The sequence below is a fragment of the Nonomuraea sp. NPDC049725 genome (genome assembly GCF_040674795.1).
GTDB lineage: Bacteria > Actinomycetota > Actinomycetes > Streptosporangiales > Streptosporangiaceae > Nonomuraea > Nonomuraea ceibae.
Map to the genome: position 1 here is coordinate 225,468 of NZ_JBFANJ010000005.1, position 56,778 is coordinate 282,245.

General features: G+C 72.9%; 52 protein-coding genes and 1 riboswitch (2 of these 53 running past the window's edge). Of the genes, 11 read left to right on the forward strand and 41 right to left on the reverse strand.

Annotated elements, in window-relative coordinates:
- The 14 genes from AB0J53_RS15270 to mraZ all read right to left on the reverse strand — a co-directional run.
- On the reverse strand, positions 1-545 hold the 5' portion of the coding sequence (locus AB0J53_RS15270) for a YggS family pyridoxal phosphate-dependent enzyme (protein ID WP_219502312.1). It extends 148 nt beyond the left edge of the window; 545 of the gene's 693 nt are visible here — the first part of the coding sequence; its start codon is at positions 543-545; the stop codon falls past the left edge of the window.
- A gap of 168 nt (positions 546-713) precedes the next feature.
- A complete protein-coding gene (ftsZ, locus tag AB0J53_RS15275) occupies positions 714-2,234 on the reverse strand; it encodes a cell division protein FtsZ (RefSeq protein WP_364172274.1) in 1,521 nt (506 codons plus the stop codon).
- A 342-nt stretch (positions 2,235-2,576) separates the two neighbouring features.
- Entirely contained in the window at positions 2,577-3,239 is a 663-nt protein-coding gene (locus AB0J53_RS15280; protein ID WP_219502308.1) for an FtsQ-type POTRA domain-containing protein, read from the reverse strand.
- Between the two features lie 86 nt (positions 3,240-3,325).
- Positions 3,326-4,738 (reverse strand): UDP-N-acetylmuramate--L-alanine ligase, encoded by a 1,413-nt coding sequence (murC, locus tag AB0J53_RS15285; protein ID WP_364172276.1) that lies wholly within the window; start codon positions 4,736-4,738, stop codon positions 3,326-3,328.
- A complete protein-coding gene (gene murG / locus AB0J53_RS15290) occupies positions 4,735-5,811 on the reverse strand; it encodes an undecaprenyldiphospho-muramoylpentapeptide beta-N-acetylglucosaminyltransferase (RefSeq protein WP_219502304.1) in 1,077 nt (358 codons plus the stop codon). Before murG ends, murC begins: the two co-directional genes overlap by 4 nt.
- A 12-nt stretch (positions 5,812-5,823) precedes the next feature.
- Entirely contained in the window at positions 5,824-7,110 is a 1,287-nt protein-coding gene (gene ftsW, locus AB0J53_RS15295; protein WP_219502302.1) for a putative lipid II flippase FtsW, read from the reverse strand.
- On the reverse strand, positions 7,107-8,486 hold the full coding sequence (gene murD, locus AB0J53_RS15300) for a UDP-N-acetylmuramoyl-L-alanine--D-glutamate ligase (protein WP_364172279.1): 1,380 nt from the start codon (positions 8,484-8,486) through the stop codon (positions 7,107-7,109). The genes ftsW and murD overlap by 4 nt, the downstream gene beginning before the upstream one ends.
- Positions 8,471-9,526, reverse strand: coding sequence for a phospho-N-acetylmuramoyl-pentapeptide-transferase (gene mraY / locus AB0J53_RS15305; protein ID WP_219502300.1), 1,056 nt, complete (start codon positions 9,524-9,526; stop codon positions 8,471-8,473). Before mraY ends, murD begins: the two co-directional genes overlap by 16 nt.
- Positions 9,523-10,947, reverse strand: a complete 1,425-nt coding sequence (gene murF, locus AB0J53_RS15310; protein WP_219502298.1) for a UDP-N-acetylmuramoyl-tripeptide--D-alanyl-D-alanine ligase — start codon at positions 10,945-10,947, stop codon at positions 9,523-9,525. The genes mraY and murF overlap by 4 nt, the downstream gene beginning before the upstream one ends.
- Entirely contained in the window at positions 10,944-12,476 is a 1,533-nt protein-coding gene (locus AB0J53_RS15315) for a UDP-N-acetylmuramoyl-L-alanyl-D-glutamate--2,6-diaminopimelate ligase (protein WP_364172282.1), read from the reverse strand. The genes murF and AB0J53_RS15315 overlap by 4 nt, the downstream gene beginning before the upstream one ends.
- A 40-nt stretch (positions 12,477-12,516) precedes the next feature.
- Positions 12,517-14,712 carry a penicillin-binding transpeptidase domain-containing protein gene (locus AB0J53_RS15320; protein WP_364172284.1) on the reverse strand — a complete coding sequence of 732 codons (2,196 nt, stop codon included), beginning with the start codon at positions 14,710-14,712 and terminating at the stop codon, positions 12,517-12,519.
- Between the two features lie 731 nt (positions 14,713-15,443).
- Entirely contained in the window at positions 15,444-16,331 is an 888-nt protein-coding gene (locus tag AB0J53_RS15325) for a hypothetical protein (protein ID WP_364172286.1), read from the reverse strand.
- A complete protein-coding gene (gene rsmH / locus AB0J53_RS15330; protein WP_364172288.1) occupies positions 16,315-17,286 on the reverse strand; it encodes a 16S rRNA (cytosine(1402)-N(4))-methyltransferase RsmH in 972 nt (323 codons plus the stop codon). The genes AB0J53_RS15325 and rsmH overlap by 17 nt, the downstream gene beginning before the upstream one ends.
- 222 nt (positions 17,287-17,508) lie before the next feature.
- Positions 17,509-17,940 carry a division/cell wall cluster transcriptional repressor MraZ gene (gene mraZ / locus AB0J53_RS15335; protein ID WP_219507284.1) on the reverse strand — a complete coding sequence of 144 codons (432 nt, stop codon included), beginning with the start codon at positions 17,938-17,940 and terminating at the stop codon, positions 17,509-17,511.
- Positions 17,941-18,411: 471 nt separating this feature from the next.
- Between mraZ and AB0J53_RS15340 the strand changes: the two genes are divergently transcribed.
- Genes AB0J53_RS15340 through AB0J53_RS15350 form a run of 3 tightly spaced genes read left to right on the forward strand, consistent with a single transcriptional unit; the run spans position 18,412 to position 23,053 of the window.
- Positions 18,412-19,389 (forward strand): MoxR family ATPase, encoded by a 978-nt coding sequence (locus tag AB0J53_RS15340; RefSeq protein WP_364172291.1) that lies wholly within the window; start codon positions 18,412-18,414, stop codon positions 19,387-19,389.
- A complete protein-coding gene (locus AB0J53_RS15345) occupies positions 19,386-20,633 on the forward strand; it encodes a DUF58 domain-containing protein (RefSeq protein WP_219507281.1) in 1,248 nt (415 codons plus the stop codon). Before AB0J53_RS15340 ends, AB0J53_RS15345 begins: the two co-directional genes overlap by 4 nt.
- Entirely contained in the window at positions 20,630-23,053 is a 2,424-nt protein-coding gene (locus AB0J53_RS15350) for a DUF3488 and transglutaminase-like domain-containing protein (RefSeq protein ID WP_364172293.1), read from the forward strand. Before AB0J53_RS15345 ends, AB0J53_RS15350 begins: the two co-directional genes overlap by 4 nt.
- Positions 23,054-23,121: 68 nt before the next feature.
- Here the strand turns inward: AB0J53_RS15350 and AB0J53_RS15355 are convergent, their stop codons facing one another.
- The 3 genes from AB0J53_RS15355 to AB0J53_RS15365 all read right to left on the reverse strand — a co-directional run bounded on the left by AB0J53_RS15355 (position 23,122) and on the right by AB0J53_RS15365 (position 25,750).
- Entirely contained in the window at positions 23,122-23,520 is a 399-nt protein-coding gene (locus tag AB0J53_RS15355; RefSeq protein ID WP_219507278.1) for a DUF3040 domain-containing protein, read from the reverse strand.
- 202 nt (positions 23,521-23,722) lie between these two features.
- Positions 23,723-24,964: a DNA polymerase IV gene (gene dinB, locus AB0J53_RS15360; RefSeq protein ID WP_364172296.1), complete on the reverse strand. Its 1,242-nt coding sequence runs from the start codon at positions 24,962-24,964 to the stop codon at positions 23,723-23,725.
- A gap of 27 nt (positions 24,965-24,991) precedes the next feature.
- A complete protein-coding gene (locus tag AB0J53_RS15365) occupies positions 24,992-25,750 on the reverse strand; it encodes a methyltransferase domain-containing protein (RefSeq protein ID WP_219507275.1) in 759 nt (252 codons plus the stop codon).
- A 195-nt stretch (positions 25,751-25,945) separates the two neighbouring features.
- On the opposite strand from AB0J53_RS15365, the gene AB0J53_RS15370 reads away from it, so the two are divergent.
- Entirely contained in the window at positions 25,946-26,548 is a 603-nt protein-coding gene (locus AB0J53_RS15370) for a TetR family transcriptional regulator (protein WP_364172298.1), read from the forward strand.
- A 95-nt stretch (positions 26,549-26,643) separates the two neighbouring features.
- Positions 26,644-28,224: an MDR family MFS transporter gene (locus AB0J53_RS15375; protein WP_364172300.1), complete on the forward strand. Its 1,581-nt coding sequence runs from the start codon at positions 26,644-26,646 to the stop codon at positions 28,222-28,224.
- A 119-nt stretch (positions 28,225-28,343) separates the two neighbouring features.
- Here AB0J53_RS15375 and nusB read toward each other — a convergent pair whose 3' ends face one another.
- From nusB to AB0J53_RS15410, 7 genes are all read right to left on the reverse strand, one after another.
- Entirely contained in the window at positions 28,344-28,754 is a 411-nt protein-coding gene (nusB, locus tag AB0J53_RS15380; protein ID WP_364172302.1) for a transcription antitermination factor NusB, read from the reverse strand.
- Position 28,755: 1 nt separating this feature from the next.
- A complete protein-coding gene (gene efp, locus AB0J53_RS15385) occupies positions 28,756-29,316 on the reverse strand; it encodes an elongation factor P (RefSeq protein WP_219507269.1) in 561 nt (186 codons plus the stop codon).
- A 25-nt stretch (positions 29,317-29,341) separates the two neighbouring features.
- Positions 29,342-30,379 (reverse strand): aminopeptidase P family protein, encoded by a 1,038-nt coding sequence (locus AB0J53_RS15390; protein ID WP_364172304.1) that lies wholly within the window; start codon positions 30,377-30,379, stop codon positions 29,342-29,344.
- A 38-nt stretch (positions 30,380-30,417) separates the two neighbouring features.
- On the reverse strand, positions 30,418-31,827 hold the full coding sequence (locus tag AB0J53_RS15395; RefSeq protein ID WP_364172306.1) for a protein kinase: 1,410 nt from the start codon (positions 31,825-31,827) through the stop codon (positions 30,418-30,420).
- Between the two features lie 167 nt (positions 31,828-31,994).
- On the reverse strand, positions 31,995-33,278 hold the full coding sequence (locus AB0J53_RS15400) for a dicarboxylate/amino acid:cation symporter (RefSeq protein ID WP_308125840.1): 1,284 nt from the start codon (positions 33,276-33,278) through the stop codon (positions 31,995-31,997).
- Between the two features lie 60 nt (positions 33,279-33,338).
- The gene (locus tag AB0J53_RS15405) at positions 33,339-33,446 is read right to left on the reverse strand and encodes a putative leader peptide (RefSeq protein WP_364172309.1); all 108 of its coding nucleotides are present in this window, start codon (positions 33,444-33,446) and stop codon (positions 33,339-33,341) included.
- Positions 33,447-33,487: 41 nt separating this feature from the next.
- The gene (locus AB0J53_RS15410) at positions 33,488-34,528 is read right to left on the reverse strand and encodes an LLM class F420-dependent oxidoreductase (RefSeq protein ID WP_219507266.1); all 1,041 of its coding nucleotides are present in this window, start codon (positions 34,526-34,528) and stop codon (positions 33,488-33,490) included.
- 81 nt (positions 34,529-34,609) lie between these two features.
- Between AB0J53_RS15410 and AB0J53_RS15415 the strand changes: the two genes are divergently transcribed.
- Entirely contained in the window at positions 34,610-35,500 is an 891-nt protein-coding gene (locus AB0J53_RS15415) for an endonuclease/exonuclease/phosphatase family protein (RefSeq protein WP_364172311.1), read from the forward strand.
- Here AB0J53_RS15415 and AB0J53_RS15420 read toward each other — a convergent pair.
- The 11 genes from AB0J53_RS15420 to AB0J53_RS15470 form a co-directional block, all read right to left on the reverse strand.
- On the reverse strand, positions 35,483-36,043 hold the full coding sequence (locus tag AB0J53_RS15420; protein ID WP_219507264.1) for a nucleotidyltransferase family protein: 561 nt from the start codon (positions 36,041-36,043) through the stop codon (positions 35,483-35,485). The two genes, AB0J53_RS15415 and AB0J53_RS15420, sit on opposite strands and share 18 nt — an antisense overlap.
- On the reverse strand, positions 36,040-37,146 hold the full coding sequence (locus tag AB0J53_RS15425; RefSeq protein WP_219507263.1) for an XdhC/CoxI family protein: 1,107 nt from the start codon (positions 37,144-37,146) through the stop codon (positions 36,040-36,042). Before AB0J53_RS15425 ends, AB0J53_RS15420 begins: the two co-directional genes overlap by 4 nt.
- Entirely contained in the window at positions 37,139-38,206 is a 1,068-nt protein-coding gene (locus AB0J53_RS15430) for a VWA domain-containing protein (protein WP_364172314.1), read from the reverse strand. Before AB0J53_RS15430 ends, AB0J53_RS15425 begins: the two co-directional genes overlap by 8 nt.
- The gene (locus tag AB0J53_RS15435) at positions 38,199-39,089 is read right to left on the reverse strand and encodes a MoxR family ATPase (protein ID WP_364172316.1); all 891 of its coding nucleotides are present in this window, start codon (positions 39,087-39,089) and stop codon (positions 38,199-38,201) included. The genes AB0J53_RS15430 and AB0J53_RS15435 overlap by 8 nt, the downstream gene beginning before the upstream one ends.
- Positions 39,090-39,107: 18 nt before the next feature.
- Positions 39,108-39,560 (reverse strand): PH domain-containing protein, encoded by a 453-nt coding sequence (locus AB0J53_RS15440; RefSeq protein WP_219507260.1) that lies wholly within the window; start codon positions 39,558-39,560, stop codon positions 39,108-39,110.
- Positions 39,561-39,579: 19 nt separating this feature from the next.
- Complete coding sequence (gene ribH / locus AB0J53_RS15445) at positions 39,580-40,050, reverse strand: 6,7-dimethyl-8-ribityllumazine synthase (protein ID WP_219507259.1); 471 nt, start codon at positions 40,048-40,050, stop codon at positions 39,580-39,582.
- Positions 40,047-41,264 carry a bifunctional 3,4-dihydroxy-2-butanone-4-phosphate synthase/GTP cyclohydrolase II gene (locus AB0J53_RS15450; protein ID WP_364172319.1) on the reverse strand — a complete coding sequence of 406 codons (1,218 nt, stop codon included), beginning with the start codon at positions 41,262-41,264 and terminating at the stop codon, positions 40,047-40,049. The genes ribH and AB0J53_RS15450 overlap by 4 nt, the downstream gene beginning before the upstream one ends.
- Complete coding sequence (locus AB0J53_RS15455) at positions 41,261-41,923, reverse strand: nicotinamide mononucleotide transporter family protein (RefSeq protein ID WP_364172321.1); 663 nt, start codon at positions 41,921-41,923, stop codon at positions 41,261-41,263. Before AB0J53_RS15455 ends, AB0J53_RS15450 begins: the two co-directional genes overlap by 4 nt.
- The gene (locus AB0J53_RS15460; RefSeq protein ID WP_357586583.1) at positions 41,920-42,510 is read right to left on the reverse strand and encodes a riboflavin synthase; all 591 of its coding nucleotides are present in this window, start codon (positions 42,508-42,510) and stop codon (positions 41,920-41,922) included. The genes AB0J53_RS15455 and AB0J53_RS15460 overlap by 4 nt, the downstream gene beginning before the upstream one ends.
- Positions 42,510-43,643, reverse strand: coding sequence for a bifunctional diaminohydroxyphosphoribosylaminopyrimidine deaminase/5-amino-6-(5-phosphoribosylamino)uracil reductase RibD (gene ribD, locus AB0J53_RS15465; RefSeq protein ID WP_364172323.1), 1,134 nt, complete (start codon positions 43,641-43,643; stop codon positions 42,510-42,512). The genes AB0J53_RS15460 and ribD overlap by 1 nt, the downstream gene beginning before the upstream one ends.
- A gap of 105 nt (positions 43,644-43,748) precedes the next feature.
- Positions 43,749-43,879, reverse strand: a riboswitch (FMN riboswitch).
- 64 nt (positions 43,880-43,943) lie between these two features.
- Positions 43,944-44,753 (reverse strand): oxygenase MpaB family protein, encoded by an 810-nt coding sequence (locus tag AB0J53_RS15470; protein WP_364172325.1) that lies wholly within the window; start codon positions 44,751-44,753, stop codon positions 43,944-43,946.
- A 178-nt stretch (positions 44,754-44,931) separates the two neighbouring features.
- Between AB0J53_RS15470 and AB0J53_RS15475 the strand changes: the two genes are divergently transcribed.
- From AB0J53_RS15475 to AB0J53_RS15495, 5 genes are read left to right on the forward strand one after another with little or no spacing between them, the layout of a single operon-like run.
- Positions 44,932-45,933 (forward strand): ABC transporter permease, encoded by a 1,002-nt coding sequence (locus AB0J53_RS15475; protein WP_219507254.1) that lies wholly within the window; start codon positions 44,932-44,934, stop codon positions 45,931-45,933.
- 9 nt (positions 45,934-45,942) lie between these two features.
- The gene (locus AB0J53_RS15480; protein WP_364172328.1) at positions 45,943-47,724 is read left to right on the forward strand and encodes an ABC transporter substrate-binding protein; all 1,782 of its coding nucleotides are present in this window, start codon (positions 45,943-45,945) and stop codon (positions 47,722-47,724) included.
- Between the two features lie 57 nt (positions 47,725-47,781).
- Positions 47,782-48,762 carry an ABC transporter permease gene (locus AB0J53_RS15485; protein WP_219507252.1) on the forward strand — a complete coding sequence of 327 codons (981 nt, stop codon included), beginning with the start codon at positions 47,782-47,784 and terminating at the stop codon, positions 48,760-48,762.
- Positions 48,762-49,775: an ABC transporter ATP-binding protein gene (locus AB0J53_RS15490; RefSeq protein ID WP_219507251.1), complete on the forward strand. Its 1,014-nt coding sequence runs from the start codon at positions 48,762-48,764 to the stop codon at positions 49,773-49,775. Before AB0J53_RS15485 ends, AB0J53_RS15490 begins: the two co-directional genes overlap by 1 nt.
- Complete coding sequence (locus AB0J53_RS15495) at positions 49,772-50,806, forward strand: oligopeptide/dipeptide ABC transporter ATP-binding protein (protein ID WP_219507250.1); 1,035 nt, start codon at positions 49,772-49,774, stop codon at positions 50,804-50,806. The genes AB0J53_RS15490 and AB0J53_RS15495 overlap by 4 nt, the downstream gene beginning before the upstream one ends.
- A 63-nt stretch (positions 50,807-50,869) precedes the next feature.
- On the opposite strand, the gene rpe is transcribed toward AB0J53_RS15495, so the two are convergent.
- The 6 genes from rpe to AB0J53_RS15525 form a co-directional block, all read right to left on the reverse strand.
- Positions 50,870-51,532, reverse strand: a complete 663-nt coding sequence (rpe, locus tag AB0J53_RS15500) for a ribulose-phosphate 3-epimerase (protein ID WP_357586579.1) — start codon at positions 51,530-51,532, stop codon at positions 50,870-50,872.
- 64 nt (positions 51,533-51,596) lie between these two features.
- Positions 51,597-53,066 carry a transcription antitermination factor NusB gene (locus AB0J53_RS15505; RefSeq protein WP_364172332.1) on the reverse strand — a complete coding sequence of 490 codons (1,470 nt, stop codon included), beginning with the start codon at positions 53,064-53,066 and terminating at the stop codon, positions 51,597-51,599.
- Between the two features lie 49 nt (positions 53,067-53,115).
- Complete coding sequence (gene fmt, locus AB0J53_RS15510; RefSeq protein WP_364172334.1) at positions 53,116-54,048, reverse strand: methionyl-tRNA formyltransferase; 933 nt, start codon at positions 54,046-54,048, stop codon at positions 53,116-53,118.
- Between the two features lie 2 nt (positions 54,049-54,050).
- The gene (gene def / locus AB0J53_RS15515) at positions 54,051-54,599 is read right to left on the reverse strand and encodes a peptide deformylase (protein WP_219507245.1); all 549 of its coding nucleotides are present in this window, start codon (positions 54,597-54,599) and stop codon (positions 54,051-54,053) included.
- Between the two features lie 26 nt (positions 54,600-54,625).
- Complete coding sequence (locus AB0J53_RS15520) at positions 54,626-55,963, reverse strand: hypothetical protein (protein ID WP_364172336.1); 1,338 nt, start codon at positions 55,961-55,963, stop codon at positions 54,626-54,628.
- Positions 55,964-56,000: 37 nt separating this feature from the next.
- Positions 56,001-56,778, reverse strand: the 3' portion of a protein-coding gene (locus AB0J53_RS15525; RefSeq protein ID WP_364172338.1) for a hypothetical protein. The gene runs 716 nt beyond the window's last position; 778 of the gene's 1,494 nt are visible here — the last part of the coding sequence; its start codon lies off the right edge, out of view — the gene reads right to left on this strand; it ends in the stop codon at positions 56,001-56,003.

Genomic DNA, 56,778 nt, shown 5'->3' on the forward strand with positions numbered 1-56,778 from the left:
ACTTCGCGCAGCCGCGCGAACGCCGCCCCCGGGTCCTCCCCCAGCGGCGCCACGGCCATGACGCCGCCGAGCCACAGGCCCGGCGCGGCGGCGATCTGCGCGGCGAGCTCGGGCACCTCGGCGGGACGGGCGCCGCCCCTGGCCGGATCGTCGTCGAGCGCCACCTGGACCAGGCAGCCGACCTCGCGGCCCTGCCGTACGGCCTCGCGGCTGATCGCCTCGACCAGCCGGAGCCGGTCGACGGAGTGGATCACGTCGGCGTAGCCGACGACGGAACGGACCTTGTTGGTCTGCAGCTGCCCGACGAAGTGCCAGGTCAGCGGGAGCCCGGCGCACTCGCGCGCCTTGGCCGCGGCCTCCTGGTCCCGGTTCTCCGCCACGTCGCGCAGGCCCAGCTCGGCCAGGATGCGCACGTCGTCGGCCGGGTAGGTCTTGGTCACGGCGATCAACGTCACTTCGCCCCGGTCACGCCGCGCCGCCCGGCACGCCTCCCCGATGCGTCCTTCGACCTCGGTGAGGCCCGAGGCGATCTCTTCCCTTCGCACGCCTCTCCTTCCTGTGCGCCCCCATCCTCCCGCACCCGGCTCCCCGCCACGGCCCCGCCCCCCTGGCGGGAACGGTCCGCGGTCACGTACGAGAAGAGGGTCACAGGCCCCTGGCACAGCGGCGCCGCTCCCCTGGGACGGACGAGGGAGCGGCGGGGGCCTGCGGTGCTACTTGAGGAAGTCGGGGACGTCGAGCTCCTCCTCCTGCTCCTCGAAGACCACCGGCCGACGTTTGGCGGGCTCCGACATGCGGGAGGTGATGGGCGTGGGCGGGTTGGCGGGCTCCGGGGTGGGCCGCGGGATGGAGACCGGGCCGGGCTGGTCGTCCTGGCCGGCGGCCGGCTCCTGGGCGCTCTCGGCGGGCCGGGCCGGCTCCGGGCGGGGCTCGGGCCGGGGCTCCGGCCTGAAGTCCGTACGGGGCGGCTCGGGGCGCGACTCGGGCCGGAAGTCGGCACGCTGCTCCGGACGCGACTCGGCGCGGGGCTCGGGGCGCGGCTCGGGCCTGAAGTCGGCACGCTGCTCGGGACGCGACTCCGGGCGGAACTCGGCGCGGGGCTCGGGACGCGGCTCGGGCCTGAACTCGACGCGCGGCTCCGGGCGGAGCTCGGGCCTGGGCTCGGGCTTGACGGCGGCCGGTGGCGTGCTGGAGCGCGCGGGCGGCGGCACGGGCGGCGCGGCGGGCTGCGCCGGCGCCTGGGCGGCGGGACGCGCCTGCGGGCGCGGCAGCGGCTTCTCGGCCGGCGGCAGGTCGTCGAAGCCCGCGGCGATCACGGTGACCCGCACCTCGTCGCCGAGCGCGTCGTCGATGACCGTGCCGAAGATGATGTTGGCGTCGGGCGCGGCCGCCATGGAGACGAGCTGGGCCGCCTCGTTGATCTCGAACAGGCCGAGGTCGGAGCCGCCCGCGATCGACAGCAGCACGCCGTGGGCGCCGTCGATGCTGGCCTCCAGCAGCGGGCTGGAGACGGCCATCTCGGCCGCCGCGACCGAGCGGTCGTCGCCGCGCGCGTGGCCGATGCCCATGAGCGCCGAGCCCGCGCCCGACATGACCGACTTGACGTCGGCGAAGTCGAGGTTGATCAGGCCGGGCGTGGTGATCAGGTCGGTGATGCCCTGCACACCGGAGAGCAGCACCTGGTCGGCCGCCTTGAAGGCGTCCAGGACGCTGACCTGCCTGTCGGAGATCGACAGCAGCCGGTCGTTGGGGATGACGATGAGGGTGTCGACCTCGTCGCGCAGCGTCTCGATGCCCGCCTCGGCCTGCATGGCGCGGCGGCGGCCCTCGAAGCTGAACGGCCGGGTGACTACGCCTATCGTCAACGCGCCCAGCGATCTGGCGATGTTGGCCACGACGGGCGCGCCGCCGGTGCCGGTGCCGCCGCCCTCGCCGGCCGTGACGAAGACCATGTCGGCCCCCTTGAGGACCTCCTCGATCTCCTCCCGGTGGTCCTCTGCCGCCTTGCGGCCGACGTCGGGGTTCGCCCCCGCGCCGAGGCCGCGCGTGAGCTCACGGCCCACGTCCAGTTTGACGTCGGCGTCACTCATCAGCAGCGCCTGGGCGTCGGTGTTTATCGCGATGAACTCGACGCCCTTGAGTCCCTCTTCGATCATCCGGTTGACGGCGTTCACTCCGCCGCCGCCGATGCCGACGACCTTGATGACCGCGAGGTAGTTCTGCGGTGCTGCCACGACGAGGGGCCTTTCCGCTCGTTGACTTGCCATTTCGGTGCGGATTTCTCCGCGTCTTGTCAGTTCGGGTAACTCTCAACCTCAAGTTGAGATTTAGATTTATGTCAACCTGAGATTGATACGGACAGTAGGAGTTACGCTCCGCGCGGGTCAACTAACCGCGCCGCAAGCACGTCCGGCGTGTCGCGGGCTGTCCGTTTCGCTCCGTGGTCACGCCTGGTCGGGGGCCTCCACCGCCGTTACCCGGGGTACAGGCTCTCACGGCGGGAGGCCCGCGACGGACAGGCTCGGCGGTGCCGCGGCCCCGAGTTTGGCCGCCCGGGTGACCATGAGGGCCGATCCTCACCTGAGCGTCACCACGTCGGGCGAGCTCACGTCGTAGACCTCGGCCTCGCGCCGCAGCATGCTCGCCAGGATGCGCGCCTTGGCCTCCGGGCGGTCCACGCCGCCCCAGATGACCGTGCGGCCGTCGGAGAGCGTCAGCGTGACGTCCTCGGCCGTCGTGGCGGCCACCTGGCGCACCCGCCCGGCCAGCTCCCCCGGCAGCCCCTCGACGACCTTGAGCGCCGCCATGGTGACCGGGTCGCCCGCCGCGGGCGCGGCGACCTTCAGCACGGGCAGCAGCGGCGGCGCGACGTCCTGCACCTCGATGACCACGCCGAGCTTGTCGATCAGCGCCACCTGGCTCCCGGCGGGCACCTGGGCGACCGGCTCGCGCTCGGCGACCTCGATGCGCAGGGTGCCCGGCCAGACCCGGTCGACCTTGGCGCCGGCCACCTGCCTGATGGCCTGCACCCGGGCCTGGACGCCGGCCAGGTCGACGGTCGCCAGCGGGTGCAGGTCGGGGACCTGGGCCGCCTGCCTGATCCGGTCGGCGGGCACTGTGACATTTCCCACGATCTCCACCGATCGCACGCCCAGCACCGGCGAGAAGAAGATCAGCCACGCCGCCGTCCCCACCACTCCGGCGGTGAGCAGCACCAGGAACACCTTCCGCGCCTTCATCGCCCTCCCCGCGTCACCCTGTGACCCCCGAACCTACGCCGCCGGCCCGGGGGACGCCGTGGCGCCACGCCCGCGTGTCAGCCGTGTCAGCCGCCCGACAGGCGGGCGACGATCTGCGGGCCGAGCTCGGTCACGTCGCCCGCGCCCATCGTCAGGACGACGTCGCCGGCCCGCGCCCGCGCGGCCACCAGCGCGGGCACCGAGGCGCGGTCGGGCGCGTAGGCGACCCGCTCGGCGGGCAGCGGCACCCGCCCGGCCACCAGCGCGCCCGACACGCCCGGCTCGGGGTCCTCGCGGGCCCCGTAGACGTCGAGCACGATCGCCTCGTCGGCCAGGCCGAGCGCGGCGCCGAACTCGTCGGCGAAGAAGCGGGTGCGCGAATAGAGGTGCGGCTGGAAGATCGCGATGACCCGGCCGTGGCCGGAGTAGGAGGCGACCACGTCGCGGGCGGCCCGCAGGTCGGCGGCCAGCTCGGTCGGGTGGTGGGCGTAGCTGTCGAACACGGCCACGCCGCCCGCCTCGCCCTTGGCCTCGAAGCGCCGCTTGGCCCCGGTGAAGGCCGCCAGGCCGTCCCTGATCTCCTCGAAGGGCAGGCCCAGCTCGTCGGCCACGGCGATGACCGCGGTGGCGTTGAGCGCGTTGTGGGCGCCGGGAACGGCCAGCCGCACCTCGCCGCCGCGCCCGCCTGGGCCCTCGACGGTGAACACGGTGCCGAACCCGTCGGGGCGCACGCCGGAGATCCGGTAGTCGCCCTGCTCGCCGTAGGTCACCACGCGCAGCCCGCGCGCCCGCGCCTGGGCGGCCACCTCGGCCGCGCCGGGGTCGTCGGCGCAGGAGACCAGCAGCGAGCCGATCCGCTCGGCGAAGCGGGCGAAGCTGTCGTGCACCGCGCGCGGGTCGCCGTAGTTGTCCAGATGGTCGGCCTCGACGTTGGTCACCACGGCGATCTCGGGCGCCAGCATGAGGAACGAGCCGTCGCTCTCGTCGGCCTCGGCCACGAACACCTGCCCGGACCCCTCGTCGGCGCCGAGCCCGGTGGTGACGAGCTGCCCGCCCACGCAGTAGGACGGGTCGGCCCCGCACTTCTGCAGGGCGACGGTGAGCATCGAGGTGGTGGTGGTCTTGCCGTGGGTGCCGGCGATGGCCACGCCGGTGCGCCCGGCCATGACGGAGGCCAGCGCGGCGGCCCTCGGGATGACCCGCAGCCGCTGCTTGAGCGCCTCGCCCAGCTCGGGGTTGGAGTCGCGGATGGCGGTGGAGACGACGACGGTGTCGACGTCGCGGATGTGGGAGGCGGCGTGGCCGATGTGCACGGTGGCGCCCAGCTCGCGCAGCTCGGTGACCTGCTCGCCGCTGCGGGCGTCGCTGCCGGACACGCGCACGCCGCGCTTGAGCAGGATGCGCGCGATGCCCGACATGCCCGCGCCACCGATGCCGATGAAGTGCACCCGGCCCAGGTCTTCTGCGGCTACGGGATCGACCAGCTTGACGAGGCTCATCGGGCTATCTCCAACACTTTCCTGGCGAGTATGAGGTCGGCGTCCTTCCTCCCCAGTGTGGAGGCGGCCTCCGACATGGCGGCGACCCGCTCGGGGTCGTGGAGGACGGGCAGCACGTGGTGGACGATCCATTCGGCGGTCAGCTCGGCGTCGTCGACGAGCAGCCCGCCGCCGCCCGCGGTGACGCGCTCGGCGTTGAGCCGCTGCTCGCCGTTGCCGTGGGGCAGCGGCACGTACGCGGCGGGGAGCCCGACCGCGGTCAGCTCGGCGCAGGTGAGCGCCCCGCTGCGGCACACCGCCAGGTCGGCGGCGGCGTAGGCGAGGTCCATGCGGTCCACGTACGGGAGCAGGACGTACTGCGGGTCGCCGGGCGGCGGCTCGTGGTCGACGGTGTTCTTGGGGCCGATGACGTGCAGCACCTGGACCCCGGCGCGGCGCAGCGCGGGGGCGGCGGCCAGCGCGGCCTCGTTGATCGAGCGGGCGCCCTGGGAGCCGCCGAACACCAGCAGCGTGGGCCGGTCGGTCTGCAGCCCGAACCACGAGCGCGCCTTGTCGCCGGTGGACAGCCGGTCGAGCTCGACGATCTCGCGGCGCAGCGGGGTGCCGATGAACTCGGCCTTGCCGATCGAGCTGTCGGGGAAGCCGGTGAAGACGTGGTCGGTGAGCCGGGCGCCGAGCCGGTTGGCCAGGCCGGGGCGCGGGTTGGCCTCGTGCACGACGATGGGCACGCCGCGCCGCTTGGCGGCCAGGTAGGCGGGGGTGGCCACGTAGCCGCCGAAGCCGACCAGGACGTCGGCCCGGACCCGGTCGAGGACGGCGGCCATGGCGTTGACCGCCCCGGCGAGCCTGCCGGGGACGGTGAGCAGCTGCGGGGTGATCGCCCTGGGCAGCGGCACGGCGGGGACCAGCTCCAGCTCGTAGCCGCGGGCCGGGACCAGGCGCGTCTCCAGCCCTCTGTCGGTGCCCACGCAGGTGACGCCGACACCCGGATCGAGGCGGCGTAGCGCGTCGGCCAGGGCGAGAGCCGGCTCGATGTGCCCGGCCGTCCCGCCACCGGCGAGGACCACCCTCATGTCGGTCACTCCCTAACGTCTGTCTCGGCGTCTGCTCGTACGCCCCAGGCCAAGCCAGCTTAGGCCCCGGGCGGCCGGTCCGGGGCCACGTGCGGCCAAGGCCTCGCGCGCTCCGGGCTCCCGTTTGGCGAACGACAGCAGCATGCCCAGCGCGGCCAGCGTCGGCAGCAGCGCCGAGCCGCCGTAGGAGACCAGCGGCAGCGGGATGCCGGTGATGGGCAGCACGCCGAGCACGGCGCCCATGTTGACGAGCCCCTGGCCGACGATCCAGGCCACCACGGCGACCGCCACGAGCCGGACGAAGGCGTCGTTGACGCGGGTCGCCACGCGCAGCCCGGCGTAGCCGAGCAGGCCGAACAGCGCCACGACCAGCAGCGTGCCCATGAGCCCCAGCTCCTCGCCGAGGATGGCGAAGATGAAGTCGCTCTCGCCGTGGGGCAGCCACGACCACTTCTGCCGGCTGCTGCCCAGCCCGAGCCCGAACCAGCCGCCGGAGCCCATCGCGATCTGCCCCTGCACCGCCTGGTAGCCGGCGCCCTGCGCGTCGGCCCACGGGTCGAGGAAGGAGCCGACGCGGGCCATCCGGTACGGCTCCACCCGGATCATGATGATCGCGGCGAGCATGGCCAGCGCCAGGATGCCGCCGAACAGCTTGACCGGCGCCCCCACCACCCACAGCAGCGCCAGGAAGATCATGAAGAGCACGATGGTGGTGCCGAGGTCGCTGCCGAGCATGACCATGGTGGCCAGGATCGCGGTGCCGGGCATGAGCGGGATGAGCATGTGCCGCCACTCGATGCGCCCGGCGCGGGCCCGGCGCGCCAGCAGGTCGGCGCCCCACAGCGCCAGCCCGAGCTTGGCGGGCTCCGACGGCTGCAGGAAGATCGGGCCGAGGTCGAGCCAGCGCTGCGCGCCCAGCTCCGACCGGCCGAAGGCGAGCACCAGGATCAGCGCGATGATCGACAGCGCCATCAGCGGGTAGCCCGCCCACCGGAACACCTTGTACGGCAGCCGCGTGCACAGCCACATGACCAGCACGCCCAGCGCGGCCGACATCGACTGCCTGATGAACCAGGAGAACGGGCTGCCGGTCTTGTGCATCGCCTCGATGCTGGAGGCCGACAGCACCATCATCAGCCCGAGCGCGAGCAGCAGCGTCACGCACCCGATGATCAGGTAGTAGGTGGTGAGCGGCTTGTCCAGCAGCTCCCGCAGCGAGACGAGCTGCTCGCGGGCCCAGCCTGACGGCTCCTGCGTGGCGCGCGAGCGCTGTTCCTTCTCGGAGGCCGGCGCGCTCACGTGGCCGCCTCTAGCCCGCGTACGGCACGCGCGAAGGCCTCCCCTCGCGCCGGATAGTTGGCGAACATGTCCAGCGACGCGCCCGCCGGGGACAGCAGCACGGTGTCTCCGGGGGAGGCCAGCCGGGAGGCTTCGGTGACGACTCGGTCCATCACACCAGTGTCTTGGCCGGAGATGTCCACGACGGGGACATTCGGCGCGTGTCGCGCGAGAGCTTCGGCGATCCGGGCCCGGTCGGCGCCGAGCAGCACCGCGCCGCGCAGCCGGGGGGCCGCCTGCCGGACGAGCTCGTCCACGTCGGCGCCCTTGAGCTGGCCGCCGGCCACCCACACGATCGACGGGTAGGACGAGAGCGCGGCGGCGGCGGCGTGCGGGTTGGTGGCCTTGGAGTCGTCGACGTAGTCGACCTCGCCGACGCGGGCCACGTGGGCCAGGCGGTGCGGGTCGGGCGTGAAGTCGCGCAGGCCCTGCCGTACGGCCTCCGAGGAGACGCCGAGGGTGCGGGCCAGCGCGGCGGCGGCCAGCGCGTTGGCGACGTTGTGCGGCGCGAGCGGGCGCACGTCGGCCAGCGTGGCGAGCTCCTCGGCCGACTCGGCCGGGTCGGCGACGAAGGCCCGGTCGACGAGCAGGTCCTCGACCACGCCGACCTGGCCGGGCCTGGGCACGCGCAGCGTGAAGCCGACGGCGCCCGGGTAGGGGGCGGCCAGCCGGGCGACCTCGGGGTCGTCGGCGTTGTAGATCACGGTGCCGGCCCGCTCGTACAGCCGGCCCTTGTCGGCCGCGTACGCCTCCATGGACCCGTGCCAGTCGAGGTGGTCGGGCGCCAGGTTGAGGATCGCGGCGGCGTGCGGGGCCAGCGTGGAGGACCAGTGGAGCTGGAAGCTCGACAGCTCGACGGCGAGCGCGTCGTACGGCTCGCCCACGGCCTCCACCACGGGCACGCCCACGTTGCCGACGGCGGCGGCCTTGCGCCCGGCGGCGAGCAGGATGGAGGTGAGCATGCGCACGGCGGTGGTCTTGCCGTTGGTGCCGGTCAGCGCCAGCCAGGGGGCGGCCCGGCCGGGCCGCAGCCGCCAGGCCAGCTCCACCTCGCCGACCACCTCGACGCCCGCGTCGAGGGCGGCGGCGATGAGCGGGTGGTGCGGCGCCCAGCCGGTGGTGACCAGCCGGGTGACGCCCTCGGGCAGCTCCAGCGGCCCGAACCTGACCTCGACGCCGTGCCCGGACAGCTCGGCCGCGGCGGCGAGCTGCCGCTCCCCCTCGGCCGACTCCACGACGACGACCCGCTCGCCCCGCGCGGCCAGCACGCGGGCGGCGGCGGTGCCGGAGACGCCGAGCCCGGCGACGCAGGTGAGGCTCATCAGCGGGGCATCCATTCGAAGTAGAACAGGCCGAGCCCGAGCGCCGCGCACAGCCCGGCGACCAGCCAGAAGCGCACCACGATCGTGGTCTCGGCCCAGCCCTTGAGCTCGAAGTGGTGCTGCAGCGGCGCCATCCGGAACACCCGTTTGCCGGTCATCTTGAAGAAGCCCACCTGGATGATCACCGACATCGTGATGACGACGCAGAGCCCGGCCAGGATGATGAGCAGGAGCTGGGTGCGGGTGGCGATGGCCAGGCCCGCCAGCACGCCGCCGAGCGCGAGCGAGCCGGTGTCGCCCATGAAGATCTTGGCGGGGGGCGCGTTCCACCACAGGAAGCCGACCAGGGCGCCGAGCACGGAGGCGGCCACCACGGCCAGGTCGAGCGGGTCGCGCACCCAGTAGCAGTTGGGGCCGAGCTGGTCGATGCAGTTGTTGCGCAGCTGCCAGTTGCCGATCAGCACGTACGCGCCGAGGACGACGCCGGTGGCGCCGCTGGCCAGGCCGTCGAGGCCGTCGGTGAGATTCACCGCGTTGGAGAACCCGACGATCATGATGAGGACCCAGATGGTGAACCCGACGATGCCGATCGACGGGCCGAAGTCACGCAGGAACGACAGCCTCGGCTCGGCGGGCGTGATGTCGTAGATGTTGGGGTTCTGCGTGACCAGCACCGCGAAGATCGCGCCGATGATGAGCTGGCCGAGCGCCTTGGCGCCGCTGCGCAGGCCCAGGGAGCGCTGCTTGTAGATCTTGATGAAGTCGTCGAGGAAGCCGACGGCGCCGAGCCCGGTCATCAGGAACAGCACCAGCAGTCCCGAGATCGTCGGCTTGGCCAGCGTGGCCAGGTGGGAGGCGCCGTAGGCGAGCAGCGAGGCCAGCACGATGACCGTGCCGCCCATGGTGGGGGTGCCACGCTTGCCGTGGTGGCCGGACGGGCCCTCCTCGCGGATCTCCTGGCCGTAGCCGCGTCTGGAGAACAGCCGGATGGCGAGGGGGGTGCCGAGCATGGAGAGGATCAGCCCCACCGCGCCGGCGATGATGATGTCGGTCACTGGGCGGCACCCCCGAGCAGCAGCTCGGCCGTGCGTTCGAGACCCATGGCCCGGGGGCCCTTGACGAGCACGACGTCACCGGGCCGCAGCCACCGGCCCAGCTCGGCCGCCGCCGCCTGCGCGTCGGGCACGTGCGTGATGAGCGGCGGCCCGCCCGCTCCCGGGGGCCCGCCCGCCTCGGCCAGCCGCCTGGCGGCCTCGTGCGCGCCTTCGAGCACCGGCCCGGCGTCGGCGCCGGCCACGACCAGGCCCGCCAGGCCGCTGCCGCCCGCCAGCCGGCCGAGCTCGGTGTTGAGCTCCTGGCTCTCGTCACCCAGCTCGCGCAGGGCGGCGATGACGGCGAACCGGCGGCGGCCCCGGCCGAGCGCGGCCAGCGCCTCGAACGCGGCCCGCATCGAGTCGGGGTTGGCGTTGTAGGCGTCGTTGACGACCGTGACGCCGTCGGGCCGGTCGGTGACCTCCATCCGCCACCGGCTGCGCGGCTCGGCCTGCGACAGCTCCTCGGCGATGGTGGCGACCGGCAGGCCCAGCTCGTAGCCCGCCGCGGCCGCGGCCAGCGCGTTGTCCACCGCGTGGCCGCCGTACAGCTTGAGCCTGACGGGAGCCGCGCCCGAGGGGGTGCGCAGCGTGAACGCGGCGCGCCCGCGCTCGTCCACGGTGATCTCCTCGGCCCGCACGACCGCGTCCTCGGAGCGGCCGAACAGGGTGACGCGCGCCTGCGTGCGCGAGGCCATCGCGCGCACCAGCGGGTCGTCGGCGTTGAGCACGGCGACGCCGTCGCCCGGCAGCGCCTCGACGAGCTCGCCCTTGGCCTTGGCGATGGCCTCCTTGCCGCCGAACACGCCGAGGTGGGCGGTGCCGACGTTGAGCACCACGCCGATCCGCGGCGGCGCGATGCGCGCCAGGTCGGCGATGTTGCCGATGCTGCGGGCGCTCAGCTCCAGCACCAGGTAGCGGGTGGTGGCGTCGGCCTTGAGGACCGTGAGCGGGTGGCCGATCTCGTTGTTGTGGTTGCCGGCGGGCGCGATCGTCGGGCCGATGCGGGCGGTGAGCCTGGCCAGCAGGTCCTTGGTGGTGGTCTTGCCGGCCGAGCCGGTCACGCCGATCACGGTCGCCGAGGGCAGCGCGGCGGCCTGCGCCGTGGCCAGCTCGGCGAGCGCGGCCGTGGCGTCGGGCACGATGATCGCGGGCCCCTCGACCGGGCGGCCGGCGAGCACCGCGACGGCGCCGGCCCGCAGCGCCTGCGCGGCGAAGTCGTGGCCGTCGACCCGGGCGCCCTTGTAGGCGACGAACAGCGATCCCGGCGCGGCTTCCCTCGAGTCGATGACGACGGGACCCCGCACCACCGCGCGGGGGTCGGCCATGCCCGACAGGGCGCCCGAGGTGATCTCGGCGATCCTGGCCAGAGGCAACGGGATCATGCGTGCTTCCTGCTTTCCTTGCGTGCGTCGATCGCGGCGGCGACCACCTCCCTGTCGTCGAAGGGGATCACCTCGCCTGAAACGTACTGGCCCTGCTCGTGGCCCTTGCCGGCCACGACTATCACGTCACCGCGCCCGGCGCGGCCGACCGCCAGGTCGATGGCCGCGGCGCGGTCGGGCTCAATGATCACATGGGCGCGCTCGTGCCGGGGAACGCGGAGCGCCCCCTCCATCATGGCGGCCAGGATGTGCAGCGGGTCCTCGGAACGGGGATTGTCGCTCGTGAAGACCGCCACATCGGCCAGCCGGGCGGCGGCCTCGCCCATGAGCGGCCGCTTGCCCGAGTCGCGGTCGCCGCCGCAGCCGAGCACGACCGTGAGCGTGCCGTCGGTGACCTCGCGCAGCGAGCGCAGCACCGACTCGACCGCGGCGGGCTTGTGCGAGTAGTCGACGACGGCCTGGAACGCGTCGCCGGAGCCGGTGACCCGCTCCATGCGGCCCGGCACGCCCGTCAGCGTGCCGACGCCGCGCACGGCGTCGGGCAGCGGCGCCCCGGACTCGACGAGCGTGACGATCGCGCCGAGCGCGTTGGCGACGTTGAACGGGCCCGGCAGCGAGATCCGCGCCCGCGCCTCCACGCCGCCCGGACCGGCCACCAGGAACTCGCTGCCGTCGGCGCCCAGCCGGACGTCCAGCGCCCGCCAGTCGGCCTCCGGGTCGCCCAGCGCCGAGAACGTCGTCATCGGCACCTTGGCCACGTTCAGCAGCTCGCGGCCGTAGGCGTCGTCGAGGTTGGTGACGCCGCAGCGGCTCAGCTCCGGCTGGAACAACCTGGCCTTGGTGGCGAAGTAGTCGTCGAAGTCCTTGTGGAAGTCGAGGTGGTCCTGCGACAGGTTGGTGAACAGCGCCACGTCGTAGAAGACGCCGTCGACCCGGCCCAGTGCCAGCGCGTGGCTGGAGACCTCCATGGCGGCCGCCGTGACGCCCTGCTCACGCATGAGCGCGAACAGGCCGTGCAGCTCGGAGGCCTCCGGCGTGGTCAGCCTGGCCTCGAAGCGCAGCTCGCCGGCGTGGATCTCCACGCCGCCGACCAGGCCGGCCGTGTGCCCGGCCGCGCGCAGCCCGGCCTCCAGCAGGAACGTGGTGGTCGACTTGCCGCTGGTGCCGGTCACGCCGAGGACGGTGATGCCGTCGGCGGGCCGGCCGTAGACCCAGGCCGAGACCTGGCCCAGCACGGCGCGCGGATCGGGCACGATCAGCACCGGCAGGCCGGTGGCGACGGCCGCGTCACGGCCGCCGGGATCGGTCAGCACCGCCACGGCGCCGCGGGCCAGCGCCTCGGCGGCGAAGTCCGCGCCGTGGGCGCTGACGCCCGGCAGGGCGACGTACAGATCTCCGCGCCGCACCTGGCGGGAGTCGATGGTGACGCCGGTCAGCGCGGCGCGCGGCGAGCGCGCGGTGCCTGAACCGGCGTCGAGCATGGTCGCCAGCCCGGTCAGCGGGCGGGGCGGACTGCTCGTTGGACGCATAGACGACGGGGGACGCACGGCGGCAGCGTACCTTTCCCGGTCACTGTCCCGCGCGTGTCCGCACCGGGGAGGCGGCGGAGCCTGTGGGAGGAATCTTCCTGCTCTTGATGGCGAACGTCATCACATCCTTGAACACCGGCGCGGCCAGCTGCCCGCCGAAATGGCCGTTCTTGGGGTTCTGCAGCACCGACAGCACCACCAGCCGGGGCGCGTCGGCGGGCGTGAAGCCCACGAACGAGGCGGTGTAGCCGTCGTAGCGGCCGAGTTCGGCATCGTAGCGGTTGGCCGTGCCGGTCTTGCCCGCCACCCGGTAGCCCGGGATGGCGGCGAGCTCGCCGGTGCCCTCCGCGCTCACCGCGGCTTCGAGCATGGTGCTGATCTCCTTGGCGGTCTCCTCGCTGGTCACCCTGGTCTGCTTACCAGGAGGAGCGGGGACGAACCTGCCCGCCTCGTCCGTCGTGCCGGCGACGATCTGCGGCTCGATCTTGACGCCGCCGTTGGCGATCGTCTGGTAGACGCTGGCCATCTGCAGCGCCGTGACCGAGACGCCCTGCCCGTAGGCGACCGTGCAGCTCTGGCTGCCCGACCAGGTCTTGTAGTCGGGCAGCAGCCCGGCCTCCGCGCCCGGCACCCCGCCGCCCGGCCGCGTGCCGAACCCGAACGCCTTGAGCATCTCGTACAGGCCCTGGCTGCCGACCTTGCGCGCGGCCATGACCGTGGCCACGTTGCTCGACTCGGCCACGGCCTGCTGGAAGGTCATGTTCTGCGGCGGGTGCGCGTGCGCGTCGCGCAGCACCCGGTCGGCGCACTGGATGTTGTCCTTGACGTGGAACACCGTGCCCGGCTCGACCACGCCCGCCTCCAGCGCGGCGGCGGCGGTGATCACCTTGTTCGTGCTGCCCGGCTCGAACACCTCGGCCGCGGCGCGGTTGACGTAGTGCGACTCGGGCGCCTTGCGCCAGTTGGCCAGGTCGAGCTCGGGGGCGTTGGCCATGGCGATGATCTGCGCCGTGCGGACGTCCATGACGATCACGGTGCCGCTGCTCGCGCCCGACTTCCTCGTCTGCTCGGCGATCGCCTTCTGGGCCGCCCACTGGATGTCGCGGTCGATGGTCAGCCGCACGTCACGGCCGTCGACCGGCGGCGTGCGCTGGCTGCTGGTCATCGGGATGCGCAGGCCGTCACGGCCCGTCTCCATCCGCACCTCGCCGTCACGCCCCGCCAGCACCGAGTCGCGGGCCTGCTCCATGCCCGCCAGGCCGCTCTTCTCGTCGCCGACGAAGCCGATCAGGCTGCCCGCCAGGTCGCCGCCGGGGTAGACCCGCCGGTACGTCTCCGTGGCCGTCAGCGACGGGATCGGCTCCTTCAGCAGGCGGGTGGCCACGACCGGCTCCACGTCCCTGGCCAGGAGCTGGTAGCGGGTGTCGACGCGGGCCAGCTTGGCGGCCAGCTCGCGCTCGTCCTTGCCCAGATGGCGCGCCAGCAGCGCGGCCACCTTCCCGCGCACCTCCTCGGGCACCTTCGTCGGGTCGATGGCGATCTCCCGCGCCTCGACCGTCACGGCCAGGTCGTGGCCGTTCACGTCGGTGATGGAGCCGCGCTTGGCCTGGATCTCCTCCGTCTGCTGCCGCTGGTCCACCGCCGCCGCCTCGTACACCTTGGAGTCGAGGCCCTGCATCTGGATCAGGCGGCCGGCGAAGATCGACAGCACGAACGTCATGCCGATCAGGCCGATGTTGATCCGCCGGCGCGGGTTGCCCAGGCGCAGCACCAGCGGCGGCCTCGGCGGCACGGGCGGCCGCCCGCCGCCCTGGCGCGGCCCCCGGGGCGGTGGACGGCGTCCGCCGTCCTCGCGGGCGCTGCGGTAGCCCTCCCCGCCGTCGCGGCCCCGGTGCCCGTCGGAGCCGTCGCGCGTGCGTCCCCTGGGGCTCTGGGCGGAGTCACGCGACGTCCGCCTGGCGCTCCCGGGCGCCTCCCGCCCCCGCTCCGCCGGGCTCGGCCTGCGCCCGCCCCCGTCGGGGCGGCGGTCGTCCTGAGGGGCGCGCCGGTCGTCCTGGGGGGCGCGCCGGTCGTCCGCGCCGGGGCGGCGCTCGTCCGGGAACGGGCGGCGGCCGCCCGTGGTGGGGCGCCTGCCCGGCGCGTCCTGCCTGTCGCCCCGGCCCCTCGGCCGGTCGTCGCCCTGGGGTCCGCGGCTCCTCGGCCGCTCGCCACCGTCACCTGCCCGCCCGCGGGCCACATCGCCACCATCCTGCCGGGCACGCCCACGCGCCCCCGGCCCCTCGTCCTGCCGGAACCTGCCGCCCGGCCCGTCCTCACCACCATCACCGGAGCGACCCCCGGAGGGCCTTCGGCGGGCCCCGTCACGCGGGCCCTCGCCGTCGTCACCCCGCGACCGCCCCCTCGGGCCGTCACCGGCCCCGCCGTTCCGTCCCTCCCCCGCACCACGACGCGACCGCCCACGCGGCGCGTCCTCGTCGCCTCCGTACGGCCCTTCCCCGCCGCGACGGGACCGGCCGCCCGGGGCGTCACCCCGATACGACCCGTCCCGTTCACCCCGGGTGCGGCCTTCCGGGACGTCACCCCGGGACGGCCCCTCACCGTCGCGGCGGGAGCGGCCCCTGGAGGCCCCGTCCCGGGACGGCCCGTCCCCGTCATCTCGGGAGCGGCCGCCCGGGGGGTCACTCCGGGACGGGCCCTCGCCGTCGCGGCGGGGGCGGCCCCTGGAGGCGTCGCCCCGGGACGGCGGGGTGTCGGCGCCGGGCTCGTCGGGGGTGAAGTCGCGGGTGAAGGGGAGGTCGAACGGGTCGGGCCGTTCGCGGGGCTCATCCGGCGGCGTGGGGCGGGCGGAGGTGTTGCGTCCCGCCCGTCCCGGGCCGCCCGGCGTACGACGAGCGGCGCCGGGCCCTCCTTGAGAGCCGGCGCCGCCTGTGCCGCGACCGGGACCTTGACCCCTGCCGCTGGTGCCGCTCACCGCCCCTGGACCGCCTGGCCGGGCTCGGCGGTGTAGGGGTCGACGCTGTCCCACGCCGGGCGCATGCCGAGCTCCTCGGCCTGCCTGGCGATCTCCGTGGGCAGCTTGCTCTGCTCGTTCTTGCGCTTGAGGTCCTCGTTGTGCTGCCGCTCGCTGGCGATCTCGTCCACGAGGGTCGAGGCGGTGATGGAGTCCTGGGCCAGCACGGTGTTGAGCAGCAGCAGGCTCACCAGGCCGCCGCAGAGCAGCCCGACGACGAGCAGCACGAACGGGGCGCGCTGCCGCCGTGCCGGGCGTCGCCGGACGGCGGGGCGCGCCTGCCCGTCCAGCCCGCCGGCGACGCCGCGCCCGCGGTCGGTGCGGGGCCCGCGCGTGCGGGGGTCGGCGCCGGGCCGGGTGCGGGTGGCACCGGTGGCAGGCCGCGGGGCGGCCTCGGTCCTGGTGCGGCCGGCGCGCTCAGAGGCGGCGCCGGCGGACCGCTCGGCCGCCGTCCGCCCCGTACGCTGCGCGCCGTCGGACGCCGTGCGTGCCGTGCGCGCCGCGCCGGAGCGCTCCGCGTCGGCGGCCGTCCGCCCAGGGCGCTCGGCGCGCTCGGCGCCCGTACGTCCCGGACGCCCGGAAGCGTCAGGACCCGGGCGGCCCGCGCGGTCGGCGGCCGGGCGGGAGGTGCGGGATCTGGTGTCGGGCGACGGGCGGGCGCCGCGAGCCGGGCGCGGGTCGGTCTCGGGGACGGGCTTGGCCGGGTGCGGGACGTCGGGCCGGCGCCTGCCGGTCTTCGGTCCGGCCGCGGCCGCGGGCGTGCTCCCGGCCGCGGGACCGGTCGTGGGCACAGTGCCGCGGGCGGGCGCGCCCCGCCGGGTCTCCTGCTCAGTCCTGGTCGTCAACACGGATCCTCTCTGCGGCCCTGAGCCGGGCCGAAGCCGCCCGCGGGTTGCGGGTCAGCTCTTCTTCGCTCGGGAGCTCGGCTCCCCTCGTCAGGAGGCGGAACCGCGGCTGGTGAGCCGGCAGCGGGACGGGCAGCCCGGGCGGGCTGGTGTCCTTGGTTCGCGCCGTGAGGACCTGCTTGGTGAGCCGGTCCTCCAGGGAGTGGTAGGAGAGCACGACGACTCTCCCGCCGAGCGCCAGCGCGTCGAGGGCCGCGGGCAGGGCCGCCTCCAGGGCGGCCAGTTCCGCGTTGACCTCGATGCGCAGCGCCTGGAACGTTCGTTTGGCGGGGTTGCCCCCGGTGCGCCGGGTGGCGGCCGGAATCGCCTCGCGGACGATGTCGGCCAGCCGCTTCGTCGACGTTATGGGGTCTTTGGCCCGTTCCTTGATGATCAGGCCCGCGACACGCGGGGCGAACCTCTCCTCGCCGTAGACGCGCAGGATGCGGGTCAGCTCGGCGGCGGGGTAGGTGTTGACCACGACCTCGGCGGTGAGCTCCTGGTCGGTGTCCATGCGCATGTCGAGCGGGGCGTCGTAGGAATAGGCGAAACCACGCTGGGCCTCGTCAAGCTGGGGCGAGGAGACGCCCAGGTCGAACAGCACCCCGTCGACCGTGGTGCGCCCGGCGCGGGCCAGCACGGCGGCCATCTCGTCGGACGAGGCGTGGACGAGCGTGGTGCGCCCGGAGTAGGGGGCGAGCCTGCGCGTGGCGTGGTCGATCGCGAACGGGTCGCGGTCGATGCCGATGAGGTGCAGCGCGGGGTGCGCGGCGAGCAGTGCCTCCGCGTGGCCGCCGAGGCCGAGGTTGGCGTCGACGACGACGGGGTCCGGGCCGGTGAGCGCCGGAGCGAGCAGCTCCAGTACGCGCTCGAGCATGACCGGAACGTGACCGCCCTTGGCTGCGTCGTCGTGCATCTCCAAACCCCCCTCTCGCGTCCTGGCTCGCGGATGACGCGGCCGGTCGATGTGTCCGTCCTGCAAAGGGTCCCCACCCCGGTGCCGTCCGGCCAGGTCCCCATCCGCACCCTCTTCGTGGACGCCTGCCATCTGACACCGGGGAAGGTGCATCAGCTGGCCGGCAGTGGTTGCGGGTGGAGACCTCGCCGAACGACATCTCCGACGGCTCGACCGTGACTTCTAAAGAATCCCTGGCAGCACCTCCTCCGACAGGTCGGCGAACGCCTGCTCCTGCGCGTTGAGGTAGGTGTCCCAGGCCTGCGCGTCCCAGATCTCCAGCCGGGTGTTGGCACCGATGACCACGCAGTCACGCTGCAGGCCGGCGTACTGCCGCAGCCCCTGCGGGATCGTGATGCGTCCCTGCTTGTCTGGTTTCTCGTCGGACGCGCTGGCGAAGAAGACGCGGCTGTAGTCGCGCACCGCCTTGGCGGTGACCGGGGCGGTGCTGAGAGCCTCGGTTATGCGCTGGAACTCCTCCACGGGAAAGACGTAGAGGCATCGCTCCTGGCCTTTGGTGATCACAAGACCCTCCGCCAGCTCCTCACGGTACTTAGCCGGCAGGAACAGCCGTCCCTTGTCGTCCAGACGCGGTTGATGGGTGCCGAGGAACATCGGCCCCACCTCCCGTGCCTCGTGAAGCGCTCGGCGCTGGTGCACCGGGCCCTCCACTGCGCACCACCATACTCCACTTCTCCCCACCGTCAACTGATTCGAACCCGGTTCATCCGTCGTTTTCCACGCGTTATCGCAGGTCAGCGCGATGGGGTCGGGTGGGGGGCGGGCGCGGCCGCACGGCGGCCCGTGGGCGTGTCGAAGCGGGAAAAGCCCGGCGAATAACCGGCGGAGCCGCTAGAGGGGGCGGCGGTGGGGGAAAGTGGCGCGCCGCGTGGGGGGCGGTGTCACGGCATTCGCACGGCAATGCGACATGAACATGAACAACCTCTGGCTTCTCTGGAATATCCGCAAAAGTCGCTCCGGAACCCACAGAGTCGTAGGGTCGTACAGATAATGGAAAACAATGGCATGTCTCCCGCAAAGGCACCCTTGGGCGGGGCAGGCCGTCGCACCTCTCATGGAGGCCTGGTGGCAGTAACCCATGACGTCCCTCCCCAGCTCGGCGAGCTTGTCTCCACCGCGCACCGGATCCGGCAGGCCATCGAGTCCGTGATCGAGGGGAAGAGCGACGCCGTCCGCCTGACGCTGACCGTCCTGCTCGCCGAGGGCCACCTGTTGATCGAGGACGTCCCGGGAGTCGGCAAGACCATGCTGGCCAAGGCCCTGGCGCGGTCCATCGACTGTCCCGTGCGCCGGGTGCAGTTCACCCCCGACCTGTTGCCCAGCGACATCACCGGTGTGAGCGCTTACAACCAGCAGACCCGGGAGTTCGAGTTCAAGCCCGGGCCGGTGTTCGCCAACATCGTGGTCGGCGACGAGATCAACCGCGCCTCGCCGAAGACGCAGTCGGCCTTGCTGGAGTGCATGGAGGAGCGCCAGGTCACCGTCGACGGCAGGACGTACGAGCTGGACGCGCCGTTCATGGTGATCGCGACGCAGAACCCGATCGAGATGGAGGGCACCTATCCCCTGCCGGAGGCGCAGCGCGACCGGTTCACCGCCAGGGTGGCGATGGGCTATCCGGAGCCGACGGCCGAGCTGGAGATGCTCGACGTGCACGGCGGCACCTCCCCGCTGGACAAGCTGCAGCCGGTCGCGACCGAGGCGGAGGTGCGCGCGCTGATCGCGGCCGTGCGCGGGGTGTACGTGTCACAGCCGGTCAAGAAGTACGCCATCGACCTGGTCGTGGCCACCCGCCACTCGCCGGACCTGCGGCTGGGCGCCTCCCCCCGGTCGACGCTGCAGCTCGTCCGCGCGGCCAGGGCGAACGCGGCGCTGTCGGGCCGCGACTACGTCATCCCGGACGACCTCCAGGAGCTGGCCGTGCCCGTGCTGGCGCACCGGCTGCTGCCGAGCGTGGAGGCGCAGGGCCAGCGCAGGCTGCCGGAGCAGGTGGTGGCGGAGCTGGTCAGGCGCGTGCCGGTGCCGGAGACCCGGGCGTCGTGAGAGCCGGACTGCGGGCGCTCACCTCGCGGGGACGCTCGTTCCTGGCCTCGGGGATCGCCGCGCTGGTGATGGCGTTCCTGCTGGGCGAGGACGACCTGTTCAGGATCGGCGTGCTGGTGACGGCGCTGCCGCTGCTGGCCGCCCTGGTGGTGGCGCGCACGCGCTACCGGCTGAGCTGCGCCAGGCGCCTGGACCCGGCCAGGGCGGAGGCGGGCGGCGAGGCGACCGTGACGCTGCGCCTGGAGAACGTGACCAGGCTGCCGACCGGGCTGCTGCTGATCGAGGACACCGTCCCGTACGCGCTGGGCGTGCGGCCCCGGTTCGTGCTGGACCGGGTGGAGGCCCGCGGCGTGCGGGAGATCGACTACAAGGTGCGCTCGGACCTGCGCGGCCGCTACCCGATCGGGCCGCTGTCGGTGCGCATCGCCGACCCGTTCGGCCTGGTGGAGCTGACCCGGGCGTTCACGATCACCGACACGCTGGTGGTGACGCCGCAGGTGGTGGCGCTGCCGCACGTACGGCTGTCGGGCGAGTGGACCGGCGGCGGCGACAGCCGCACCCGCAGCGTGGCGGCGGCGGGCGACGACGACGTCGCGCCGCGCGAGTACCGGCAGGGCGACGACCTGCGCCGGGTGCACTGGCGCTCGACCGCCCGCCACGGCGAGCTGATGGTACGGCGCGAGGAGCAGCAGTGGCAGAGCCGCGGCGCGCTCCTGCTCGACACCCGCCGCTTCGCCCACCGCGGCGAGGGCCCGCGCTCCTCCTTCGAGGTGGCGGTCTCGGCGGCGGCCTCGATCGGCGTGCACCTGGCGCGTGAGGGGCTGGGCCTGCGGCTGGTCACCGACCAGGGCGCCGAGCACCTGACGGACACCGGGCTGAGCTGGTCGCTGCTGGACACGCTGGCGATGGTGCGCGGCAGCTCGGCCAGGTCGCTGGAGATGGGCGTCTCGGCGCTGCGGCAGGGCGGCGGCGACGGGCTGATCGTGGCCGTGCTCGGCTCGCTCGACCCCGAGGAGGCCCGCGAGCTGGCCCGGCTGCGGCACAGCGGCATCACCGCGGTGGCGGTGCTGCTCGACGTGGGCACCTGGGACGGCGGGCAGACGGAGAACTACGACGCCGTGCAGACGGTGCTGGCCGGGTACGGCTGGCGGATCGTCCGGCTGCCCGCGGGCGTCTCGATCGCCTCGGTCTGGCAGGACGCCGGCAGCCGCGGTAGGTACGTGCTCAGCGGAGGTTCGGCATGAGGCTTTCTGTGGCGTCCGCCGTGGCGACGTTCGCCGCGGCGATCCTGCTCTACCCGCTCTTCGAGGGCGGCTCCTGGTTCTGGGCGTCGCTGGGCGCGGTGCTGGCGGTGATGGCGGCGAGCCTGGTGAGCGGGCGGCTGTCGCTGCCGTCGTGGGCGGCGGCGCTGGTGAGCGTGGCCGCGCTGGGCCTGTACCTGACGGTGTCCTTCACCGCCGAGGAGGCCTGGGCGCTGGTGGTGCCGACCAAGGAATCGGTGCTGGAGCTGGCCGACCTGCTGACCACCGGGTGGGCAGACATCCAGCGCTACGCCGCGCCGGTGCCCGCCAACGAGCCCATCTCCCTGCTGACCTCCGGCGGCGTGGGCGTGATCGCGATCATCGTCGACCTGTTCGCCTCCCGGCTGCGGCGGGCGGCGCTGGCGGGGCTGCCGCTGCTGGCGCTGGCCACGGTGCCGGCCACGATCCTGGCCGACCCGATCAGCTGGCCGGCGTTCATCCTGGCGGCGCTCGGCTTCACCAGCCTGCTGATCGCCGACGGGCGCGAGCGGGTGGGGCACTGGGGCCGGGCGGTGCTGGTGCGCCGGACCCGCGCGGCCCAGCAGACGCCGCGGGCGGGCGGGCAGGCCGACACCAGCGGGCTGCGCCTGTCGGGCAAGCGCATCGGCTTCGCGGCGATCGCGCTGGCGGTGGTGGTGCCGGCGGCGCTGCCCGCGATGGAGCCGGTCTCCTTCTTCACCTTCGGCGTGGGCGGCAGCGGCTCCGGGCGGGGCAACTCGATCAGCATCCCGGACCCGATCGCGGACCTGAAGGGGCGGCTGGAGCTGCCGGAGCGGCGCACCGTGCTGACCTACACGAACAACGACAGCAGGCCGCGCTACCTGCGCATCTACGCGCTCGACACGTTCGACGGCGAGCAGTTCGGGATGACGCAGCCGCAGGGCGCTCCGGAGAACCGGACGGGCAACGGCCCGCTGCCCCCGCCGCCCGGCCTCGGGCGTGAGGTGAAGGTGGCGGACGTCAGCACGCAGATCACGATGAGCGAGGAGATCTCCAAGCTGTCGTTCCTGCCGCTGCCGTACCCGCCGAGGGCGATCCAGGTGGACGGCGACTGGCGCGCGGACGTCAGCACGCTGATGGTCTTCTCCACCGTCGACGAGGCGGCCGGGCTCGAGTACCAGGTGCTGTCGGGCGAGCCGCAGGTCACCTCCGAGGTGCTCGACTCGCTGCCGCCGGGCGGCGAGGCGGCCGACCCGCGCTACCTGCAGCTGCCGGAGAACCTGCCGGAGGAGATCAGGGAGCTGGCCCGCCAGGAGACCCGGGGCGCCGAGACGGGCTACCAGCGGGCGGTGAAGCTGCAGCAGTTCTTCACCAGGACCGGCGGGTTCGTCTACAGCCTGGAGACGCAGGGGCACAGCAACTCGGCGCTGCAGGACTTCCTGCTGGCCAGCCGGGCGGGCTACTGCGAGCAGTTCGCGGCCTCGATGGCGCTGCTGGCGCGGGTCGTCGGCATCCCCTCGCGGGTGGCGATCGGCTACACGGGCGGCACGCAGATCGGCAGCCAGTGGACGGTGGCGACCAACGACTCGCACGCCTGGCCGGAGCTGTACTTCGAGGGCGTGGGCTGGCTGCCGTTCGAGCCGACGCCGGCGGGGTCGGCGGGGCAGGGCAGCGCCCGGGTGCCCGCGTACACGATCCCGCAGACCCGCTCGACGGGCAGCGCCGAGGAGCCGACGCCGGGCTCGTCGGGCAGCCCCGACAGCGAGGCGCTGGGCCCGCAGAACCGCCAGAACCCGCGTCAGCTCGACCGTGAGGCGGCGCTGCTGGCCAACGGCGGGGTGCCGCCGGAGGAGTCGACCCCGCTGATCGCGCAGATCGGCATCGGCGCGGGCGTGCTCCTGCTGGTGCTGCTCGTCCCGGCCGCGGTGCGGCTGTTCACCCGCAGCAGGCGGGTGCGCGCGCTCGGCTGGAAGGTGAGCGAGCCGTCGGACGAGGTGACGGCCAGGGTGGTGGCGAGCCGCCACCCGGCGGTCGCGGCCGCCTGGGCGGAGCTGGACGACGCGCTGTGCGACTACGGGATGGCGCGCGGGGCGAGCGAGACGCCGCGCGCGCTGGCACGGCGGCTGACGGAACAGTACGAGTTCGACGCGGAGGCGGCGGCGTCGATCGCGGCGATCGCCTCGACGGTGGAGCGGGTGCTGTACGCCAGGGAGCCGGGCGAGATCGCGCCGATGGGCAAGGATCTGCGCCGGGTGCGCCAGGCGCTGGCGGCGACCGTGTCGCGGGCCAGGCGGGTGCGGGCGGTGCTGATGCCGCCCTCGACGATGCGCCGGCTGCGCGGCCTGGGCGAGGGCGTGCTGGACGGGTTCGACCGGCTGGAGAACATCAGGCTGCGCCGGACGGCGTCGCAGAAGGGCGCGTGACGAAACGGTCGTGCGGCCGCTCCCCTGGCTGGGGGCGGCCGCACGACCGTTTCACGGGCTGTTGAGGCTCAGCGCTCGTCGTGTCGACGGCGCCAGCGCTCCTCCATGCGTTCCATGAAGGTCCCCCGGTTTCCCCGGCGGGCCTGTTTGCCCGGAGCGGGGGCGCCGGGCGCCGGGGCGGAGTCGCCGCCGAACCCGTTCATGCGTTTCCAACTGGACAGACCCCACAGACACGCGGCGAGCATGACCACGAAACCGCCGACGCCGAGCGGGATCAGGTTGATCACAACGCCGACCATCAGCAGGACGACGCCGAGAGCAAAGCCGACGGAGGCTTTGATCAGGCGACGCTTGTAATGGCTGCGCGGGTCACTGATCCTTACGGTGTTGGCCCACTTCGGGTCCTCGGCGTAGAGGGCCTGCTCGATCTGGTCGAGCAAGCGCTGCTCGTGCTCAGAGAGCGGCACGGCGCCTCCCAAGGACGGCCCCTGGACGGGGAAGACGGCAACGGACGACACGGGGTGTCCGAACCTCGCGGTCGGTTATCCCCAGAATACGAGGCTGTAGACGTAGGCGAAAGCAAACGTCCAACGCAGACCAAACCGGAGGTGACGTCATGGCTTCATTCTGCGCCATATCGCCCTCCTCCCCGGAAGTCGTGACATCTCCTCACGCCTCCATTTCATCAAGTCTGCCCCGGACAAGCGAAGCCGGGAGCACCGCATCGGGGCCGAATCTGCGTACGGCCCGGTCCATGGCCTGCTCGGCCTCGCGCCAGCCGGTCTCCCGCTCACCCAGGCTGAGCTGGCGTGAGGCCGAATCGGCCGGGCGCAGGCCCTCCATCCGGACCCCCACGAGGCGCAGCCGCACCCGTTCCAGACCTGCCGCCTGGAACAGCTCGCACGCTGTGGCGTAAATCTCCTGGGCGACGTCGGTCGGCTCCTTGAGAGTCCGGGACCGGCTGATCGTGGAGAAGTCGGCTCGGCGCAGCTTCACACTTACAGTCCTGCCCACGTGTCCGGCCTTACGCATCCTGGCCGCGACACGTTCGGACAGTCTCAGCAGCTCACGCCTGATCACGTCGGGGTCGTCGACGTCCGCGGCGAAGGTCTCCTCGTTGCCGATGCTCTTGTCGGGGACGTGCGCGGTCACCGGCCGCTCGTCGCGCCCCCACGCCAGCGCCGCCAGGTGGCCGCCGACCGCCTGGCCGAGCTCGCGCTGCAGCGTGGACACCGGCACTCTGGCCAGGTCGCCGACGGTGCGGATGCCGAGGCGCACGAGCGACTGCTCGGTGCGCTCGCCCACGCCCCACAGCGCCGAGACGGGCAGCGGGTGCAGGAAGGCCACGACGTCGCCGGGCGGCACCACGAGCATGCCGTCGGGCTTGCACTGCTTTGAGGCGAGTTTGGCAATGAATTTGCTGCCCGCGACGCCCACCGAGCAGGTGATGCCGTAGCGCTCCAGCACCTCGGCCCTGATCCCGGCCGCGATCTCCGCGGGCGAGCCCAGCCGGCGCCGGGCCCCCGCCACGTCGAGGAACGCCTCGTCGGAGGCGATCGGCTCGACGAGCGGCGTGATCGCGTGGAAGATCTCCATCACGCCCCTGGAGACCTCGGCGTACTTGCCGTGGCTGGGCGGGATGATCGTGGCCTGCGGGCACAGCCGGCGCGCCCGGCTCATCGGCATCGCCGAGTGCACGCCCCGCGCCCTGGCCTCGTAGGTGGCGCTGAGCACCACGCCCCGGCCGGCGGGCGAGCCCACGATCACCGGCAGGCCGCGCAGCTCGGGCCGCTCCAGCAGCTCGACGCTGGCGAAGAAGGCGTCCATGTCGACATGCAGGATCGGGCAGCCGCTGTCGTCGCCCCCGGTCCGCGGAGCGGGGCCGATGCCGGTGATCTGCTTGCGAGACACGCCGCCGAGTCTATCCGAACAGGCGTTCTACGCCGAGGCCTTGTGGCCCAGCACGTGCAGCTGGGTCGCGATGTCGCGCAGCACCGGGTGGGCGGAGGCGGCCTGCTCCAGCGCCGCCAGCGCCTCGGCGGCGCCCGCCTCGCCGTCGACCAGCCGGCTGGGCACCAGGTCGGCGAAGACGCGCACCCCGTGCACCGCGCCCGGCCGGAACCCGGCCGAGGTCAGCAGCCCGGTCAGGGTCTCGCCGGTGAAGCGGCGCGGCGTGGGGTCGCGGTCGCCCCAGCTGCCCATCGGGTCGGCCAGCACGGCCCTGGCCTCGTCGAACTGCCCGGCCAGCGCCCGGTGGATGGCGCTGGCGACGGGGTTGGCGGCCAGCACGCTCACCGCGCCGCCCTCGCGCAGCAGCCCGGCCATCGCCGACAGCGCGCCGACCGGGTCGTCCACGTACTCGAGCACGCTGTGCGACAGCACCAGGTCGGCGCTGTCGCGGCTGAGCAGGTCGCCCAGGTCGGCGGCGTCGCCCTGCAGGCCGCGCACCTCCACGTCACGCTCCTTGGCCCGGCGCTCCAGCGCGGCCAGCGAGTCGGGGCTCGGGTCGACGACGGTCACGGTGTGGCCCAGCGCGGCCAGCGGCACGGCGAACCCTCCGGTGCCGCCCCCGGCGTCGACGATGTCGAGGGCCTCGCGCCCGGTGGCAGCGGCCAGCTCGGCCAGCACCGCCCGTAGCGCGTCCCAGACGACGGCGGTCCGCACCGCCGGGGTCCTCGTGACGCCTTCAGCACGCAACGTCGAGCCTCCCTCTTTCCACCGACCAGCCCAGCCTACGCCGTGCGCGCCGCCCTCCGCGCCCCCGGACGGCAGGCGCTTTCCCTCGGATGCGCCAACCGGCTCTCCGTACGGGATGCGTACCTTGTGTGATCTGCCGTACTTCGCATCATGAAAGATTGCAGATCCTGAAATTTCTTCCCTACCCTGTTCGTTGTGACCACCGTGGACAGCAACGACGAGCTCGGCCGGAGGGACCGCAAGAAGCTCGAGACCCGCGCGGCACTGGAGCGCGCCGCCCTGACGCTGGTCGCCGAGCGCGGCCTCGCGGGGGTCACGGTGGAGGACATAGCGGAGGCCGTGGATGTCTCCTCGCGCACGTTCTTCAACTACTTCCCGTCCAAGGAAGACGCCCTCATCGGCCGCAACCGGATGGTCGGCGCCGAGCTCAAGGAGCGGCTGGCCGGCGTCCCCGGCGACGTGCCCGCCCTCGACGCGCTGCACCTGGTGCTGCGCGAGCAGGCCGAGCAGGTGCAGGACCAGCGCGAGTGGTGGCTGCTCCGGCTGAGGGTGCTGGAGCAGAACCCGTCGCTCCTGCCGCACCTCGTCTCCGGCGGCGTCGAGACCGAGCTGGTGCTGACCGGCCTGCTCGCCGAGCGGGCCGGCGACGAGGGCTACGCCCACCTCGTGACGGCCGTCTCCATGGCGGCCTTCCGGGCCGTGATGATGCGCTGGAGCGCCGGTGACGGGGTCCCCACGCTGACGGTGCTGCTCGACGAGGCGTTCGCCCGGCTGGCCGGCGGCCTGTCCACGCCCTGACCCGTCCCGAAGACCCTCCCAAGACCTTCCCTGAACCATCGCCCGACCGCGCGGCGCCCGACCGGGGCGCCGCGTGCCCCTGCCTGAGAGGAAACATGACAACGACCAGCGCGCAGCCCGGACCCGAGGCCGCGCCCGCCGAGCGCACATCCCGGCGCAAGGTCCTGCAGGCTCTGTCAGGGCTGATGGTGGGCATGTTCGTGTCCATCCTGGCCTCGACCGTCGTGGCCAACGCCCTGCCCCGCATCATCACCGACCTGAACGGCTCCCAGACCGTCTACACCTGGATCGTCACCTCCGAGCTGCTGGCCATGACGGCCACGGTGCCGCTCTGGGGGAAGATGTCCGACCTCTACAGCAAGAAGCTGCTCATCCAGCTCTCCCTGGGACTGTTCGTCGCCGGCTCGCTCATCGCGGGCCTGACGCCGAACGTGGAGATCCTCATCGTCAGCCGGGTCGTGCAGGGCATCGGCGCGGGCGGCATGACGGCCCTGTCGATGGTCGTGATGGCGGCCATGATCCCGCCGCGCGAGCTGGGCCGCTACGCCGGCATCTTCGGCGCCGTGTTCGGCATCGGCACGGTCGCCGGGCCGCTGATCGGCGGCGTGCTCGTCGACACCTCCTGGCTCGGCTGGCGCTGGTGCTTCCTGTTCGGCGTGCCGTTCACGATCGTGGCCATCATCCTGCTGCAGCGCACGCTGAACCTGCCGGTGGTGCGCAAGGACGTGAAGGTCGACTACCTGGGCGCGCTGCTCATCACGGTGGGCGTCTCCACGCTGCTCATCTGGTCGTCGCTGGCCGGCCACCAGTTCGCCTGGGGCTCCTGGTGGACCGTGGGCCTCGTGGGAGGCGGCCTGATCGTCCTGGCGCTGGCCGTCTGGGTGGAGTCGCGGGCGCCTGAGCCGATCATCCCGCTGTACCTGTTCCGCAACCGCACCGTCACCCTCACCACCGTGGCGAGCGTGCTGGTGGGTGTGGCGATGTTCGGCGGCACCGTGTTCCTGTCGCAGTACTTCCAGGTGGCGCTCGGCAAGTCGCCGACCGTGGCGGGCCTGATGAGCCTGCCGATGGTGTTCGGCCTGCTGATCTCCTCGACCGTCGCGGGCCAGCTCATCACCAAGTGGGGCCGCTGGAAGGGCTTCCTGGTGGCGGGCGGCGTCACGATGCTCGCCGGGATGGCCCTGCTCAGCACGATCGACGGCAAGACCAGCACGGTGCTGCTCGGCGTCTACATGGCGGTGCTCGGCATCGGCGTCGGCATGCTCATGCAGAACCTGGTCCTGGCCGCGCAGAACGACGTCCCCGCGCACGACCTGGGCGTCACCACCTCGGCGCTGTCGTTCTTCCGCAGCATGGGCGGCACGATCGGCGTCAGCGCGCTGGGCGCGGTGCTGGCGAGCCAGGTGACGTCGCAGATGAAGGAGCGGCTCGGCCCGCTGGCCGCCGGTGGCGGCGGGGGCGAGGGCGCGGTCCCGGACATCTCCACGCTGCCGCCGCAGGTGGTGGCGATCATCCAGGACGTGTACGCGACGGCCACCGCCGACCTGTTCCTCATCGGGGTGCCGCTGACGGCGCTGGCCCTGGTGGCGGTGCTGTTCCTGAAGGAGAAGCCGCTCAACGACCTGTCGGGCGAGGAGCGCCTGGCCCAGGAGCGGGCCGTGGCCTCCGGCCACTGATCGACGCCGTGGCCTCCGGCCACTGATCGGCGCAGCGGGTCACGCGGGCCGCGGCCGGCCTCCGGGCCGGACGCGGCCTTCGCCGTCTTCGCCGGGGCTCGCCCCGGGGCGGCCCCGCGCTAGAGGGTCAGGCTGGGCTTGAGCTGCTTGAAGCGGGCCAGCAGCCCGTTGATGAACTGCGGCGACTCGTCCGTCGACAGCTCACCGGCCAGGTGGACCCACTCGCTGATGACGACGCCCTCGGGGACGTCGGGCATCCACAGCAGCTCGTACGTGCCGCCGCGCAGCAGGTTGCGGTCGACGGCGGGCATGCGTTCGAGGGTCCAGCCCTCGGAGTAGGTCGTGATGAGCTCGTCGATGCGGGTGTGGTGCCGGGCGACGCCCTCGACGATGGCCGAGGTGTATTCGTTGACCGGCGGATCGCCCCGCTCCACCCGCTCGGCGAGGATCTTGAGCGGGTCCTCCGTGCGCAGTTCGGCCTCGAAGAGGATGTCGAGGGCGCGCCTGCGTGCTTTGCCTCGTGCCGACACCTCAGGCCCGGCCGAGGTACTCGCCGCTGCGGGTGTCGACCTTGACCCGCTCGCCGGTGGTGATGAACAGCGGCACCTTGATCTCGGCGCCGGTCTCCAGGGTGGCGGGCTTGGTGCCGCCGGTGGAGCGGTCGCCCTGCAGGCCGGGCTCGGTCTCGGCGACGGTCAGCTCGACGGCGGCGGGCAGGTCCACGTAGAGCGCGGAGCCCTCGTTGAAGGCCACCGTGGCGAGCGTGTTCTCCAGCATGTAGTTGGCGGCGTCGCCGACGGTGCGGCTGGAGACGTTGACCATGTCGTAGGTCTCGGTGTCCATGAACACGAAGTCGTCGCCGTCACGGTAGGAATACTGCATCTCGCGCTTGTCGACGTTGGCCACGTCGACCTTGACGCCGGCGTTGAAGGTCTTGTCGACGACCTTGCCGGACAGCACGTTCTTGAGCTTGGTGCGCACGAACGCGCCGCCCTTGCCCGGCTTGACGTGCTGGAACTCCACGACGGCCCACAGCTCACCACCGTCGAGCTTCAGCACCATGCCGTTCTTGAGGTCGTTGGTCGTCGCCACTCGTCATCTCCCGCGTGCGGCCGCTCTACAGAACGAGCAGCTCCTTGGTCGTCTTGGTGAAAAGTTCCGCGCCGCCCCCGCGTGTCACGACTGTGTCCTCGATGCGAACGCCGCCCCGGCCCGGGAGATAGACCCCCGGCTCGACGGTGATCGGAACTCGGTCCTCAAGTCTACCGGTACGCGAAGGGCCGAGGAACGGCTCCTCGTGGATCTCCAGGCCGACGCCGTGGCCGAGGCCGTGACGGAAGTGGTCGCCGTGACCGGCGGCCTTGATGATGTCGCGTGAGGCGGCGTCCACCTGCTTGGCCTCGGCCCCGGGGAGCACCGCCAGGCTGCCGGCCCGCTGAGCCTGGGCCACCAGCTCGTAGATCTCCCGCTGCCAGGCGGCGGGCTCGCCGAGGCTGACCGTACGGGTCATGTCGGCGTGGTAGCCCTGGTAGAGGGCGCCGAAGTCCATGGTGACGAGGTCGCCGGAGCGCAGCTCCCTGTCGGTGGGGGCGTGGTGGGGGACGGCGCCGTTCTCGCCGGCGGCGACGATGGTCTCGAAGGCGGGCTTGTCGGCGCCCAGCTCGATCATCCGGGCGTCGAGGAGGCGGGCCAGGTCGCGTTCGGTGACGCCGGGGCCGATGGTGCGGATGATGTCGGCGAACGCCTGGTCGGTGATGGCGCAGGCGGTGCGCAGGAGCTCCAGCTCGTCGTCGTCCTTGACCGCCCTGAGCCGTTCGACCAGGGGCTCCAGCGGGACGAGCCCGGCGCCGAGCCGGTGGTAGGTCGCCACGCTCATGCTGGCGGCCTCGATGCCGACGCCGGGGGCGGCGAGCTCGCCCGCCACGTCGGACGCCTCCACGGCCTCGACGTCGAGGCCGTGGGTCTTGTCGATGTAGCGGTTGTCGGTGACGAGCAGGGCCGAGCCGTCCGCCCTGATCAGGACGGCGGCGTTGGAGCTGGCCAGCCCGGTGAGGTAGCGGACGTTGACCGCCGAGGTGACCAGCATGGCTTCGACCTCGTGCGCGGGCAGCATCGCCGCGAGCCGGGCCCGCCGCTCCTGATGATTGACCGTCATTTCGCCAATGTACGCGTATCGAACATCACCTCGGGCGCCTACTCCAGACGCCATTCGCTCAGCCACTCCGGCAGCGGCCCCTCCTTGGCGATGTCGCCCTTCTCCTGGGCGCGCAGGAGGTCGCGCAGGACGCCGCGGACGTGGTCGCGCCCGGAGTCCTCGTGCCCCTCGGCGAACTTGCGGGCGGCCTTGGCGAGCTTCTCCTGGGCCTTGCCGGCGACGTGGGGGTCGATGCCGTTCAGCCGCATCTGGGCGGTCAGCGCGGAGCCGAACTGCCTGAGGTAGCCCTCCCAGCCGCCCGGCGGCACGCCGACGCCGACGGTGCCCTTGGGGTTCGCCCCGTCGGTCTCCCGCAGCGAGGTGGGCTCGCGGGCGGGCTCGGGGGTGGTGGTGGGGAGGGGGGCGACGGTGGGTGTGGAGTCGGGCGTGCTGGTCATGGCAACCGACGGGGCCGGGGTGTTCTCGGCGACCGGCTGCTCGTCCCCGGAGGCGCCCCAGAGGATCATCACGACGGTGATCGCGACGATCGCGGCCAGGGCGGCGCCGAACTGGACGTACAGCCGCCGGTTCCCGCCCCCGCCGCCCCCGCCGCCCGCTGGCGGGGGCGCGAGCTCGGCCGCGTCGAAGACGGCCGTGTCACCGGCCCGCGGGGCGGGGGCCTGGAGCGGGGGCCGCGCGTGCACCTCGGTCGTGGGCGGCGGCACGGTGGCGCGCGGCCTGGCGACGGCGGCCAGCGCCCGGCGCAGTGACTCGCCGCTGGCGGGACGGCGGCCGGGGTCGGCGGACAGCAGGGACATCACCAGCCGGTCGAGCTCCGCGGGCACGCCCTGGCGCAGCGCTCCCGGCGGCTGCCCGGCGGGCTTCTGACCGGTGAGCAGCTCGTAGCAGACCACGCCGAGCGCGTACAGGTCCGCGGGCGGCGCGCCCTCCCCCTCGGGGGCCCGGTAGTGCGGGTCTCCGTCGCCGGGCGCCTGCTCGCCCAGGCCGAACCCGACGACCTTCAGCACCCCGCTGCCCGCCTGCCGGAAGCTGTGCGGGCGGACGTGCCCGTGCACCACGCCGGCCCGGTGCGCGGCGTCCAGCCCGGCGGCGGCCTGGCCGATCAGGTCGCACACCTCCACGACCTTCAGCGGCCCGCGCGCGGCCAGCTCCTCGTCCAGGCTGGGCCCGGTGAGGAACTCCATCACCAGGAACGGCGCCCCCTCGTGGTCGCCTACGTCGAGCACCATGGCCACGTTCGGGTGGATCACCCGGGCGACCGCCTGGGCGTGCTCGCGCAGCACCTGGCGGGTGGCCGCGCCCTTGGCCCTGGCGCCCAGGACCTTGACCGCCACGGTCCAGTCGGCGCGGGTGTCGTAGCCGCGCCACAGCTCTCCCATCGGCCCGCTGCCGATGAGCTCGTCAAGCCGGTACCGGCCTGCGACCAGGGACGGCGTCGCGTCGGACATATCTCCGCCAATACTCACAACTCACCACTGCAGTTTCGGACCAACCATAGGCCCCACAGCCCCCGCCCGCCGCACATCCGGCCGTGCGCGCGGGAAGATCCGCCGTCCGGAGGCAGCAAGAGGGCGGGGAGCCGGGTGGCTCCCCGCCCTCGGGCGTCGGTGTCAGGTCAGGCCGGGACCGGCTCCGGCGAGCGCGTGGCGGCCGGGCCGCCGGTGAGGGGCTGGGACGGGGCGTTGAAGACGGCCTCGTCCAGGCGGCCCTCCGAGCGCGCGACCAGCACCGGGACGACCATCTGCCCCGTCACGTTGGTGGCGGTGCGGATCATATCCAGGATCGGGTCGATGGCCAGCAGCAGCCCGACGCCCTCCAGCGGCAGGCCCAGCGTGCTGAGCGTGAGCGTGAGCATGACGATGGCGCCCGTGAGCCCGGCGGTGGCGGCGGAGCCGACGACCGAGACGAACGCGATCAGCAGGTACTCCCCCAGCCCGAGCGGCACGCCGAACACCTGGGCCACGAAGATCGCGGCCAGCGCCGGGTAGACGGAGGCGCAGCCGTCCATCTTGGTGGTGGCGCCGAACGGCACGGCGAAGGAGGCGTAGTCGGCGTCGACGCCGTTGCGCTCGACGGTGACGCGCTGGGTCAGCGGCAGGGTGCCGACGGAGGAGCGGGAGACGAAGGCCAGCTCGATGGCGGGCCAGGCGTTGCGGAAGAAGCGGATCGGGCTGACCTTGCCCCAGACGGCGAGCAGCGTCGGGTAGACGGCCAGCAGCACGATGAAGCAGCCGATGTAGACGGCGGCGCTGAACTTGGCGAGCGGGGCGAGCAGGTCCCAGCCGTAGGTGGAGACGGCCTTGCCGATGAGCCCGGCGGTGCCGATGGGGGCGAGCCGGATGACCCACCACAGGGCCTTCTGGACCAGCTCCAGCACCGAGCGGCCGAGGTTGAGCAGGGGCTCGGCCTTCTCGCCGACGGCCAGCGCGGCGGCGCCGACCACCACGCCGAGGAACACGATCTGCAGGACGTTGACCTCGGTGAAGGCGGTGACGACGTTGGTCGGCACGATGCCGGTGACGAAGTCGAGCCAGGAGCCGGTGTTCTCGGGGGCCTTGGCGGCGCCGGTGTCGAGGGTGACGCCGCGGCCGGGGTTGACGAGCAGGCCGAGGCCGATGGCGAAGGCCACGGAGACGGCGGCGGTGACGAGGAACCACAGCAGCGTCTTGGAGGCCAGCCGGGCGGCGCCGTTGACGTTACGCAGGTTGGCGACGCTGACGAGGACGGCGGTGAACACCAGCGGCGGCACCGCGAGCTTGAGGAGCTGGACGAAGAGCGCGCCGACCTGGGTCAGCGTCTCGGCGAGCCAGGCGACGTCCCAAATCCTGGCGACGAACCCGAGGGCCACGCCGAGCACGAGGCCCAGCAGCAACTGCAGGGAAAAGCTGAATCTCTTCACGGAAAACAGAACTCCGGAGGTGGGAAGGGGTGTCTGGCGATCGAGCGCGGGAATGCGCGATCAGCGACAGAGCGAGCCCAGCACGCGGCACAGATCGATGTGCAGCCGCTCCACGAGCCGCACGATGATGACCGAAAACCTCACGGACGTCCCTAACAAGGGGCTCATTCACCTTTATTCCAAGAACGAGCCCCTTGTCGGAAAAACTTTCAGCCGGCGATCTCCTTGATCGTCTCGATCAGCCGCACCCGGTCCTCGTGCGTGCGGCCCAGCGGGGCGACGTTGAGCGTCGTCACGCCCGACTCCTTCATCGCGGCCACCCGGTCGCGCACGAAGCCCTCGTCGCCGATCAGCGACATCTTCTCCAGCAGCTCCTGCGGCACCAGCGCCGCCGCCTCGTCCTTCTTGCCGTCGAGGTAGAGGTCCTGGATCCGCTCGGCCTCCTTCTCGTAGCCGTAGCGCCGGGCCAGGTCGTTGTAGAAGTTCTTGCCCTTGGCGCCCATGCCGCCGATGTACAGGGCGGCCATCGGGCGGCCGAACTCCAGCAGCCCGGCCACGTCGTCGCCGATCGCCAGCGACGCCTGCGCGATCACGTCCAGCTCGCCCAGCTCCGGGTCGCGCCTGGCCTTCCCGGCGGCCAGCGAGGGGCCCCACACGTCGGCGGCCTTCTCCGGCATGTAGAAGATCGGCTCCCAGCCCTCGGCGAGCTCGGCGGTCAGCTCGACGTTCTTGGGGCCGATGGCGGCGACCACGATCGGGATGCGGGGGCGTACCGGGTGGTTGATGAGCTTGAGCGGCTTGCCCAGGCCGGTGCCGCGGTCGGCGGGCAGCGGCAGCGTGTAGTGCTTGCCGTCGTACTGGACGCGCTCGCGCCGCCACACCTGGCGGCAGATCTCGATGACCTCGCGGGTACGGCCCAGCGGCGCGGTGTAGGGGACGCCGTGGAAGCCCTCGATGACCTGCGGGCCGGAGGCGCCCAGGCCGAGCGTGAAGCGGCCGTCGGAGACGTAGTCCATGCCCGCGGCCGTCATCGCCAGCAGCGTGGGCGTGCGCGAGTAGATGGGCAGGATGCCGGAGGCGATCTCCAGCCGCTCGGTCCTGGCCGCGATGTAGCCCATCTGGCTGACGGCGTCGAAACTGTAGGCCTCGGCCACGAAGACGATGTCGAGCCCGGCCTTCTCGTAGTCGGCCAGCTCGGCGACCGTCTCCTTGAAACCGCCCGAGTAGTTCAGTGCCATCCCGATGCGCATGCCCGACTCCCCACCTACCGAATGATGTTCCGTTGCGATGGCGAAAGGCTATCGCAGCGGCGAGCCGCTAGCTTGGTCAGAATGTTGAGGAACGGCGTCGTCGTCGTGTCGGTCGTGGTCGCCGCGGCTCTGGCAGGACACCGGTTGATCCCCGTGCTGGGCGGGTTCACCCCCGTGATGGAGAGCGTGCTGCCGTGGATCGGGCTGGCCGTGCCCGTGCTGCTGCTGGCCGCCCTCATGGCCCGGTCGGGGGTGGCGACGGCGGCGGCCCTGGTGCCGGGCGTGGTGTGGGCGGCGATGTTCGGCTCGACGCTGGTGCGCACGCCGCCGGGCGGGCCGAGCGACCTGGCCGTCGGCACCGTCAACGTGGGCGTGCGCAACGACGCCTCGGGCGAGGCGGTGCGGGCCGTCGCCGACGGCCTCGACCTGCTGGCCGCCCAGGAGCTCACGCCGGGCGGCCCGGCGGCCAAGCAGCTCAACAAGATGTTCAAGCACCGCTACCCGGTCAGCACGGTCGGCCTGTGGAGCCGCTACCCGATCACCGAGAAGCGCCCGCTGGACGTGGGCATGGGCTGGCCGCGCGCGCTGCGGGCGGTGGTGTCGACGCCGAAGGGGAAGGTCACCGTCTACGTGATGCACCTGGCCTCGGCCAGGCCGGGCCACACGGCCTCGCGCGACGCCTCGCTGGCCCAGGCGCGCAAGCTCATCGACGCCGACCGCAGCGAGCGGATCCTGCTTCTGGGCGACCTCAACACGGCCACCACCGATCGGGGCATGCGCGGCCTGACGCCGCCGCTGACCGACGCGCAGGAGGTGGCCGGCGACGGGTTCGGCTTCACCTGGCCCGCCGAGTTCCCCATCACCAGGCCCGACCACATCCTGTTCCGCGGCATGACGGCGACGAAGGCGGGCGTGGCCCCGGCGACGGGCAGCGACCACCGGGCCGCGATCGCCTCACTCCGCCTGCAGTAGCCGCAGGTCCTCAGGCGTGTCGATGTCGGCCGGGTCGCCGGGGCAGGGCACCTCGGCGACCAGCTCGGGGTGGGCCTTCAGGAAGGGCCTGGCGCCCACGTCGCCCCGGGCCAGCGCGGCCACCCCGGCGAAGTGCGGGCGGGCGATCAGCACCGGGTTGCGGCGGCGGCCGTCGTAGGTGGCGACCGCGACGGGCGCGCCCGAGGCGATGAGCGCGCGCACCGCCTCCGGCCGCACGAACGGCTGGTCGACCAGCGCGACCACCACCGCCTCCGCCTCCTCGGGCAGCGCGGCCAGGCCGGTGCGCAGCGAGGAGCCCATGCCGCTCGCCCAGCCGGGGTTGCGCACGGTGACGGCCCGGCGCACCTGCACCGTGGCGGCGCCGAGCACGACGACGACCGGGTGGCAGCCGCCCTCCTCCAGCAGCCGGACGCCCCGGTCCACCAGCCGCTCGCCGGCGTGCTCCAGCAGCGCCTTGGGCCGGCCCAGCCGCGCCCCCTGACCGGCCGCGAGCAGCAGCCCGGCCACCTTCGTGTACGTCATGACGCCCCGCCGGGAGTGGTCTCGTGGTGGATGCGGCCCTCGGTGTGGGTGAGCGGCCTGCCGGAGCCGCCCCAGCGGAGCTGGATGAGCTCGGCGGCGATCGACACGGCCGTCTCCTCCGGGGTGCGGGCGCCCAGGTCGAGGCCGATGGGCGAACGCAGCCGGGCCAGCTCGGCCTCGGTCAGCCCGGCCTCGCGCAGCCGCGCCAGCCGGTCCTCGTGGGTGCGGCGCGAGCCCATCGCGCCCACGTAGCCCGCCTCCGTGCGCAGCGCCACCTCCAGCAGCGGCACGTCGAACTTGGGGTCGTGGGTGAGCACGCAGACGACCGTGCGCTCGTCCACCGCGACGGAGGCGAGGTAGTCGTGCGGCCACCTGACCACGACCTCGTCGGCCTCCGGGAAGCGCTTGGGGGTGGCGAAGACGGGCCGGGCGTCACAGACGGTGACGTGGTAGCCGAGGAACTTGCCGACCCGGGCGACGGCCGCGGCGAAGTCGATCGCGCCGAACACCAGCATCCGCGGCGGCGGCGCGAAGGCGTGCACGAACACCGACAGGTCGTCCAGCCGCCGCTCCCCCTCGCCGCCGTAGTGGCGGATGGCGGTCAGGCCCTGGGCGAGCATGCCGCGGGCGTCGTCGTCCACGGCCTCGTCGAGCCGGCGCGGCCCGAGCGTGCCGGCCGAGCGGTCCGGCCAGACGACGCGGCGGGCGCCGATGCGGCCGGGGCCCGCCACGACGGTGGCGACGGCCACGGGCTCGTGCGCGGCGACGGACGCGGCGACCTCCCCCAGCTCGGGGAAGGTCTCCAGGGAGATCGGCTCGACGAGGACGTCGATGATGCCGCCGCAGGTGAGCCCGACGGCGAACGCGTCGTCGTCGCTGACCCCGTACCTCTGCAGGACGGGGGTGTCGATCTCGGCGGCGAGCTCGAAGACCGCGCCCTCGACGCAGCCGCCGGAGACGCTGCCGACCACCTCGTCGCCGCGCACCGCCATCGCGGCCCCGGGCGGCCGGGGCGCGCTGCTGAACGTGCTCACGACCGTCGCGAGCCCGAACCGCAGCCCCGATTCCCACCAGCGCATGATCTCCGGCAGCACGTCACGCATGGGCGAGCCTTTCGCTGAGTGCCTCGTAGGCGGCCAGGCTGTGCCCGGCCACCAGGTCGTCCAGGTACGGCAGGGCGGCCCGCATGCCTCCGGTCAGCGGCTGGTAGTCCTCGTACCCTTTGTGCGGGTTGACCCAGATCACCCGGTGGGCCTGGCGGGACAGCCGGGCCATCTGGGCGCCCAGCAGGGCCGGGTCGCCGCGCTCCCACCCGTCGGAGGCGATGACCACGATCGCGCCGCGGGCGCTGCGCCGGGTCAGGAACTCGCGCAGCTCCTCCCCCAGCCGGGTGCCGCCGCTCCAGTCGGGGATGGCCCGCGACACCGCGTCGAGCGCCGTGCCGGGGTCGCGGTGGCGCAGCTCGGCGGTGACGCAGGTGAGCCGGGTGCCGACGGAGTAGACGGCGGTGGTCCGCGGCCCGGTCCTGACCAGGGCGTGGGCGAAGCGCAGCAGCGTCTCGGCGTAGGGGCTCATGGAGCCGCTGACGTCCACGAACAGCACCACCCGGCGCGGCCTGACGGTGTGCCTGCGCCGCAGCAGCCGGGCGGGCTCCCCCGTCCTCAGCGCCTCGCGCACGGTGCGCCGCCGGTCGAGGCCGCCACGCCGGGCGCGCTCGTGGCGGCGCGAGCGGCGGACCGGGCGGCGGCCGCTGAGCAGGGCGAGCAGCCGGTGCACCTCGGCGCGCTCGGCCTCGGTGAGGCGGGCCACGTCGCGGTGGCGCAGGATCTCGGCCCGGCTGGCGGTGGCGGGCGCGGCCTCCCCCTCACCCTGGCGCCCGCCGTCCTCGGCGGCGGTGTGGCGGGTGACGGAGGTGGTCGCGGCCCGGCCGGGCTCGGCCCGGACGCCGCCGAAGAACGCGGCGAAGCACCGGTCGTAGCGGGGCAGGTCGTCCGGTCCGGCGCAGAGCGTCAGCCGCCCGGCCCAGTAGACGTCGCCCGGCGAGGTCAGGTCGAGATGGTCCAGGGCGCGCAGCATGGCCTGGGCCCGCTCCTGGTCGGCGGCCACGCCGGCGGCCCGCAGCGTGCGGGCGAAGGCCGTGACGGTGGCCGCCAGCTCATTCATGGGCGAGCAGCCCCTCGCCCAGGACGCGCTCGACGTCCTCGCGGTATTTCAGCGCCGCGCCGAGCGCGGCGGCGGCGCGGCCCGGGTCGAGCTCGCGGGCGCCGAGCGTGAGCAGCGCCTCGGTCCAGTCGAGCGTCTCGGCCACGCCGGGCGGCTTGACCAGGCCGGCCTCGCGCAGCCGCCGGGCGGCGCGGGCCACCTGGGCGGCCAGCGTCTCGGTGCAGCCGGGCAGCCGGCGCAGCAGGATCGCCACCTCCCGGTCGAAGCCGGGATGCTCCAGCCAGTGGTAGAGGCAGCGGCGCTTGAGCGCGTCGTGGACCTCGCGGGTGCGGTTGGAGGTGACCACGACGACGGGCGGGCTGGCGGCCCTGACGGTGCCCAGCTCGGGGATGGAGATGGTGAAGTCGGACAGCACCTCCAGCAGGAACGCCTCGAACTCGTCGTCGGCCCGGTCGATCTCGTCGACCAGCAGCACGCTCGGCTGCGTCTCCAGCGCCTTCAGCAGCGGCCGGGCGATGAGGAAGCGCCGGTCGTAGATCTCCCCTTCGAGCCGGGCGGCGTCGGCCACGCCGGCCGCCTCGGCGGTCTTGAGGTGCAGGAGCTGGCGGGCGAAGTCCCAGTCGTAGAGCGCCTGGGAGGCGTCGAGCCCCTCGTAGCACTGCAGCCGGATCAGCGGCGCGTCGAGCAGCGCGGCCAGGGTCTTGGCCAGCTCGGTCTTGCCGACCCCGGCCTCGCCCTCCAGGAACAGCGGCCGGCGCATCCGCAGCGCCAGGAACGCGGCGGTGGCCAGGCCGTCGTCGGCCAGGTAGTCGTGCCGGTCGAGCAGCGCGGCGAGCTCGTCCGGCGACGTGAGGTCCAGGGGCCTGATTGTCCGGCGCAGCACGCCTTCAGGCTACGCCGATCAGTCCTCGCGCGCCTCGCCGCGCTCGTGGATGAGCGCGGCGAGCTCGGCGGTGGCGCGGCGGGCCATCGCCTTCTCCGAGCCCTGGATGCCCATGGCGCCGATCGTGCGCCCGTCGGAGAAGTCGACCCTCGGCCAGGGCTCGCCGGGCAGCAGCGTCACGTCGATCACCTCCGGCCAGGTGTAGCGGTGCGAGCGCACCGCGTTGACCAGCGTGACGCCCTCGTCGTCGGCCTCCACCCGCACCCGGCCCAGCAGGTGGAGGACGAACGCCACCGCGCACCCGAACAGCACGATCGCGATCCGGTCGGGCAGCTTGAACGGATCGGCGATGAGGATCGCCATGACGACCGCCCCGATCACGACGAGCGTGGCGAATCCGTAGGCGACGATCCTGCCCCGGCGGGGACGCCAGGTGACGGGCAGGGGCGGAGGCGGCACGGGCTCAGACACGAGGGAAACCTACCGCAGGTCAGTGCAGGTCCCTCAGGAGGAGTGCGGTCTCCAGCGCGGCGATCGCCGACTCGTACCCCTTGTCCTCCTTGCTGCCGGGCAGCCCGGACCGGTCCAGCGCCTGGTCGAGCGTCTCGCAGGTGAGCACGCCGTTGCCGACGGGGGTCCGCTCGTCGAGCGAGATCCGGGTCAGCCCCGCCGTGACCGAGTCGCAGACGTACTCGAAGTGGGCCGTCTCGCCCCGGATGACCGCGCCGAGCGCCACGACGGCGTCGCAGCGGCGGGCCAGCGCCTGGGCGACCACGGGGATCTCCAGCGAGCCGGGCACGCGCACGACGGTGGCGGTGGCGCCGGAGTCGTCGCACGCCTGGACCGCCCTGGCCACGAGCTGGTCGGTGATCTTGGCGTGCCAGCTCGCCGCCACCACGCCGACGGTCAGCCCCGCCGCGTCGGGCGCGGCCCCTGCCGCCGGTCGTCCATCGCCGCTCATGACGCCTCCGAGATGTCGTGGCCGAGCCGGTCGCGCTTGGCCGTCAGATAGCGCTCGTTGTGGGGGTTCATGGCCACCGGCATCGGCTCGCGGCCCAGCACCTTGATGCCGTAGCCGTCCATGCCGCGCAGCTTGGCCGGGTTGTTGGTGAGCAGCCGCACCGATTTCACGCCGAGGTCGGCGAGGATCTGGGCGGCGTTGGAGAACTCGCGCGCGTCGACCGGCAGCCCCAGCTCGACGTTGGCGTCCACGGTGTCGACGCCGCCGTCCTGGAGGCTGTAGGCCTTGAGCTTGGCCAGCAGGCCGATGCCGCGCCCCTCGTGGCCGCGCAGGTAGACGATCACCCCGGCGCCCTCCTCGGCGACGGCCGACATGGCGTTGCCCAGCTGCACGCCGCAGTCGCAGCGCAGCGAGCCGAACACGTCGCCGGTCAGGCACTCGGAGTGGGCGCGCACCAGCACGTTCTCCCCGTCGCCGAGGTCGCCGAGCACGAGGGCGACGTGCTCGCCGCCGTCGAGCGCGCTGGCGTAGCCGTACGCCTTCCACAGCCCGTACGTGTTGGGCAGGCTCGTCTCGGCGACCCGGGTGACCATGCTCTCGGTGCGGCGGCGGTGGTCGACGAGCTGCTCGATGGAGATGAGCGCCAGGTCGTGCTCGTCGGCGAAGGCGCGCAGCTCGGGCAGCCTGGCCATGGTGCCGTCGTCGTTGACGACCTCGGCCAGCACGCCGGCGGGGCTGAGCCCGGCGAGCCTGGCCAGGTCGACGGCCGCCTCGGTGTGGCCGCGCCGGGCCAGCACGCCGCCCTCGTGGTAGCGCAGCGGGAAGATGTGGCCGGGCCTGACCAGCTCGTTCGGCTCGGTCGCGGAGTCGGCCAGGGTGCGGATGGTGCGGGCGCGGTCGGCGGCGGAGATGCCGGTGGTGACGCCGTCGCGGGCGTCGACGCTGATCGTGTACGCGGTCCGCAGCCGCTCGCGGTTCTGGAACACCATGAGGGGCAGGCCGAGCCGGTCGAGCTCCTTGCCCTCCATCGGCACGCAGATGACGCCGCTGGTGTGACGGATGGTGAAGGTCAGCAGCTCGGGGGTCGCCCGGGAGGCGGCGAAGATGATGTCGCCCTCGTTCTCCCGGTTCTCGTCGTCGACGACCACGACCGCCTTGCCGGCGCGGATGTCCTCCACGGCCCGCTCCACCGGGTCGAACCTGATCTCGCTCATGACGCCACCGCCAGTTCGGGACCGGCCGCGAGCCGGTATTCACGCAACCATTTGACGAAACCGATCATCACCAGCACGAAGAACACGCCGTAGACGGCGCCCGTGACGTACAGCCCGGTGCTGAAGGCCAGCGGGACGCCGACGAGGTCGACGGCCACCCAGACGATCCAGAAGTCGACCAGCGCCCTGCCCTGCGCCCAGGTGGCCACGGCGCTGCCGACGAAGATGTAGGCGTCGGCGGCGACCAGGAACGCGCCCTCGGGCAGCGGCTTGGCCGCGCCCCATGACAGCCCGGTGACGAAGAACAGCAGCCCGACGACGACGGTGCCGGCGAGCATGACGCCGGCCAGCGTGCCGCGCTCGCGGGCGGTGGCCGGGCGGACGGCGAGCTGCTTGCCGCCCTCGGTGCCGCGCCGCCAGGCCCACCAGCCGTAGACCGCCAGCGCGCCGAACAGCACCTGCTTGAGCGCGTTGCCGGCGAACCCGGCGTTGATCGAGGCGACGAGCAGCAGCACCGAGCCGGTGAACTGCACCGGCCAGGTCCACATGGATCTGCGCATCGCCAGCAGGACGGTGGACAGCGCGGCGACGTTGCCGACCAGGTCCGTCCAGAGCACGTGTGTGCCGAACACCTCGAATCCGGCTTCAGCCCAGTTCACTGCCTGACCACCAGCCTTTCCACATACTTAGCGATCACGTCGACCTCGATGTTCACCAGGTCGCCCACCTGGCGTTCGCCCATGGTCGTCAGCCGGAGCGTGGCGGGGATGAGGCTCACGCCGAAGCTTCCGTCGTCAACAGTCGTGACCGTGAGGCTGATTCCGTCGATGGCGATCGAGCCCTTCTCGGCCACGTAGCGGCTGAGCGGCTCGGGGAGCGAGAAGCGCAGGTCGTCCCAGTTGTCGCCGGGGCTCCTGGACAACAGCGCGGCGGTGCCGTCGACGTGGCCCTGCACGATGTGGCCGCCGAGCCGCTGGTCGGCGCGCACGGCGCGTTCGAGGTTGACCGCCGAGCCCTCGGTGAGGACGCCGAGGGAGCTGCGGTCGAGCGATTCCTTGACCACGTCGACGGTGAAGACGTCGTCCTTGACGTCGACGACCGTCAGGCAGACGCCGTTGACGGCGATGGAGTCGCCGTGGCGCGCGTCGGAGGTGACGAGCGCGCCGCGCACGGTCAGCCTGGCGGCGTCGCCGGCCCGTTCCAGGGCGACGACCTCGCCCTTCTCCTCGATGATTCCGGTGAACATCACTTCTCCCTGCTGTTCTCTGCGAGCTGCGGCCGGGCGACGATCTTCAGGTCCGGCCCGATGCGGGAAATCTCCTCGAAGCTCATGCGGTGCGCCCGCGCGATCGTGGCCACCCCCGCCTCGCCCAGCGCCGCGGCCCCCGCTCCGAGGAGGGCCGGCGCCACGTACGCCACGACGCGGTCGACGAGGCCCTGGGCGAGGAACGCTCCCGCCAGGGTGGGCCCGCCTTCCAGGAACACGCTGACGACGTCGCGCGCGGCGAGTTCCTTGAGCAGCGCCGCCAGGTCCAGCCCGGCGCCGTGGCGGGGCAGGGGCAGCAGGGCGGCGCCCCGCGGGGTGGTCACGCCCTCGGCGACGGCGACGAGCGTCGGCGCCTCGCCGTCGAGCACCCGCGCCCCGGGCGGAGTGCGGCCGGAGGGGTCGACGACGACCCGCAGCGGGGTCCGGTCCGGCGCGCCGTCGCCGGGGCTGCCTGGGGGGCTGCCGGGGGGACGGGCTGTCAGGCGGGGGTCGTCGGCCAGCACGGTGCCGACGCCCGCGACGATCGCGTCGCTGCGGGCGCGCATCCGGTGCACGTCGGCGCGCGCCTCGGGCGAGGTGATCCACTGGCTGGTGCCGTCGGCGGCGGCGGAGCGCCCGTCGAGGGTGGCGGCGTACTTCCAGGTGACGTGCGGCCGGCCGAGCCTGGCGAAGGTCAGCCACTCGGCGTTGACCCGTTCGGCCTCGGCGGCGAGGAGCCCGGTCTCGACGGCGACCCCGGCGGCGCGCAGCCGGTCGGCGCCGCCGGCCGCCCGCGGGGTGGGGTCGGGCACGGCGACGACCACGCGGGCCAGGCCGGCCTCCAGCAGCGCCCGGCTGCACGGCCCGGTCCGCCCGGTGTGGTCGCAGGGTTCCAGCGTCACGTACGCGGTGCCGCCGCGGGCCCGCTCGCCCGCCTCGCGCAGCGCCACGACCTCGGCGTGCGGGCCGCCCGCGTACGGGTGGGACCCCTCGCCTGCCACCCGGCCGGAGGCGTCGAGCACGACGCATCCCACCACGGGGTTGGGGCTGGTGCGGCCGTGCCCGAGTGCGGCCAGCTCGATCGCGCGCGCCATGTGGACGGCGTCATCGCCGTCGTGGGCGGTGTGGTCCACCCCCGGCCTCCTACTCGCCAGTAGCTCCAAGCCACGGCGGGCCCCGGGGGGACAAGCGGTGCGCGCACGCACCACTGGTGGCGCCCGGCGACGAAAACCGGGCACCCGCGCGCTTCCTCCCATCCGGACTTTCACCGTCGGTCCCGGAATTTCACCGGGTCAACCGGCCGATGGCATCGGCCGGGTCGCGGACTGTCACCGCCGGTTCGGACTTTCACCGACCCCGGAGCACGCTAGCTCTGTTCTCCTACCAGTTTGCCATGCCCGAAAAGCGACATGCGACCCCTACTCCGCCTGACGTCACGCGGCGGTGAGACGGCGGGCGCGCTTGGCGTCCGGGGCGTAGCGGACCCTGGCCGGGACGAGGCCGAGCCCGGTGTGCAGGGCGCGCAGGGTGGCGGTGGCCCACAGGTCGCCGACCGGCGTGGCGGGCAGGCCGTACAGCCGTCTGGCCCAGCGCGGCAGCGTGGCGAAGGCCAGGAACGTCACGGCGGGCAGCACCGGGCGCAGCGCGGTGAGCGGCGGGGGCAGCGGCGTGCGCAGCGAGAGCCCGAGCGGGTGGGCGGCCTCGGGCACGAACCTGAGGCCGGGCCGCCGCTCGTCGATGTAGGCGTTCAGCTCGGCGACCGTGCCGGGGACGGTGTCCGGGTCGAGGCCGACGACCTCGGCGGCGCGCCGCCACTCGGCCACGAACGTGTCGGCCTCGGCGTCGGTCAGGCGCACCCCGGCCCGGCGGGCGACCGACAGATAGGAGTCGACCTCGCCGACGTGCACCCAGCGCAGCCCCTCGGGCTCGTCGAGGCGGTAGCGGACGCCGGCGTCGGGGTCGTAGGCGTCCAGCCGGGCGTGGATGCCGCGCACCCGGCGTCCGGCCCGCTCGACCTCCGCGCGGGTGCCGTACGTGCGCACGCGGACGAACTCGGTCGTGCGCGCGAAGCGCGCCCACGCCTCGTCGGGGTCCATGAGGGCGGAGTTCTGCAGCACGCCGCGCATCGTGCGCGGGTGCAGGCCCTGCATGAGCAGCGCGCGGAATCCGCCGACCAGCAGGATCGGCTCCCCCATGACCCGCCACGTCACGGATCCGGGGCCGAACAGTCCGTGATCCTCCATAAGCAACTGCTTACCCCCCAGATGCTGACATGTCACAATGTTTTCAAGATTGTGTCGCAAATCCGTGATTACGCAGCGAAATCTCTGCAGGTCATTGCGCTGCGCAAGGATCCTTGAGAACGTGCTCGATGGCCCGGAATTTCCGGAATCTTGTACGTGCATGGGGAGCCCCGACCAGATGACGACACCGACGTCCACAGAAGACGCGATCGACGCGACGTCCGTGACCGAGACTTCCGGTGCCGTTGGCCGTTCACCCGGCCAGCTCATGTGGATGCGCTTCAAGCGCGACCGCACCGGCGTCATCTCGGCGATCATCGTGATCTTCTTCTTCCTGGTCGCCCTGCTGGCCCCCGTGATCTCGATGGTCTACGGCAAGGACCCGTACACGCTGTACGGCCAGGACATGCCGGGGCTGCTCAACGACTACGGCTACCCGATCCAGCCGAACGGCGGCATCAGCTCCGAGTTCTGGTTCGGCCTCGAACCCAGCCTCGGCCGCGACGTGTTCATGCAGCTCGTGTACGGCATCCGCACCTCGCTCGGGATCGCCGTGGCCGCCACGCTCATCACCACCACGCTCGGCATCGTCGTCGGCATCGTGGCCGGCTACGCGGGCGGCAAGACCGACTACTTCGTCGGCCGCCTCATCGACCTCACGCTGTCGTTCCCGCAGACCATCTTCATCATCGCGTTCACCCCCGTGGTGGAGAGCCTGCTGGTCCCGGCGGACGAGGAGACCCCGGTGTGGCTGCGGGCGGTGACGCTCACCATCATGCTCTCGGCGTTCGGCTGGGCCGGCCTGGCCCGGCTGCTGCGCGGCTACGTGCTGTCGATGCGTGAGCGCGAGTACGTGGAGGCGGCCAGGGTCACCGGCGCCTCCCCCGGCCGCATCGTGTTCAAGGAGCTGCTGCCCAACCTGTGGACGCCGATCCTCATCCAGTCGACCCTCCTGCTCCCGGCCATGGTGACGGCGGAGGCGGGCCTGTCGTTCCTGGGCGTCGGCATGGGCGAGCTCGTCCCCGACTGGGGCCGCATGTTCCTGCGGGCCACGCAGGTGTACCAGAACGACATCACGTACCTCATCTTCCCCGGCGTCGCCCTGTTGATCTTCGTGGTCGCCTTCAACCTGCTCGGCGACTCCGTCCGCGACGCCTTCGACCCCAAGATCAAGCGTTAGAGGAGAGAAATGAACTACCGTAGACGGTCGGCTCTCGCGGTGCTCGCCGCCGCGACGCTGACCCTGGTCGGCGCCTGCGCGCCGGGGAACCAGGGCGCCCCGGCGGGCGCGCCCACCGCCGGTTCCTCGGCCCCGGCGCAGGAGCCGTACAAGCCCGCGGTGATCACCCTCGGCACCGCCGAGGACTCCAAGGGCCCGGCCATCGCCCCCGAGGGCGTCGTCAAGGGCGGCACCGTCACGATGATCGACCGTGACGACTTCGCCCACCTCGACCCCGCGCAGAGCTACGTCAACACGGCCACCAACTTCGGCCTGCTCATCCACCGCGGCCTCACCGGCTACAAGCGGACCGCCAAGGGCGAGTACAAGCTCGTGGGCGACCTCGCCACCGACGCCGGCCAGGTCTCCGACGGCGGCAAGACGTGGACCTTCACCCTCAAGGACGGGGTGAAGTGGCAGGACGGCAGCGCGATCACCTCCGCCGACGTGCGGTGGACGATCGAGCGGTCGTTCGCCGACTTCATCACCTTCGGCCCCAGCTACATCCAGCAGTGGCTGACCCAGGACGACTACAAGAAGGCCTACTCCGGCCCGTACGACGGCAAGCAGCTCGAGAACATCGAGACGCCGGACGACAAGACGATCGTCTTCAAGTTCAAGGCGCCGCACGCCGACGCCAACTACGCCTTCGCCATGGGCGGCTACGCCATCGTGCCCAAGGCCAAGGACACCAAGGAGAAGTACGACAAGGAGCCCTTCTCCTCCGGCCCGTACATCATCAAGTCGCACGTCGTCGACAAGTCGATGGAGCTGGCCCGCAACCCGCACTGGGACCCGGCCACCGACCCGATCCGCGGCGCGTACCCGGACGTGTGGAAGCTCGAGTTCGGCCAGGAGGCCCTGCAGATCACCGACCGGTTCATCGCCGACGTCGGTCCTGACCAGCAGGCGTTCACCTTCTACGCGGCCGTCCCGCCGGAGCGGCTCCAGCAGGTGCTGAACGACGCGAGCCTGGCCGACCGCCGCATGGTCAGCCCCTCGCCGTACGGCAACTACTACTACTTCAACCTCGACCGGGTGAAGGACCAGAAGCTGCGTCAGGCCGTCAACTACGCCTGGCCGTCCAAGCAGATCCAGCAGACCATCGGCGGCCCGCAGGCCGCGGCTCTGCCGACGACCATCCTGAACGAGAACACCACGGTCGGGTACAAGCCGTACGACCTGTTCGGCAAGACCACCAAGCCCGAGGGTGACATCGAGAAGGCCAAGCAGCTCATCGCCGAGTCGGACAACCCGAACCCGACGATCGTCTACGCCTACAACCAGACCCCGGTCCAGGAGCAGGTCACCGTCGTGATCAAGAACGCCCTGGAGAAGGCCGGCATCAAGGTCGTGGCCAAGCCGCTGGACCGCAAGACGTACTACGACTCGATCAGCCAGACCAAGAACGAGTTCGACCTGTACTGGGGCGGCTGGGGCGCCGACTGGCCGTCCGGCTCGACCGTCATGCCGATCATCTTCGGCCCGGTCTCCGACGGCGGCCAGAACATGTCGCACCTGAACACGCCGGAGCTCACGGCGAAGATGAAGGAGATCTCCGAGAACCCCGACATCGACGCGGCCAACGCCGCGTGGATGGAGCTCGACAAGGAGATCCAGGAGAAGTACACGCCGCTGGTCGTGGCCGAGAACCGGATCGCCACCACGCTCCACGGCTCCAAGGTGGGCGGCGCCGAGATCGACCCGCAGATGTGGATCGTCTCGCCGAACACCATCTTCGTGAAGCCGTAGCGACACCGCTCCGGGCGCCCGACCGGGTGCCCGGAGCACCCTCTTGGAGATCATCCCGTGCTTCGATTCCTCACCCGCCGCGTACTGGGCGCGCTGGTCATCCTGCTGATCATCTCAGCGGTGACCTTCTTCCTGTTCTACGCGATCCCCGCCGACCCGGCCCGGCTGGCCTGCGGCAAGGTCTGCCCGCCCGAGACGCTTGAGCAGGCCCGGCAGAACCTCGGCATCGACAAGCCGCTCATGGTCCAGTTCGTCAGCTGGCTCGCGGGCATCTTCGTCGGCCGCGACTACGGGGGCCTCGGGCACTGCCCGGCTCCCTGCCTGGGCTTCTCGTTCGTCAACCGCGCCCCGGTGTTCGAGACGATCATCGACCGGATGCCCGTCACGATCGCGCTGACCATCGGCGCCGCGGTGATCTTCCTGATCTTCGGCGTGGCCACCGGCATCGTCGCCGCGCTGCGTCAGGGCAAGCCCCTCGACAAGATCGCCAGCGTCTCGTCGCTGATCGGCGCCTCGGTGCAGATCTACTTCGTCGGCACCCTGGCCATGTACTTCTTCGTCTACCAGATGCAGGTCTTCCGGCAGCCGAAGTACATACCGATCACCGAGGACCCCGTCGGCTGGTTCAGCGGCCTGCTGCTGCCCTGGCTGGTGCTCGCGCTCATCTTCACCGCGAACTACACCAGGATCACCCGCTCCACCATGGTGGAGAACCTGAACGAGGACTACGTGCGCACCGCCCGCGCCAAGGGCATGTCGGGCCGCAGCGTGGTGCTGCGCTTCGCCCTGCGCGGCGCGCTGACGCCCGTGATCACGATCTTCGGCGTCGACCTGGGCACGCTCATCGGCGGCGCGATCATCACCGAGACCACGTTCGGCCTCCAGGGCATCGGCCGCCTCGCCGTCCGCGCGGTGGACTACTCCGACCTGCCGACGCTGATGGCCACGGTCCTGCTCGCGGCGGGTGCGATCGTGGTGATGAACGTGATCGTGGACTCCCTGTACGCCGTCATCGACCCCCGCGTGAGGCTGAGCTGATGTTTCTCGAAGTCAACGACCTCACCGTCGACTTCCACACCGAGGACGGCGTCGTGCACGCCGTCGACGGACTGTCGTTCGAGGTCGACCGGGGCAGCACCCTCGGCATCGTGGGCGAGTCCGGCTCGGGCAAGTCGGTGACGAACCTGGCCATCCTCGGCCTGCACAACCCCGACACCGCCAAGCTCTCGGGCAGCATCAAGCTCGACGGCCGCGAACTGATCGGCGCGCCGCAGCGCGAGCTGGAGAAGCTCCGCGGCAACAAGATGGCGATGATCTTCCAGGACCCGCTGACCTCGCTGTCGCCGTTCCACACGGTCGGCCAGCAGATCGCCGAGGTCTACCGCAAGCACAAGGGCGTCTCCAAGTCGGTGGCGCGCGACCGGGCCATCGAGATGCTCGACCGGGTCGGCATCCCGCAGCCCAAGATCCGCGTCGACGAGTATCCCCACCAGTTCTCCGGCGGCATGCGCCAGCGCGCCATGATCGCCATGGCGCTGGTGTGCGACCCCGGCCTGCTCATCGCCGACGAGCCGACCACCGCGCTGGACGTGACCGTCCAGGCGCAGATCCTCGACCTGCTGCGCGACCTCCAGGAGCAGACCGGCACCGCGATCATCATGATCACGCACGACCTCGGCGTGGTGGCCAGCACCGCGCACGACGTGCTCGTCATGTATGCCGGCCGCGCCGTCGAACGGGGCACCAAGCAGGAGGTGCTGCGCGAGACCCGCCACCCCTACACGTGGGGGCTGCTCGGCTCGATGCCCAGCCTGACCCACCCGGTGGACGTGCCGCTCGAACCCGTGCGCGGCACCCCGCCCAGCCTGATCAACGTCCCGCCCGGCTGCCCGTTCCACCCGCGCTGCGACTATGCGAAGCTGCTCGGGCCGGGCGTGTGCACGGGTGAGCGGCCCGAGCTGTCGCCGCACCGCGGCCACGGCGACGCCTGCTATCTGCCGATCAAGCAGAAGGCCGAACTCAGGAGACTACCCGGTAAGGAGGCGTCGTGACGGAGAAGCTGCTGGAGCTGTCCGGCGTGGTGAAGCACTTCCCCGTCAGAGGCGGCTCGCTGATCAAGCGGCAGATCGGCGCGGTCCACGCGGTGGACGGCATCGACCTGACCGTGCACGAGGGTGAGACGCTCGGCCTGGTGGGCGAGTCCGGCTGCGGCAAGTCCACCACCGGGCGGCTGGCCGCCCGGCTGCTGGAGCCGACCGGCGGCACCATCAGCTACCGGGGCCGGGACATCAGCCACGCCAACCGGCGCGAGCTCAAGCCGATCAGGTCCGAGATCCAGATGATCTTCCAGGACCCCTACTCGTCGCTGAACCCGCGGCACACGGTCGGCTCGATCATCCGCGGCCCGATGGACATCAACGACATCAACCCGGAGGGCGGCCGCGAGGCCAAGGCCCGGGAGCTGCTGGAGATCGTCGGGCTCAACCCCGAGCACTACAACCGCTTCCCGCACGAGTTCTCCGGCGGCCAGCGCCAGCGCATCGGCGTGGCCCGCGCGCTCGCGCTCAACCCCAAGCTGATCATCGCCGACGAGCCGGTCTCCGCGCTGGACGTCTCGATCCAGGCGCAGGTCATCAACCTGCTGCAGCAGCTCCAGCGCGACCTGGGCATCGCGTTCCTGTTCATCGCGCACGACCTGGCCGTGGTGCGGCACTTCTCGCAGCGGGTCGCCGTGATGTACCTGGGCAAGGTGGTGGAGATCGCCGACCGCGACTCCCTCTACGAGCGCCCCCGCCACCCTTACACGCACGCCCTGCTGTCGGCCGTGCCGGAGGCCGACCTCGGGGCGCCGCCGCGCGAGCGCATCCGCCTGGCGGGCGACGTGCCCTCCCCGATCAACCCGCCGACGGGCTGCCGCTTCCGCACCCGCTGCTGGAAGGCGCAGGACAAGTGCGCCACGGAGGAGCCGCCGCTGGTGCAGCTGTCGGGCAACCGCGACGGCCACCTGACCGCCTGCCACTTCCCCGAGGAGCCCGGCGTCCGCGGCGAGGACATCGTCCTCGACCCGGCCCTCCAGGCCTGACACCCGCTGATCGACGGCCGGGCGGCACACTGCGTGCCGCCCGGCCGTCGGCGTCTGGCGGTCCTACGAGGCGGCGCCCGCCGCCAGCGAACGCAGGGAGTCGACGGCCGCGACCCGGTCGGCGGAGCCGTAGACGGCGTTGCCCGCCACGAACACGTCGGCGCCCGCCTCCGCGCACCGCTCGATCGTGCTCTCGGACACCCCGCCGTCGACCTGCAGCCACACCTGCCCGCCGTGCCGCTCGATGATCGACCGCGCCCGCCGCACCTTCGGCAGCACCATGTCGAGGAACTTCTGCCCGCCGAACCCCGGCTCCACCGTCATCAGCAGCAGCATGTCGACCTCGCCGACGAGATCCTCGTACGGCTCCACCGCCGTGGCCGGGTTGAGCGCCAGACCCGCCCGGGCGCCGAGCGAGCGGATCTCCCGCAGCGTCCGCACCGGCGCCGAGGACGCCTCCGCGTGGATGGTCACGCTCCCCGCCCCCGCCTCGGCGTAGCCGGGGGCCCACCGATCGGGGTCCTCGATCATGAGGTGGCAGTCGAGCGGCAGCGAGGTCGCCTTGAGCAACGACTCGACCACGGGCAGCCCGAGGGTCAGGTTGGGCACGAAGTGGTTGTCCATGACATCCACGTGCAGCCAGTCGGCGTTCGGCACGGCGGCCGCCTCGTCGGCGAGCCGGGCGAAGTCGGCGGACAGGATGCTGGGCGAGATCTGTACGGCCATGATGGTCAGAGTCTAGCCACGCCCCGCCCGGCCGGACCGCCCGCCCCGCGCCCGGCGGGGCAGCTCACCCCGCCCGGCGCAGCAGCGCCAGGAACATCGCGTCGGTGCCGTGCCGGTGCGGCCAGAACTGCGCGTACGGCCCGTCGCCGAGCCCGCCCACCTCCGGCAGGTAGGCACGCGCGTCGAGCGTCTCCACGTCGTCCCTGCCGCCTGCGACGTCGCCCACGACCACCCGCGTCTCCGCCAGGTGCGGCGAGCACGTCACGTACGCGACGACCCCGCCGGGACGCACCGCGTCGAGCGCGGTGCCGAGCAGCCGCCGCTGCAGCCTGCCCAGCTCCGCGATGCTCGCCGGATCGCGCCGCCACCGCGCCTCCGGGCGGCGCCGCAGCGCGCCGAGCCCCGTGCAGGGCGCGTCGAGCATCACCCGGTCGAACACCCCGGGCCGCCACGCGGGCTCGGTGCCGTCAGCGGTGATCACCGCGGCGTCCCTGGTCGTCTCCCAGACGAGCCGCGCCCGGTGATACTGCACGTCACCGGCCAGCAGCCGGGCCCCGCCCGGGTGCGCCATCACCGCGCCGCCGGCCTCGGTGCCTTCGACGTCGCCGTGACGGGCGATCGCGTCGAGCAGGCCCGCCTTTCCGCCCGGCCCGGCGCACAGGTCGAGCCACAGCTCCTCGCCGCCGTCGAGCGGCACCCGGGTGAGGGCCAGCGCGACGAGCTGGCTCGCCTCGTCCTGGACCGCCGCCCGCGTGTCGTGGACGGCCTCGATCCGGCCCGGGTCGCCCTCGGGCAGGTAGGCGGCGTAAGGCGAGTAGCGGCCCGGCTCGGCCCCCGACTCCCGCAGCTCCTCGACCGAGCTGCGGCCCGGCCTGGCCACCAGCGTCACCAGCGGCCGCGCGTTGTCGGCGTCGAGCAGGTCGGCGGTCTCGTGCGCGGCGGGGCCGAGCGCGTCGCGGAACGCGCTGACGATCCACCGGGGATGGCTGTGCGCCACGGCCAGGTGCCCGGCCGGGTCGTCGCCGGCGTCGGGCGCCACGATCGGCACCCACTCCTCCAGCGACCTGGACGCGATCTTGCGCGCGACGGCGTTGGCGAACTTGGCCGCCCCCGGGCCGACGCGCAGCCGTACGAGATCGACGGTGGTGCCGACGGCCGCGTGCGGCGGGACGCGCATCTTCAGCAGCTGGTGCGCGCCGAGCCGCAGCGCGTCACGCACCTCCGGGTCGGGCGCGCGGTCGCTGCACACCTCGATGATCGCGTCGTACGTGCCGAGGCCGCGCAGCGTGCCGTAGGCCAGCTCGGTGGCCAGCGCCGCGTCGCGCCCGCCGATGCCGCGCTCGCGCAGCATGCGGGGCAGCAGCAGGTTGGCGTAGGAGTCGCGCTCGTCGACGGCGCGCAGCACGTCGTAGGCGGCGTTACGCGCCTGGTCGCGCGGCGGACGCCGCCCCCCGCCCCCGCCACGGCCCCCGCCGCGCCCGGTCGGCTGGCCGCCGCGGCTGTCGCCGTGCGGCCGGTTCCCCCGTGCTTTCATGCTTTCCGGCTCTCCCTCGCGGCGCGGCCGCGCGGGCCGGCCGGCGTGCTCACTCAAACCGCTCGCCGCTCTCCGGGCGGGTGCCGCGGGCCCACTCGCCCGCGCTCATCAGCCGCTTGCCCTGCGGCTGGACCTCGCCCAGCTCGACCGGGCCGGTGGCGGTGCCGACCAGCACCGTGTTCTTGCCCGCGACGAGGATCTCGCCGGGCGCGAGCCGCTCGGCGGCCTCGGCGAGCCGGACGGGGCCGAGCTTGACCCGCTGCCCGCGGAACTCGCTCCACGCCCCCGGGTTGGGGGTGCAGCCGCGGATGAGCCGGTCGGCGTGCAGGGCGGGCTTGGCCCAGTCGACCCGGGCGTCGGTCACGCTGATCTTGGGGGCGAGGGTCACCCCGTCGTGCGGCTGCGGGCGGGCCTCCAGGGTGCCGTCCTCGACGCCGTCGAGCGTCGCGGCCAGCAGCCCGGCCCCGGACACCGACAGCCGCTCCAGCAGCGCGCCGCTGGTGTCGCCGGCGCGGATCTCCTCGGTGACGACGCCGTAGACGGGCCCGGCGTCGAGCTCCTTGACGATCCGGAACGTGGTCGCGCCGGTGATCTCGTCGCCGTGCAGGACGGCGTGCTGCACGGGGGCGGCGCCGCGCCACGCGGGCAGGATCGAGAAGTGCAGGTTGATCCAGCCGTGGCGGGGCACGTCGAGCGCCGACTGGGGCAGCAGCGCGCCGTAGGCGACCACGGGGCAGCAGTCGGGCTCCAGCTCCCGCAGCCGCTCCAGGAACTCCGGGTCGCCGGCCTTGGCGGGCCGCAGCACCTCGATGCCCGCCTCCTCGGCCAGCTCGGCCACCGGCGACGGGTGGACCTTGCGGCCCCGGCCGGACTGGGCGTCGGGCCGGGTGACGACGGCGGCCACCTCGTGGCGGGGCGAGTCGATCAGGGTGCGCAGCGACGGCAGCGCAGTCTCGGGCGTGCCCGCGAACACCAGGCGCATCGTCACAGCGCCTTTCCGCCGGTGGCGTGCGGGGAGAACTTGACCGTGGGCGCCGCCAGGCCGCTCCACTCGGCCTCGCGGATGGCCTTCATCGCGAGCTTGCGCTGCTTGGCATCCATCCGGTCGATGAACAGGATGCCGTCGAGGTGGTCGGTCTCGTGCTGGAAGCAGCGCGCCATCAGGTCGGTGCCCTCCAGCGTGACCGGCTCGCCGTGCATGTTGAAGCCCCGGGCGACGGCGCGGATGGCGCGCGGCGTGGGGAACGACAGGCCGGGGAACGACAGGCAGCCCTCCTCGCCCTCCTCGTCCAGGTCGTCGGACAGGTCGAGGTCGGGGTTGATCAGGTGGCCGAGCTGGTCGTCGACGTAATAGGTGAACACGCGCAGGCCCACGCCGATCTGCGGCGCGGCCAGGCCGGCGCCCGGCGCGTCCATCATCGTGTCGGTGAGGTCCTTGACCAGCTTGCGGAGCTCCTTGTCGAAGTCGGTCACCGGCGCAGCCGGGGTGCGCAGCACCGGGTCTCCGAACAGCCGGATCGCCTGGATCGCCAAGGGGGTCACTCCGTTTCGTAGGTGGATCAGTCCATTTTAGTGTGCGCGAGGGAGCGCGCCTTCATCGCCGCTTTGCGCGCCGCCTTGACGACCGCCTGGTCGTCGTGCGCGCCGGCGAGCATGTCGAGGACGGCCACGGTGTCGGGGTGGCCGACGGCCGGCATCGCGGTGATGAGCTTGACGAGGTCCTCGCCCGGCTCCGGCGTGTCGAGCCGGCCCGCGACGGGCCCCGACATGTGCATGAGCGCGGCCAGCGAGTCGACCGCGATCCAGGTGTGGTCCTCGGGGCTGAGCGGCGGCGCCTGAAGGTCGCGGATGTGCAGCCAGGAGGCGGCGTAGCGGCGCATGAGCGGCAGGGCGAGCGCCTCGCGCATCGGGGCCTCGGCCTCGGGCCCGAGCTCCTCCAGGACGGCGCCCACCGCGCCGCGCCGGCCGGCGTCGCCCTCGGCGGCGATCGCGATGAGCTCGCGGGCGGCCTCCTCGGGCGGACGGCGCTCCAGCCACCCGGCGACGGCGCTCTGCGTGGCCGAGCCCTTGACCAGGGCCTCGACCAGCTCGGCGGCCGACAGGTCGGCGAACACCTCGACCTCGGCGGCCGTGGGCGCGTCGTGGCCCTCGCGCAGCAGGTCGCGGCGGATCGCCCAGACGCCCAGCGGGGTGAGCGCGGTGCGCCCGGCCGACGTCTGCTCGACCAGGCCGCAGTAGGACAGCAGCGACAGCGCCTCCAGCAGCTCGGCCGGGAGCGCCGCGGCGAGCCTGCGCATCTCCGCGTCGCCGGGCGCGCAGGCCACCTCGTGCGACTGCAGGATGCCCCGGGCCAGGTTGGCGATCGCGACGCCGGACCGTACGGAGTAGATCGTGGCGAGCATCTCGGCGAGGTGGCCGTCGACCACGGTGGAGCCGGTCAGGCCCTCGTCGGCGCGGTCGAGCACGTCCATGACGACGCCGTCCCAGAACTCCAGCGTCGCCTCCACCGTCAGCCGCGCCGGCAGCGGGCCGCGCGACGCCCGGCCGCGCGCGATGCGCAGCAGGCCGGTGTTGACGGCGACGATCCAGACCAGCCGCAGCCGCGACGGCTCCAGGCCGAGCGCGGCGACGGCCGCCGCCCGGTCGGCCTCCGGCAGCAGCCCGTCCGGCGACACCGGGCGCTCGCCCGTCCAGGTGGCGAGGCGGATGGCGTCGGCGACGAGCGGGACCGTCGGGACCACCCGCGCGAGCTCGGCGTCGCCGGCCAGCGTGACAGGCGGGAACGTGAGCGCCTCGTGCTGCGCGGGGGTCTTCTCCTGCGGCGGCCGTGGCGGCACGGCGGCCTGCTCATCGATCAGCTTGCGCAGCTCGGCGAGGTCGAAGACGTTGTTTGCCACCCACGAAACTTACTGCACAGGAGTCACAGAGGCGTACTCATCGGATGCCCCGGGAGCGCGCCTTGAACGCCGCCTTGCGGGCCGCCTTGGCGGCCGTGCCGTCGGGCAGCGAGCGTCCGAGCAGCTCCAGGACCTCGACGACGTCGGGGTGGTCCACCCGCCACATCTCCTCGATGAGGTGGGCCGGCGGGCCGGAGGCGGCGATGTTCTCGGCGAACATCTCGGGGTCGTCGGCGGCCGCCGGGGTCGCCAGCGCGAGCATGTCGACGCTGACCCACAGCAGCTCCTCCTGGCTGAGCGCCGGGGCGGGCAGGCCGCGCGCGGTGAGCCAGTGGATGGCGTGCGGGCGCAGCTCCTGGTCGTCGAGCCAGGGCCGCACCTCGCCGGCGGCCTCGGCGCCGAGCCGGTCCACGATCGTGACCGCGATCCCGCGCGCCACGGCGGGCGCGCCGGAGGCGGCGGCGAGCAACTGGGCCGCGGCCTCGCCGGCCGGGCGGGCGGCCAGCCAGCGGCTGATGTCGTCCTCGGCCAGCTCGGTCGGCACGCCGTCGAGCAGCCCCTCGATGAGCCCGCGCGCGTCGGCCTCGGCCAGGTCGGGAGCCTGCGGCGCGTCGAGCCCGAGCGCGAGGTAGTGCTCGCGCAGCGCCCACACGGCGGCCGGGGTGAGCGCGACCGTGCCGTCCTCCAGGCGCAGCAGGCCGCACCAGGCCAGCCGTTCCAGCACGGCGGGCACGTCGACGGCGGTGTCCTCGGCCAGGTCGGCCAGGTAGTCGCCGGCCACGGCGGCGGGCGCGGGCGACTGGAGCCGGTAGAGC

Coding starts and splice junctions, on each gene's coding strand:
- AB0J53_RS15390 (WP_364172304.1), bottom strand. CDS start 30,379: ATGACGGTCAATCATCAGGAGCGGCGGGCCCGGCTCGCGGCGATGCTG.
- AB0J53_RS15505 (WP_364172332.1), bottom strand. CDS start 53,066: ATGAAAGCACGGGGGAACCGGCCGCACGGCGACAGCCGCGGCGGCCAG.
- AB0J53_RS15430 (WP_364172314.1), bottom strand. CDS start 38,206: ATGAATGAGCTGGCGGCCACCGTCACGGCCTTCGCCCGCACGCTGCGG.
- AB0J53_RS15405 (WP_364172309.1), bottom strand. CDS start 33,446: ATGAGCCCCTTGTTAGGGACGTCCGTGAGGTTTTCGGTCATCATCGTG.
- AB0J53_RS15480 (WP_364172328.1), top strand. CDS start 45,943: ATGAACTACCGTAGACGGTCGGCTCTCGCGGTGCTCGCCGCCGCGACG.
- AB0J53_RS15420 (WP_219507264.1), bottom strand. CDS start 36,043: ATGACGTACACGAAGGTGGCCGGGCTGCTGCTCGCGGCCGGTCAGGGG.
- rsmH (WP_364172288.1), bottom strand. CDS start 17,286: ATGCACGACGACGCAGCCAAGGGCGGTCACGTTCCGGTCATGCTCGAG.
- murD (WP_364172279.1), bottom strand. CDS start 8,486: ATGGATGCCCCGCTGATGAGCCTCACCTGCGTCGCCGGGCTCGGCGTC.
- mraZ (WP_219507284.1), bottom strand. CDS start 17,940: ATGTTCCTCGGCACCCATCAACCGCGTCTGGACGACAAGGGACGGCTG.
- murC (WP_364172276.1), bottom strand. CDS start 4,738: ATGAGCCTCGTCAAGCTGGTCGATCCCGTAGCCGCAGAAGACCTGGGC.
- AB0J53_RS15470 (WP_364172325.1), bottom strand. CDS start 44,753: ATGGAGGATCACGGACTGTTCGGCCCCGGATCCGTGACGTGGCGGGTC.
- fmt (WP_364172334.1), bottom strand. CDS start 54,048: ATGCGCCTGGTGTTCGCGGGCACGCCCGAGACTGCGCTGCCGTCGCTG.
- AB0J53_RS15395 (WP_364172306.1), bottom strand. CDS start 31,827: ATGTCCGACGCGACGCCGTCCCTGGTCGCAGGCCGGTACCGGCTTGAC.
- rpe (WP_357586579.1), bottom strand. CDS start 51,532: ATGGCCGTACAGATCTCGCCCAGCATCCTGTCCGCCGACTTCGCCCGG.
- murF (WP_219502298.1), bottom strand. CDS start 10,947: ATGATCCCGTTGCCTCTGGCCAGGATCGCCGAGATCACCTCGGGCGCC.
- AB0J53_RS15490 (WP_219507251.1), top strand. CDS start 48,762: ATGTTTCTCGAAGTCAACGACCTCACCGTCGACTTCCACACCGAGGAC.
- AB0J53_RS15475 (WP_219507254.1), top strand. CDS start 44,932: ATGACGACACCGACGTCCACAGAAGACGCGATCGACGCGACGTCCGTG.
- AB0J53_RS15460 (WP_357586583.1), bottom strand. CDS start 42,510: ATGTTCACCGGAATCATCGAGGAGAAGGGCGAGGTCGTCGCCCTGGAA.
- ribH (WP_219507259.1), bottom strand. CDS start 40,050: ATGAGCGGCGATGGACGACCGGCGGCAGGGGCCGCGCCCGACGCGGCG.
- AB0J53_RS15315 (WP_364172282.1), bottom strand. CDS start 12,476: ATGCGTCCAACGAGCAGTCCGCCCCGCCCGCTGACCGGGCTGGCGACC.
- AB0J53_RS15280 (WP_219502308.1), bottom strand. CDS start 3,239: ATGAAGGCGCGGAAGGTGTTCCTGGTGCTGCTCACCGCCGGAGTGGTG.
- AB0J53_RS15350 (WP_364172293.1), top strand. CDS start 20,630: ATGAGGCTTTCTGTGGCGTCCGCCGTGGCGACGTTCGCCGCGGCGATC.
- AB0J53_RS15410 (WP_219507266.1), bottom strand. CDS start 34,528: ATGCGCATCGGGATGGCACTGAACTACTCGGGCGGTTTCAAGGAGACG.
- AB0J53_RS15450 (WP_364172319.1), bottom strand. CDS start 41,264: ATGAGCGAGATCAGGTTCGACCCGGTGGAGCGGGCCGTGGAGGACATC.
- AB0J53_RS15415 (WP_364172311.1), top strand. CDS start 34,610: ATGTTGAGGAACGGCGTCGTCGTCGTGTCGGTCGTGGTCGCCGCGGCT.
- murG (WP_219502304.1), bottom strand. CDS start 5,811: ATGAGGGTGGTCCTCGCCGGTGGCGGGACGGCCGGGCACATCGAGCCG.
- AB0J53_RS15375 (WP_364172300.1), top strand. CDS start 26,644: ATGACAACGACCAGCGCGCAGCCCGGACCCGAGGCCGCGCCCGCCGAG.
- AB0J53_RS15425 (WP_219507263.1), bottom strand. CDS start 37,146: ATGCGTGACGTGCTGCCGGAGATCATGCGCTGGTGGGAATCGGGGCTG.